53 protein-coding genes and 1 pseudogene (1 of these 54 only partly in view) are annotated in these 53,763 nt (G+C 69.2%); 25 read left to right on the forward strand and 29 right to left on the reverse strand.

Annotated features, from left to right (window positions below; translation table 11 throughout):
- On the reverse strand, positions 1–268 hold the 5' portion of the coding sequence (locus A7B18_RS10350) for an HIT family protein (RefSeq protein WP_102126619.1). The gene continues 254 nt to the left of window position 1, outside the view; 268 of the gene's 522 nt are visible here — the first part of the coding sequence; its start codon is at positions 266–268; the stop codon falls past the left edge of the window.
- 132 nt (positions 269–400) lie between these two features.
- Here A7B18_RS10350 and A7B18_RS10355 point away from each other — a divergent pair, with 132 nt between their 5' ends.
- Together A7B18_RS10355 and A7B18_RS10360 are read left to right on the forward strand one after the other, a co-directional pair.
- Entirely contained in the window at positions 401–1,357 is a 957-nt protein-coding gene (locus tag A7B18_RS10355) for a TAXI family TRAP transporter solute-binding subunit (protein WP_102126620.1), read from the forward strand.
- 92 nt (positions 1,358–1,449) lie between these two features.
- Positions 1,450–3,624 carry a TRAP transporter permease gene (locus A7B18_RS10360; protein WP_219722116.1) on the forward strand — a complete coding sequence of 725 codons (2,175 nt, stop codon included), beginning with the start codon at positions 1,450–1,452 and terminating at the stop codon, positions 3,622–3,624.
- 76 nt (positions 3,625–3,700) lie between these two features.
- On the opposite strand, the gene A7B18_RS10365 is transcribed toward A7B18_RS10360, so the two are convergent.
- From A7B18_RS10365 to secA, 4 genes are all read right to left on the reverse strand, one after another.
- On the reverse strand, positions 3,701–4,492 hold the full coding sequence (locus A7B18_RS10365) for an amino acid ABC transporter permease (RefSeq protein WP_102126621.1): 792 nt from the start codon (positions 4,490–4,492) through the stop codon (positions 3,701–3,703).
- 181 nt (positions 4,493–4,673) lie between these two features.
- A complete protein-coding gene (locus A7B18_RS10370) occupies positions 4,674–5,429 on the reverse strand; it encodes an ABC transporter substrate-binding protein (RefSeq protein WP_102126673.1) in 756 nt (251 codons plus the stop codon).
- Between the two features lie 158 nt (positions 5,430–5,587).
- Positions 5,588–6,799, reverse strand: a complete 1,212-nt coding sequence (locus A7B18_RS10375; protein ID WP_102126622.1) for an ABC transporter ATP-binding protein — start codon at positions 6,797–6,799, stop codon at positions 5,588–5,590.
- Positions 6,800–7,036: 237 nt separating this feature from the next.
- Positions 7,037–9,646 (reverse strand): preprotein translocase subunit SecA, encoded by a 2,610-nt coding sequence (gene secA, locus A7B18_RS10380; protein ID WP_102126623.1) that lies wholly within the window; start codon positions 9,644–9,646, stop codon positions 7,037–7,039.
- Between the two features lie 133 nt (positions 9,647–9,779).
- Between secA and A7B18_RS10385 the strand changes: the two genes are divergently transcribed.
- Entirely contained in the window at positions 9,780–10,058 is a 279-nt protein-coding gene (locus tag A7B18_RS10385) for a type II toxin-antitoxin system Phd/YefM family antitoxin (RefSeq protein WP_102126624.1), read from the forward strand.
- On the forward strand, positions 10,055–10,495 hold the full coding sequence (locus A7B18_RS10390) for a type II toxin-antitoxin system VapC family toxin (RefSeq protein ID WP_102126625.1): 441 nt from the start codon (positions 10,055–10,057) through the stop codon (positions 10,493–10,495). Before A7B18_RS10385 ends, A7B18_RS10390 begins: the two co-directional genes overlap by 4 nt.
- A 3-nt stretch (positions 10,496–10,498) precedes the next feature.
- Here A7B18_RS10390 and tsaD read toward each other — a convergent pair whose 3' ends face one another.
- Entirely contained in the window at positions 10,499–11,509 is a 1,011-nt protein-coding gene (gene tsaD / locus A7B18_RS10395; protein WP_102126626.1) for a tRNA (adenosine(37)-N6)-threonylcarbamoyltransferase complex transferase subunit TsaD, read from the reverse strand.
- 177 nt (positions 11,510–11,686) lie between these two features.
- On the opposite strand from tsaD, the gene A7B18_RS10400 reads away from it, so the two are divergent.
- Positions 11,687–12,421 carry a class I SAM-dependent methyltransferase gene (locus tag A7B18_RS10400; RefSeq protein ID WP_102126627.1) on the forward strand — a complete coding sequence of 245 codons (735 nt, stop codon included), beginning with the start codon at positions 11,687–11,689 and terminating at the stop codon, positions 12,419–12,421.
- Positions 12,422–12,425: 4 nt separating this feature from the next.
- Here A7B18_RS10400 and A7B18_RS10405 read toward each other — a convergent pair whose 3' ends face one another.
- The 4 genes from A7B18_RS10405 to A7B18_RS10420 form a co-directional block, all read right to left on the reverse strand.
- Positions 12,426–12,824: a barstar family protein gene (locus A7B18_RS10405; RefSeq protein WP_102126628.1), complete on the reverse strand. Its 399-nt coding sequence runs from the start codon at positions 12,822–12,824 to the stop codon at positions 12,426–12,428.
- Positions 12,821–13,261 (reverse strand): guanyl-specific ribonuclease, encoded by a 441-nt coding sequence (locus A7B18_RS10410; RefSeq protein ID WP_102126629.1) that lies wholly within the window; start codon positions 13,259–13,261, stop codon positions 12,821–12,823. The genes A7B18_RS10405 and A7B18_RS10410 overlap by 4 nt, the downstream gene beginning before the upstream one ends.
- Positions 13,262–13,319: 58 nt before the next feature.
- The gene (locus A7B18_RS10415; RefSeq protein WP_102126630.1) at positions 13,320–14,324 is read right to left on the reverse strand and encodes a heme-dependent oxidative N-demethylase subunit alpha family protein; all 1,005 of its coding nucleotides are present in this window, start codon (positions 14,322–14,324) and stop codon (positions 13,320–13,322) included.
- A 91-nt stretch (positions 14,325–14,415) separates the two neighbouring features.
- Positions 14,416–15,243, reverse strand: coding sequence for an undecaprenyl-diphosphate phosphatase (locus A7B18_RS10420; protein WP_102126631.1), 828 nt, complete (start codon positions 15,241–15,243; stop codon positions 14,416–14,418).
- Between the two features lie 65 nt (positions 15,244–15,308).
- On the opposite strand from A7B18_RS10420, the gene A7B18_RS10425 reads away from it, so the two are divergent.
- The 8 genes from A7B18_RS10425 (at position 15,309) to A7B18_RS10460 (ending at position 22,778) form a co-directional block, all read left to right on the forward strand.
- A complete protein-coding gene (locus tag A7B18_RS10425) occupies positions 15,309–16,112 on the forward strand; it encodes an aminoglycoside phosphotransferase family protein (RefSeq protein ID WP_102126632.1) in 804 nt (267 codons plus the stop codon).
- Between the two features lie 162 nt (positions 16,113–16,274).
- Complete coding sequence (rpsB, locus tag A7B18_RS10430; protein ID WP_102126633.1) at positions 16,275–17,069, forward strand: 30S ribosomal protein S2; 795 nt, start codon at positions 16,275–16,277, stop codon at positions 17,067–17,069.
- Between the two features lie 96 nt (positions 17,070–17,165).
- Complete coding sequence (gene tsf / locus A7B18_RS10435) at positions 17,166–17,969, forward strand: translation elongation factor Ts (protein WP_102126634.1); 804 nt, start codon at positions 17,166–17,168, stop codon at positions 17,967–17,969.
- A gap of 115 nt (positions 17,970–18,084) precedes the next feature.
- Entirely contained in the window at positions 18,085–18,792 is a 708-nt protein-coding gene (pyrH, locus tag A7B18_RS10440) for a UMP kinase (protein WP_102126635.1), read from the forward strand.
- A gap of 74 nt (positions 18,793–18,866) precedes the next feature.
- Positions 18,867–19,418, forward strand: coding sequence for a ribosome recycling factor (gene frr / locus A7B18_RS10445; RefSeq protein ID WP_102126636.1), 552 nt, complete (start codon positions 18,867–18,869; stop codon positions 19,416–19,418).
- A gap of 109 nt (positions 19,419–19,527) precedes the next feature.
- Positions 19,528–20,358, forward strand: coding sequence for a phosphatidate cytidylyltransferase (locus A7B18_RS10450; RefSeq protein WP_102126637.1), 831 nt, complete (start codon positions 19,528–19,530; stop codon positions 20,356–20,358).
- Between the two features lie 126 nt (positions 20,359–20,484).
- Entirely contained in the window at positions 20,485–21,663 is a 1,179-nt protein-coding gene (gene dxr / locus A7B18_RS10455) for a 1-deoxy-D-xylulose-5-phosphate reductoisomerase (RefSeq protein WP_180970102.1), read from the forward strand.
- Complete coding sequence (locus A7B18_RS10460) at positions 21,660–22,778, forward strand: M50 family metallopeptidase (protein WP_102126639.1); 1,119 nt, start codon at positions 21,660–21,662, stop codon at positions 22,776–22,778. The genes dxr and A7B18_RS10460 overlap by 4 nt, the downstream gene beginning before the upstream one ends.
- Before the next feature lie 63 nt (positions 22,779–22,841).
- Here A7B18_RS10460 and A7B18_RS10465 read toward each other — a convergent pair whose 3' ends face one another.
- Complete coding sequence (locus A7B18_RS10465) at positions 22,842–23,297, reverse strand: SRPBCC family protein (protein ID WP_102126640.1); 456 nt, start codon at positions 23,295–23,297, stop codon at positions 22,842–22,844.
- A 197-nt stretch (positions 23,298–23,494) separates the two neighbouring features.
- Between A7B18_RS10465 and A7B18_RS10470 the strand changes: the two genes are divergently transcribed.
- A complete protein-coding gene (locus A7B18_RS10470) occupies positions 23,495–24,142 on the forward strand; it encodes a glycosyltransferase family 2 protein (protein WP_102126641.1) in 648 nt (215 codons plus the stop codon).
- A gap of 17 nt (positions 24,143–24,159) precedes the next feature.
- On the opposite strand, the gene A7B18_RS10475 is transcribed toward A7B18_RS10470, so the two are convergent.
- From A7B18_RS10475 to A7B18_RS23115, 3 genes and pseudogenes are all read right to left on the reverse strand, one after another.
- Complete coding sequence (locus A7B18_RS10475) at positions 24,160–24,591, reverse strand: HIT family protein (RefSeq protein WP_102126642.1); 432 nt, start codon at positions 24,589–24,591, stop codon at positions 24,160–24,162.
- A gap of 135 nt (positions 24,592–24,726) precedes the next feature.
- Entirely contained in the window at positions 24,727–24,966 is a 240-nt protein-coding gene (locus A7B18_RS22595; protein ID WP_245872824.1) for a hypothetical protein, read from the reverse strand.
- 41 nt (positions 24,967–25,007) lie between these two features.
- Positions 25,008–25,565 (reverse strand): annotated as a pseudogene (locus A7B18_RS23115) (phosphotransferase family protein); the annotation flags it as partial.
- Between the two features lie 225 nt (positions 25,566–25,790).
- On the opposite strand from A7B18_RS23115, the gene A7B18_RS10485 reads away from it, so the two are divergent.
- Positions 25,791–26,903 carry a prephenate dehydrogenase gene (locus tag A7B18_RS10485; protein WP_102126644.1) on the forward strand — a complete coding sequence of 371 codons (1,113 nt, stop codon included), beginning with the start codon at positions 25,791–25,793 and terminating at the stop codon, positions 26,901–26,903.
- A 5-nt stretch (positions 26,904–26,908) separates the two neighbouring features.
- Here the strand turns inward: A7B18_RS10485 and A7B18_RS10490 are convergent, their stop codons facing one another.
- Genes A7B18_RS10490 through A7B18_RS10500 form a run of 3 tightly spaced genes read right to left on the reverse strand, consistent with a single transcriptional unit; the run spans position 26,909 to position 31,555 of the window.
- A complete protein-coding gene (locus tag A7B18_RS10490) occupies positions 26,909–27,259 on the reverse strand; it encodes a hypothetical protein (RefSeq protein WP_102126645.1) in 351 nt (116 codons plus the stop codon).
- Entirely contained in the window at positions 27,256–29,094 is a 1,839-nt protein-coding gene (locus tag A7B18_RS10495) for an arginine--tRNA ligase (protein ID WP_102126646.1), read from the reverse strand. Before A7B18_RS10495 ends, A7B18_RS10490 begins: the two co-directional genes overlap by 4 nt.
- Positions 29,095–29,149: 55 nt before the next feature.
- The gene (locus A7B18_RS10500) at positions 29,150–31,555 is read right to left on the reverse strand and encodes an N-acetylmuramoyl-L-alanine amidase (protein WP_102126647.1); all 2,406 of its coding nucleotides are present in this window, start codon (positions 31,553–31,555) and stop codon (positions 29,150–29,152) included.
- Between the two features lie 104 nt (positions 31,556–31,659).
- Here A7B18_RS10500 and A7B18_RS21950 point away from each other — a divergent pair, with 104 nt between their 5' ends.
- The gene (locus tag A7B18_RS21950) at positions 31,660–31,827 is read left to right on the forward strand and encodes a hypothetical protein (protein ID WP_180970103.1); all 168 of its coding nucleotides are present in this window, start codon (positions 31,660–31,662) and stop codon (positions 31,825–31,827) included.
- Between the two features lie 60 nt (positions 31,828–31,887).
- Here the strand turns inward: A7B18_RS21950 and leuB are convergent, their stop codons facing one another.
- The 5 genes from leuB to A7B18_RS10530 are packed head-to-tail and all read right to left on the reverse strand — an operon-like array spanning position 31,888 to position 36,447.
- Entirely contained in the window at positions 31,888–32,943 is a 1,056-nt protein-coding gene (gene leuB, locus A7B18_RS10510; protein WP_102126649.1) for a 3-isopropylmalate dehydrogenase, read from the reverse strand.
- The gene (locus A7B18_RS10515; protein WP_102126650.1) at positions 32,936–33,460 is read right to left on the reverse strand and encodes a 3-isopropylmalate dehydratase small subunit; all 525 of its coding nucleotides are present in this window, start codon (positions 33,458–33,460) and stop codon (positions 32,936–32,938) included. Before A7B18_RS10515 ends, leuB begins: the two co-directional genes overlap by 8 nt.
- Before the next feature lie 47 nt (positions 33,461–33,507).
- Positions 33,508–34,764: a hypothetical protein gene (locus A7B18_RS10520; RefSeq protein WP_102126651.1), complete on the reverse strand. Its 1,257-nt coding sequence runs from the start codon at positions 34,762–34,764 to the stop codon at positions 33,508–33,510.
- Positions 34,765–34,824: 60 nt separating this feature from the next.
- A complete protein-coding gene (locus A7B18_RS10525; RefSeq protein ID WP_102126652.1) occupies positions 34,825–35,121 on the reverse strand; it encodes a hypothetical protein in 297 nt (98 codons plus the stop codon).
- A 36-nt stretch (positions 35,122–35,157) separates the two neighbouring features.
- Positions 35,158–36,447 (reverse strand): 3-isopropylmalate dehydratase large subunit, encoded by a 1,290-nt coding sequence (locus A7B18_RS10530; protein WP_102126653.1) that lies wholly within the window; start codon positions 36,445–36,447, stop codon positions 35,158–35,160.
- A gap of 338 nt (positions 36,448–36,785) precedes the next feature.
- On the opposite strand from A7B18_RS10530, the gene A7B18_RS10535 reads away from it, so the two are divergent.
- A complete protein-coding gene (locus tag A7B18_RS10535) occupies positions 36,786–39,548 on the forward strand; it encodes an NHL repeat-containing protein (protein ID WP_146009517.1) in 2,763 nt (920 codons plus the stop codon).
- 175 nt (positions 39,549–39,723) lie between these two features.
- Entirely contained in the window at positions 39,724–40,965 is a 1,242-nt protein-coding gene (locus A7B18_RS10540) for a sugar efflux transporter (protein WP_102126655.1), read from the forward strand.
- A gap of 71 nt (positions 40,966–41,036) precedes the next feature.
- Here the strand turns inward: A7B18_RS10540 and trpA are convergent, their stop codons facing one another.
- The 3 genes from trpA to gluQRS are packed head-to-tail and all read right to left on the reverse strand — an operon-like array spanning position 41,037 to position 44,074.
- Positions 41,037–41,837, reverse strand: coding sequence for a tryptophan synthase subunit alpha (gene trpA, locus A7B18_RS10545; protein WP_102126656.1), 801 nt, complete (start codon positions 41,835–41,837; stop codon positions 41,037–41,039).
- Positions 41,834–43,111, reverse strand: coding sequence for a tryptophan synthase subunit beta (gene trpB / locus A7B18_RS10550; RefSeq protein WP_102126657.1), 1,278 nt, complete (start codon positions 43,109–43,111; stop codon positions 41,834–41,836). The genes trpA and trpB overlap by 4 nt, the downstream gene beginning before the upstream one ends.
- A 57-nt stretch (positions 43,112–43,168) precedes the next feature.
- Positions 43,169–44,074, reverse strand: a complete 906-nt coding sequence (gluQRS, locus tag A7B18_RS10555) for a tRNA glutamyl-Q(34) synthetase GluQRS (RefSeq protein ID WP_102126658.1) — start codon at positions 44,072–44,074, stop codon at positions 43,169–43,171.
- Between the two features lie 37 nt (positions 44,075–44,111).
- Between gluQRS and A7B18_RS10560 the strand changes: the two genes are divergently transcribed.
- Complete coding sequence (locus A7B18_RS10560) at positions 44,112–44,354, forward strand: hypothetical protein (protein ID WP_102126659.1); 243 nt, start codon at positions 44,112–44,114, stop codon at positions 44,352–44,354.
- Here A7B18_RS10560 and A7B18_RS21420 read toward each other — a convergent pair.
- The gene (locus A7B18_RS21420) at positions 44,300–44,557 is read right to left on the reverse strand and encodes a hypothetical protein (RefSeq protein ID WP_146009518.1); all 258 of its coding nucleotides are present in this window, start codon (positions 44,555–44,557) and stop codon (positions 44,300–44,302) included. The genes A7B18_RS10560 and A7B18_RS21420 overlap by 55 nt on opposite strands.
- Positions 44,558–44,609: 52 nt before the next feature.
- On the opposite strand from A7B18_RS21420, the gene A7B18_RS10565 reads away from it, so the two are divergent.
- Positions 44,610–45,443: a PIG-L deacetylase family protein gene (locus A7B18_RS10565; protein WP_102126674.1), complete on the forward strand. Its 834-nt coding sequence runs from the start codon at positions 44,610–44,612 to the stop codon at positions 45,441–45,443.
- 30 nt (positions 45,444–45,473) lie between these two features.
- On the opposite strand, the gene A7B18_RS10570 is transcribed toward A7B18_RS10565, so the two are convergent.
- From A7B18_RS10570 to A7B18_RS10580, 3 genes are read right to left on the reverse strand one after another with little or no spacing between them, the layout of a single operon-like run.
- Positions 45,474–45,779 (reverse strand): roadblock/LC7 domain-containing protein, encoded by a 306-nt coding sequence (locus A7B18_RS10570; RefSeq protein WP_102126660.1) that lies wholly within the window; start codon positions 45,777–45,779, stop codon positions 45,474–45,476.
- A complete protein-coding gene (locus tag A7B18_RS10575; protein WP_102126661.1) occupies positions 45,776–46,117 on the reverse strand; it encodes a roadblock/LC7 domain-containing protein in 342 nt (113 codons plus the stop codon). The genes A7B18_RS10570 and A7B18_RS10575 overlap by 4 nt, the downstream gene beginning before the upstream one ends.
- The gene (locus tag A7B18_RS10580; protein ID WP_102126662.1) at positions 46,114–46,464 is read right to left on the reverse strand and encodes a roadblock/LC7 domain-containing protein; all 351 of its coding nucleotides are present in this window, start codon (positions 46,462–46,464) and stop codon (positions 46,114–46,116) included. Before A7B18_RS10580 ends, A7B18_RS10575 begins: the two co-directional genes overlap by 4 nt.
- A gap of 256 nt (positions 46,465–46,720) precedes the next feature.
- Between A7B18_RS10580 and A7B18_RS10585 the strand changes: the two genes are divergently transcribed.
- The 5 genes from A7B18_RS10585 (at position 46,721) to A7B18_RS10605 (ending at position 53,558) form a co-directional block, all read left to right on the forward strand.
- The gene (locus A7B18_RS10585; protein ID WP_146009519.1) at positions 46,721–47,266 is read left to right on the forward strand and encodes a hypothetical protein; all 546 of its coding nucleotides are present in this window, start codon (positions 46,721–46,723) and stop codon (positions 47,264–47,266) included.
- Positions 47,267–47,525: 259 nt separating this feature from the next.
- Positions 47,526–49,955: a DNA gyrase subunit A gene (gene gyrA, locus A7B18_RS10590; protein ID WP_102126664.1), complete on the forward strand. Its 2,430-nt coding sequence runs from the start codon at positions 47,526–47,528 to the stop codon at positions 49,953–49,955.
- A gap of 338 nt (positions 49,956–50,293) precedes the next feature.
- On the forward strand, positions 50,294–50,908 hold the full coding sequence (locus A7B18_RS10595; RefSeq protein ID WP_102126665.1) for a helix-turn-helix domain-containing protein: 615 nt from the start codon (positions 50,294–50,296) through the stop codon (positions 50,906–50,908).
- Between the two features lie 133 nt (positions 50,909–51,041).
- Positions 51,042–52,421, forward strand: a complete 1,380-nt coding sequence (locus A7B18_RS10600; RefSeq protein ID WP_102126666.1) for an FAD-dependent oxidoreductase — start codon at positions 51,042–51,044, stop codon at positions 52,419–52,421.
- Between the two features lie 102 nt (positions 52,422–52,523).
- Complete coding sequence (locus A7B18_RS10605) at positions 52,524–53,558, forward strand: NAD(P)/FAD-dependent oxidoreductase (RefSeq protein ID WP_102126667.1); 1,035 nt, start codon at positions 52,524–52,526, stop codon at positions 53,556–53,558.
- The last annotated feature ends 205 nt before the right edge of the window (positions 53,559–53,763 follow it).

Here is a 53,763-nt window from a genome sequence, read left to right on the forward strand (position 1 = left end):
GGAGATGCAGGTACTCGGCGAGCGTGAAGTCGTACGTGACCTGTTCCCGGTGCTCGCGGGGGACGACGAGCGTATAACCGAGCGCCTGCACGAGGTGCCTGCCCTCCCTGTTCGGCGCGCGGGCCAGGAACGCCACCGCAAGGTCATCTTGATACAGCCGGTGATGGTGATAGTCGGGGTTGCCCTTCAGGAACTCGCAGATGAAACAAGGCCCCGTCCGCGTGCGCCGCACGTAGCTCTCCAGATCGAAAGGCCGACGTTCCCGCATGGCTGAACGTAACACGGAGGTCGGTGCACGCTCGGCACCCTGCCTGTGGAACCGCCTCCAGTCCCGCCCCGTGCTAAAATTCACGCCACCCGCCGCACCGGCAACCCCCACCGTTGCCCACAAGGAGCCTCCATGAAGAAAGTCTTGACCGCCTTGCTGCTCGGCAGCGCCGCCGTGGCGTTCGCCCAGGGCACCACCTTCTTGACCATCGGCTCGGGCTCGACCACGGGCGTGTATTTCCCGGTCGCCACGGGCATGGCGAAACTGATCAACGACTCCGGCAGCGGCGTGCGCGCCAACGCCCGCTCGACGGGGGGCAGCGTGTTCAACGTGAACGCCCTCGGCACGGGGGAGCTCGACGCCGCCATCGCGCAAAACGACATCGTGTACTACGCCTACCGGGGCACGGGCATCCAGGCTTTCCAGGGCAAGGCGAACAACAAGCTGCGCACGATGGCGGTCCTCTATCCCGAGGTGCTGCACGTCATCGCCCGCCGCGACTCGGGGATCAACTCCATCGCCGACCTGAAGGGCAAGCGCGTGGTGATCGGCGACCTGGGCTCGGGGACCGAGCAGACGGCGCGGCAGGTGCTCGAAGCCTACGGCCTCGGCTTCGACGACCTCGGGCAGGCGCTGCGGGTCTCCCCGGCACAGGGCATCACCCTGATGCAGGACAAGCGCGCCGACGCGCTGTTCTACACGGTCGGGGTGGGTGCGAGCGCCATCTCGCAGATCGCGCAGACGGTGGACGTGAAGGTCGTGCCCGTGGGCGGCAACCAGGCCGCCGCCCTGATCAAGCGCTACCCCTTCTACGTGCGCTACAACATCCCCGCCCGCAGTTACCGGGGCGTGGGCGCCACCGTTCCCAGCGTGGCCGTGCAGGCGACCCTGGTGACGACCACGGGCGTCAGCGACGACGCCGTGTACAAGGCGATGAAGGCCGCCTTCGACAACGAGGCGGAACTCAAGGCGCTGCACCCCAGCCTCGCCGGCAACTTCTCGTACGAGAAGGCCGTGAGGGGCCTGCCCGCGCCGCTGCACCCCGGCGCCGCGCGCTTCTTCCGCGAGAAGGGCGTGGCCGTCAGATAATCGCCCGCGCGGTCTGACGCGTGGTCTAAACGGAGGCCAGTCGCTCGCACCACCGCGGCTGGCCTCCGCGCCTTCCAGGGGATGAGGAGCCTATGAGTGATCCGACGAAGCCGATGTCCAGCGACCCCAGCCTCGACCACACGGGGATGACCGAGGGCGAACGCCGCGCCATCGAGATGGTGGAGGCCGCCGAGACAGGCGGGCGCAAGCTGTTCGGCTGGCAAAAGGGGCTGGTCACCGCCCTCGCCGTCGCCTGGTGCCTCTTCCAGATGTACGCGGCGCAGGTCGGCACCCTCGACCCCATCGTGCTGCGGGCGACGCACCTCGCCTTCGCCTTCGCGCTGGGCTATTTGGTGTTCCCCTTCCGCAAGACGCCGGGGAGGGCCCAGGTGGGCGTGCCGTGGTACGACTGGATTCTGGGCGCGGTCGCGACCGGGAGCGCGGTCTACCTGATTCTCCAGTACCCCACCATTGCCAACGTGCAGGGCGGGGTGCTGACCCAGCCGGACGTGTGGGTGGGGAGCGCGATGGTGATCTTGCTGCTGCTCGCCGCGTGGCGCACCATCGGGATCGCCATGCCCATCGTCGCGCTGGTGTTCATGCTGTACGCCCTGACCGGGCCCAAGGGCCTGATCCGGGGCGACCTGGGGCCGCAGCTCCAACTCCACGCCGGGCAGACGTGGCCGCAGGTCGTCGGGCAGCTCTTCGCCAACACCGAGGGCATCTTCGGCACGGCCATCGGCGTCTCGGCGCAGATCGTCTTCCTGTTCGTGCTGTTCGGGGCGATCTTCGACAAGCTCGGGGCGGGCGACTGGTTCATGAACGTCGCGCAGGGGCTCCTCGGCGGCTTCCGGGGCGGCCCGGCGAAGGCGAGCGTGCTGTCGAGCGCCCTCAACGGCATCATCAGCGGGTCGGCGGTGAGCAACGTGGTGACCGGCGGCAACATCACCATCGGCACGATGAAGCGGGTGGGCTACTCCGCCGAGAAGGCGGGCGCCATCGAGGTGGCGAGCAGTTCCAACGGGCAACTGATGCCCCCGGTGATGGGCGCGGCGGCCTTCATCATGGCGCAGAACCTCAACATCGAGTACCGCTCGCTGATCCTCGCCGCGGCGATTCCCGCCTTCCTGTGCTACTCCGCCCTGCTCGTCGTGACGCACATCGAGGCGCTCAAGCTGGGCCTGCGCGGGCTGCCCAAAGGCGAACTCCCCCGCGTGCGCGAGACGCTGCTCTCGGGCTGGTACTACCTCGTGCCGCTCGTCTACCTGATCGGCACGCTGACGATCAACCCGGAGGCGACACCCGAGCGGGTCGCGCTGAACACCATCTTCCTGATGATCGCCATGATGTTCGCGCAGGAGGCGTGGCGGGCGGCCCGCACCGGGCGGGGCGTGGGGCGCGGCCTCGCGGACGGCGGGCGGATGCTCGTGCAGGCCTTCGAGGCGGGCGCCAGAAGCATGATCGGCATCGCCATCGCCACCGCCGCCGCCGGAATCATCGTCGGGATCGTGACGATCACCGGGCTGGGCTTCGGGCTGGCCGACATCGTGCAGCTCGTGAGCAACGGCTTCCGTGACCTGCTCGGCGGGGTCGCGGGCCTGATTCCCGGCGTGAACGCCGCGCAGGTCGCCACCTTCGGGGGCATCTTGATCGTGCTGTTCATGGCGCAGCTCATCGCCCTGGTCCTGGGGATGGGGCTGCCCACCACCGCCAACTACATCCTGATGAGCGCCTTGATCGTGCCCATCATCGCCCGGATCGCGGGGCTCGACACGAGCAACCCGGCGCAGATGCTTCCGGTCCACATGTTCGTCTTCTACTTCGGCATCATGGCCGACTCCACCCCGCCCGTCGCCCTGGCCGCCTTCGCCGCCTCGGCGATCAGCGGGGGCAATCCGGTGGCGACCGGCGTGCAGGCCTTCCAGTACGAACTCCGCACGGCCCTGCTCGCCTACATGATGTTCTTCAATCCGTCTCTGCTGCTGATCGCGGGCAACCGGCTGGGCGGCCTGCCGTGGTCAGAGGCGATCCCGATGATCCTCTTCGCCTTCATCGGCCTCGTCGCCTTCAGCGCGGCCACGCTGCGGTACCTGCACCGCCGCACGAACCTCCTCCAGACGCTGATTCTGCTCGTCGCGTCCTTCATCCTGATCATCCCCACCCACATCCTCTGGAACCTCGCCGCCCTCGCCCTCATCGCCGTCGTGTACTTCTGGCAGAAGGCGGGGAGCCGGAACGAGCCGCCCGCGGTGGTGGCGACGGCCTGAGGGGGGAGTCGCCAGCCGCCAGGAACAGCCCCCGGCCTGACGGTTCGGGGGCTGTTCCTGTTCTGGTGGCGACGACCTACCTCGTTGCGATCTTCACCCGCCTCTCCAACTGGTCCGTAAAGAGCGTCATCACCGTCGTCAGCGCGAGGTACACGGCGGCGATGGTCGTCAGCACGGGGATGGGCTGGAAGGTCTCGCTCGACACGCGCGACCCGGCGAGGGTGAGTTCGAGCAGGGCGATGGAGGAGGCGAGCGAGGAGTCCTTGAGCAGCGCGACGAGGTTGTTCACCAGGGGCGGCACGACGATCCTGAGGGCCTGCGGAAGGACGACCGTGCTCATGGTCTGCCCGCCGCTCAGGCCCAGGCTGCGCGCCGCCTCGCTCTGACCGCGCGGGATGGCGAGGATGCCCGCGCGGATCACCTCGGCGTTGTAGGCACCCACGTTCAGGGCGAGGGCGATCACGGCGGACCAGAACTCGTCGAGGCGGATGTTCAGCCCGACCGCTTGCAGGATGGGCGGCAGCGCGTTGTACACGAACAGAATCTGCACGAGCAGGGGCGTGCCCCGGATCAGCCAGATGAAGAGCCCGGCGGGCGCGCGCCGGAGCCACAGCGCACTCGTCCGCTGGATGCCCGCCACGACGCCGATGATCAGCCCAATCAGCCCGCTCACCACGGTCAATTGCAGGGTCATCCGCGCGCCCTCCACGAACAGGTCGGCGCGGGGGCCGATGGGGTCGGGAACTGCGCGCAATACCTGGGTGATCACGAAAAAGAGCAGCAGGAAGGCGGCGACCGCGCCCACGAGCCACAGCAGCAGATTCACGCCGCCGAGGGGTGGCCGGGGCGTGGTCTTTCGGGCCGTCATTCGTCGTCCCCGGCGGGCGAAACGGAGTGGAATGTGGGTTGGGTTGTCATTGGCCGATCATTCCACAAATCGCGGCGTCCGGTGCCCGTCTGCGTGAGCCGCTCGGGGGTGGAAGTGCCGTCGTGTACGCAGAAAAATCCCAGCCGTCCGCGGGCGGCTGGGAGAGCGGAGCGGCGTGGGCTCAGCGGCAGCGGATGTCCTGGCCGAAGTACCCGCCGCTGACCCGCGCGTAGGTGCCGTTGTTCTGCACCTTGGTCAGGGCGGCGTTGAGTTCCTTGAGCAGGCTGGAGTTGCCCTTGCGCACCGCCATGCCGATGCGCTCGTTGAACAGCAGGTCGCCCTGCACGAGCTTGCCCTTCTGCGCCTTCACGAGGTCGAGCCCGGTGAACTTGTCGCCCACCCAGGCGTCGGTGCGGCCCGCCATCAGCGCGGCCTGGGCGTCGGTGTCCTTGGGGAAGGTCTTCACGTCGCCCACACCGGGCACCTTGCGCACGTTCTCCAGGTAGGTCGTGCCGACCTGCACGGCGACCGCCTTGCCCCGCAGGTCGGCGGCGGTCTTGGGGCCCCCCGGCCTGGAGACGATGGCGCCGCCCGTGCAGTAGTGCGGGTTGGCGAAGTCCACCGCCCGCGCCCGCTCGGGCGTGATGCCGTGAGAGGCGATCACGAAGTCGTAGCGGTCCTGGTTCAGCCCGATCAGGAGGTTGTCGAAGGGCTGGGTCACCCACTGCACCTTCAGGCCCATCGTCTTGGCCATTTCGCCCGCGAGGTCCACCTCGAACCCCGTCAACTCCTTGCCCTTCAGAATGTTGAAGGGCGGGAAAGCACCTTCCGTGGCGATCCGGATGGTGCCGCTGCGCTTGATCTCGTCCCAGGTGCGCGCCTCGGCGGCGCTGGCGAGGAGAGTCAGGGCGGTGAGGGTCAGCAGGGCTCTTTTCATCATGCGGGTTCCTCCGTTGTCGGGCTGGGCGGGATGTTTTCGGCACTCTAGCGTCTGGATGAAGGTGTGAGGAAGACCACGCGGATGAGGAAGCTGACGCGGCTCACACAAAAACGCCGCCTCCAGGGAGAAGGCGGCGCTGCGGGGACGGGTGCGGCTCAGTCGTCGGCGGAGACGCTGCCGAGGTTGACGACCCGGCGCGAGGCGTCGTTGTCGTACTCGTAGCCCAGGCCGCGGGTGTCGGCCTGCCCGCGCGTGCCGGTCGGCGTGCCGCGGTCGATGGCCGCCTCCGAGGCGGTGTCGAAGGCGTGCAGACGGGTCTGGTCCACGAGCAGCTCGATGTCGTCGCCAGGCTGCAAGAGGGCCTGCCCCTCGATCTTGGCGGTGAGGGTCTGCCCCGCCACGTCGATGATCAGGTCGGTCTGGGCGCCGAGCGGCTCGACGACCACGACCTTGCCGCGCAGCACGTTGGTGCCATGCGGAATGTCGTTCTGGCCGTGCCCCACCACGCCGAGGTGCTCGGGCCGGATGCCCATGAACACGTCCTTGCCCTCGTACGCCCGCAGGCTCTGCGCGAGGCGGCCCATCGGGGCGACGCGGCTCTCGCCGATCACGAACTCGCCCCCCTGCACCTTGCCCGTCAGGAAGTTCATCGAGGGGCTGCCGATAAAGCCCGCCACGAACTTGTTCTGCGGGAAGTCGTAGAGGTTCATCGGCGTGTCCACCTGCATGATCACGCCGTCGCGCATCACCACGATGCGGTTGCCGAGCGTCATCGCCTCTACCTGGTCGTGCGTCACGTAGATGATCGTGGCACCCAGGCGGCGGTGGAGTTGAGAAATCTGCGAGCGCATCTCCACGCGCAGCTTCGCGTCGAGGTTGCTCAGGGGCTCGTCCATCAGGAAGACCTTCGGCTCGCGCACGATGGCGCGGCCCATCGCCACGCGCTGACGCTGACCGCCCGAGAGCTCCTTGGGCTTGCGGCCCAGCAGGTGCTCGATCTGGAGGATCTTCGCCGCGTCGCGCACCCGCTTGTCGATCTCGTCTTTCGGCGTCTTGCGCAGCTTCAGGCCGAAGGCCATGTTCTCGTAGACGTTCATGTGCGGGTAGAGCGCGTAATTCTGGAAGACCATCGCGATGTCGCGGTCCTTGGGAGGCACGTCGTTCACGATCCGGTCGCCGATGCGCAGGGTGCCGTCCGAGATGTCCTCCAAACCCGCGATCATGCGCAGCGTGGTGCTCTTGCCGCAGCCCGAGGGCCCCACGAACACCATGAACTCGCGGTCGTTGATGTGGAGGTTGAAATCCTTCACCGCGTGGTGCTTGGTGCCGTAACGCTTGTTGATGTGCTCCAGAACGACTTCCGCCATGATGAGGCCTACCTTTCGCCCCTGCTCTTGCCCGTGAGAGGTCTCCGTGGGAACGGGAATCGGGCAACCGGGGTACGAGAACGAGAGTCCCGGGGTTTACGCTGACGCTGGGTTGACGGGTGAAGTTTACCACGGGCGCAAGCGCGGCGGCTGGACCCGGATCAAGACAGGGGCTCCCCCCGGCAACGGAAAAAGGGCGCAGACCCACCGGCCCACGCCCTCTTCCCCGACCGACGCTCAGCTCGCCTGCCCGAACTCCATGCGGAAGACGTACTTCGTCACTTCGCCCTTGAGGTTGTCGATCATGTCGTTGAACATGTTCGTCGCCTCGAACTTGTACTCGGTGAAGGGGTCGCGCTGGCCGTACCCGCGCAGGCCGATGCCCTGCCGCAGCACGTCCATGCCGTGCAGGTGCTCTTTCCAGTGCTGGTCCACGACCTGCAAGAGAACGTAGCGTGACAGGCTGTTGAGCATCGTCGGGCTGAGTTCGTCCTTGCGGGCGTCGAAGGTGTCGGCGACCGCGCCGAGCAGGTGCGCGTGCGCGTCCGCCGGGCTCATGCCGCGCAGGGCCTCGAAGTCGTAGTCCCCGAGCTGGGGCACCGCGTCGAGCATGTTGGTGCGCAGGGTCTCCAGGTCCCAGGCTTCCGGCGCCTGGTCGGCGGGCGCGTGCATGGCGAGCTGCATCTCCGCGAAGTCCGCGATCATCCCCTCGGTCGATTCCTCCACGTCCTCGTCGGCGCCGAGGAGGACCTCGCGGCGCTGGGCGTAGATCGTGTCGCGCTGCTTGCTCATCACGTTGTCGAACTCGAGGAGCTGCTTGCGGATGCCGAAGTTGCGGTCCTCGACCCGGGCCTGCGCGCGCTCGATGGCGCCCGTGACCATCTTCGCCTCGATAGGCTGCGTGTCGTCCATCCCCAGGCGGTCCATCATCGCCACCACGCGCTCGTTGGCAAAGAGGCGCATCAGGTCGTCCTCGAAACTCACGTAGAAGCGGCTGGAGCCGGGGTCGCCCTGACGCCCGGCGCGGCCCCGGAGCTGGTTGTCGATCCGCCGCGACTCGTGCCGCTCGGTGCCGATGATGTGCAGCCCGCCGATCTCCTGCACGCGGGCCCGGTCGGCGATGGTGTCGGTCTGGAGCCCCTGCGCCTGCCGGATGAAGTCGGCGGTCATGCCGGGAATCCGCAGGCCCAGTTCCTCGGCCCCCGGGTCCTGGCGGCTGATCGCCTTGATAAAGGCCTCGACCTCCGGCGCGTAGCGGCTCAGGCCGAGCTGCCCTTCGATCGCCTCGCCCAGGATGTACTCCGCGTTACCGCCCAGCATGATGTCGGTGCCGCGCCCCGCCATGTTGGTGGCGATGGTGACGGTGCCCGACCTGCCCGCCTGCGCGATGATGCTCGCCTCCTGCGCCTCGAACTTGGCGTTCAGGACCGCGTGCTGAATCCCCGCCTCCTGCAAGAGGGCGCTGAGCTGCTCGCTGGTGACGATGCTGGCCGTGCCGATCAGGACCGGGCGCCCGGTCGCGTGCATCTCCCCCACTTCCTCCACGACCGCCCGGTACTTGCCCAGCCGCGTGCGGTACACGAGGTCGTCGGAATCCTTGCGGATGACCGCCCGGTTGGTGGGGATCACCAGCACGTCCGAGCCGTAGATGTCCAGGAATTCCTTCTCCTCGGTCTTGGCGGTGCCCGTCATCCCGGCGAACTTGCCGTACAGGCGGAAGAAGTTCTGGTAGGTGATCGTGGCGAGCGTCTGGTTCTCGTTCTCGATCTTGACGCCTTCTTTCGCCTCGATGGCCTGGTGCAGCCCCTCGCCGTAGCGGCGGCCCGGCATCGAGCGGCCCGTGAACTCGTCGATGATGATGACCTCACCCTCGGCATTCACGATGTAGTCCTTCTCGCGGTGGTAGAGCTCACGCGCGCGGATCGCCTGGGTGATCATGTGCGCCTTGTCCATGTTCTCGGGGCTGTAGAGGTCATTTAAGGAGAGCAGCCGCTCGATCTTGGAGATGCCCCCCTCGGTGAGGTGGACCTGCTTGCCCTTCTCGTCGATGGTGTAGTCGCCCGTCGGCTCCGCGCGCTTGCCGGGCTCGGCGGGCTCGCCCCGTTGCAGGCGGCGGATCAGCTTGGCGTACACGTAGTAGAGGTCGGTCGCCTTCTCGGCGGCCCCCGAGATGATCAGCGGCGTGCGGGCCTCGTCGATCAGGATGGAATCCACCTCGTCCACGATGGCGAAATTCAGCGGATGGTCGGCCCGCAGCACGAGCTGTTCGCGGCTCTGGGCCATGTTGTCGCGCAGGTAGTCGAAGCCCAGCTCCGAGTTCGTGACGTAGGTGATGTCGCAGGCGTAGGCGGCCTGGCGCTGGTGCGGCTGCATGTCGCGGGTGATCAGGCCGACGGTAAGCCCGAGCGTCCGGTAGAGCAGCCCCATCTCCTCCGCGCCGACCCGGGCGAGGTAGTCGTTCACCGTAACGAGGTGGGTGCCCTTGCCCTCCAGGGCGTTGAGCGCCAGGGCCAGGGTGGCGACGAGCGTCTTGCCCTCGCCCGTGCGCATCTCGGCGATGCGGCCCTGGTGCAAGGCGGTGCCGCCGATAAGCTGCACGTCGTAGTGGCGCTTGCCGATGGAGCGGCGACCGGCTTCCCGGATCAGGGCGAAGGCGGGGATCAGAACGTCGTCGAGGGACTCGCCGCCCTCCTGCACCCTTTTGCGCAGCGCCATGAACGCCTCGGCGAGGTTCTCGACCCTCGTCGTCTCTTCTTCGAGCGCGTTCACGGGCTGCACCACCGTTTTCACGATGCGCTGCACGTCGCGCTGGTTGTTGTCGAACACTTTGTTCAGGACACGGAACATGACACCGGAGTATAGCGCGCTGGGCGTCACGCCCGCCTGACAACTTGAGTGAGACAGGCTTGAGGAGGTTGAGTTGGGAGGGCTCAGGGTCGGGGTGCGATAAACTCGCGCGAGGGGGGAACGGAGGGAGACCATGACCAAAACCGTCGATTTCGAGCAGTTCGCGGCGCAGATGTCGCAATTCCTGCGGGAGGCGGAGGCGGGGGAAACGATCGTGATCACGCGGGACGGCAAACCTGCCCTCCAGCTTCAGGCTGCTGGCGCCCGGGTGGAGCGGCAGACAGCAGAGCCCTTGATGACTGCCTGGGATATCTTCAAGGACGCTCCCAGGGCTTCTTCCGAGGAGGAAGAACTGCCCCTGCCAGAGCGTGGGGGAAGGGACCGAGGGACGCCCTTCCATTTCGACGGTTGACCGTATATCTCCTGGATACCAACGTGGTCAGCGAGGAGACGCGTGCCCGGCCTGACCCGGAAATAGAGCCCTGGCTGCGAAGCATCCCGCCCCATACCATCTTCCTGAGTGTGTCGACGCTCGGCGGGTTGGAAAGGGGCATCATCCGCTTGGAGCGGCGTTCCGGTGGGCCGACTCGGCGGAGCCGCGACCTGAGGAACTGGCTTTCGTCGACGCTCGCACCGCGTTTCGCAGGACGCATCCTGCCCGTCAGCGTGCCTGTCGCCAGCGTCTGGGGTCTGCTGCTCGACCTCGGCGAGGCGGCTGGGCATCCCGCCGCCCCGGTAGACGCCCTCCTCGCCGCGACGGCCCTGCACCACCGCCTGACCCTCGTCACCCGCAACACCGCCGACTTTCAGGCCCTCGGCGTCCCGTTCCTCAACCCCTGGGAAGGCTGAGCCCTACGCGTTCGCCAGCGGCGCGTAGGCCACCGCCCCCTCGCTGAGAGGACTGGGTTCCCGTCCCGCCCGGATGGCCGCCGCCCCCGCCAGCGCGATCATCGCCCCGTTGTCGGTATTCAGGCCCTTTCCCGGGAACACTGACCGCACGCCGGTCGCCGCGAAGGCTTCCCGCAGCGCCCGGTTCGCCGCCACCCCGCCGGAGACGACCACCGTGTCCCGCCCGTGCGCCACCGCCGCACGCAGGGTGGTCTTCACCAGGAAGCGCACGGCGGCCCGTTCGAAGCCCGCGGCGAGGTCTTCCGGCTTGGCCCCGGCCTTGTGCGCGAGGAGGGCGGCGGTCTTGAGTCCGCTGAAGGAGAAGTCGAAGCCCTTCTGCCCCTGGAGGGGTTCCTTGAAGGGCACGGCGTCGGGATCACCCTTTTGCGCCGCCTCGCTGATCGCCGGGCCGCCCGGGTAGCCCAGACCGGCGAGCCGGGCAATCTTGTCGAACGCCTCTCCCGCCGCGTCGTCTCGCGTGGCGCCCACAAGGACGTACTCGCCCTCGCGCGGCACGTCGAAGAGGTGGGTGTGCCCGCCGCTCACCACGAGGGCGAGGTAGGGCGCCGTGAGGTCGGCCTCGCTCGCCGCCGCGAAGATGTGACCTTCGAGGTGGTGGGCCGCGTAGAAGGGGACGCCGAGCGCCTGTGCCAACCCCTTGCCGTACATCAGCCCGACGAGGAGGGCGCCGACGAGGCCGGGGCCGGAGGTGGCAGCGACGGCACCCAGATCGTTCAGACGTAAGCCCGCCTCCGCCAGCGCGTCCGCGGTCACCCGGTCGATGCGCTCGACGTGCTCGCGGCTCGCCAGCTCAGGCATGACGCCGCCGTATTGGGCGTGAACGGTCTGCGACCACACCCGGTTCGCCAGCACCCGCACCGAGCCGTCCGGGGCGAGTTCCACGATCCCGACCCCCGTGTCGTCGCAGGAGGTGTCGATGCCGAGGATATGCAGGGGACGTTCGGGGCCGCTCATCGCGGGGGAGTGTAACAGGGCCAAGCAAAACAGACGAGGCGCGTGGGCACCAACACCGCTAGAGTGCGGTTATTCCACGAGAGGATCCGTCCACGATGCGTTTACGTTGAGCCCCAGACCTGACGGTTGGCCCGCCGATTCGATGCGGCGTCTTCGTTCTGTTCTGGAGGTTCACCCATGCACTGGTCCCACTCTTTCTACGAGCGGCAGGACGCCCTGACCGGCTGCTATCACTCTCCCATCCACCCTTTCCACACGGCCCTGGCGGCGAGGATCACGGCCCACCGGGGACGCGCGGGCTCCCTCCTCGAACTCGGCGCGGGCGGGGGGCAGTTCGCCACTTGCGCCGCCCTCCTCGGCCATCAGGTCACGGCACTCGACCTGCGGGCGAGAGCGGGAGAGCAGACGCGATCACTCGCTGTCCAACACGGCGTGACCGTTCAAACCCTGACGGGCGACTTCTACACCCTCGACCCGGGCGGCCCCTTCGACACCGTGTGCTACTGGGACGGCTTCGGCATCGGGGAGGACGCGGACCAGCGGTTCCTGCTCTCCCGAATAGCCCGCTGGCTCGCGCCGGGAGGCACAGCTTACGTGGAGGTGGATACCCCCTGGTACTGGGCCGGGCACGCGGGCTTCACCCAACGCACCGAGGGATACACCCGGACCTACGGCTTCGACGCGGAGGGCTGCCGGATGCTCGACACCTACGCGCCGACCGACGAGGACCCCTTCACCCAGTCGCTGCGCTGCTACAGCCCCGCCGACCTGCGCCTGCTGCTGCCGGGCACGGGGCTGACGCTGGCGGAGGTGTGGCCGGGTGGGTCGTACGACCCAGAGGCGGGGGTGTACCACCCGGAGGTTTCCCTGGGCGAGGCGATGACCTTCGCGGCGGTCCTCACACCCGCCTGAGCCTCTACCAGTGCCGCGTGTCGTGGGCGGGTTCTTCCGCCAGGAGCCACAGGTTGCGGCCCTGCCGGGCGGCGTCGCGCTGGGCGTCGAGGAGCACGGCCTCCAGCTCGGCGCCGAGGTTTTTGTGCCGCTTGCGGAAGTGGGCGTAGTCGCACAGCACGAGGGCGAAACGGGTGGGGCGGGCTTCCGGGTCGGTGAGCACGTCGTAGAGGGCGTCCCAGTTGCGCCCGAAGCTCTCGCTGAGCGCCAGGCCGCGCAGCAGGGCGAGCATCAGGCTGTCCTTGTCACGGACCCCCGAGAGGTCCACCTCGCGCACGGCCACCCGATACCCGGCGGCGATCATGCGCGGGTCGTGGGGGGCGGGCTGAATCCCTTCGGGGGGGGCGTTGAACACGTTGATCACGGCAGGATTCTCCTGAACGACGAGTAGTGGTCGCCCGTGTAGTAACACTCGCCCACGCTGCGCGTCTGCCCGCCGCAGACGATCCGCCGCGCGCCCCGGTCGTTCTCGCCGGGGGTGGGCACGGTGTACTCGCGGTAGTAGCCCCGGTTGCGCCGCGGCAGCAGGCCCTCGCGGTTGCCGAAGGTGCTGCCGTCCTTGGCGTGGGGAAAGGGACCGCCCGCCCGGATCAGGGTCAGGGTGCGGCGGGCCTCGCGCGGGAGCCCCTGCGCGGCGACAAAGGGCAAGCCGCTCTGCGGGTCACGGGGAGGCTGGGTTGTGGTCCGGGCCGTCTGAAGCTGCGCCCCTGAGTCCTGCCCCGACCCCGGCGGCGAACAGCCGAGCAGCAGCGCACCGAGGACGACGGGCCGCAGGAAACGCAACGGAGCGGGTAAGCTCATCGGCACGAGTCTAGAGCGCCCCGCGCCGGCCCGTCTTCCCCCTTCCCGAAGGCCCCCCTCAGGTCACCTCATCCAGCCAGGCGAGCAGCCCCGGCAGCAGCGGGACGAGCCCCTTGTACGCCACCTGCTCGGGTGTCATGGTCCGCAGCGCGGCGGCGAGGGCGCGGGCGTGCGCGGGGTCGGCCACCGCCTCCCGCAGCGGGTAGACGTAGGGCCGGATGGTGAAGAGGGCGCCCTGAGCTTCCGGAAACCCCGTCAGCGTCTGCCGCTCCACCCGCAGGAAGGCCCGGTCCGGATCGAAGCGGGTCTGGGGGGCGCGGTCGGCACTCCGCGGCGCGGCGGGGTGGTGGTCGAGGCGGTCACTCATGGCGACCCCCCAGGCGAAGCGGACGAAGGGACCCCGGTTGACCACCGCGTCCACCAGCCGGGGCGCGGTCGCGTTCATCGGCCCGCTTCCGGCGACGGGCTCGTGCACGGCCACGAAGTCCCGCCCCAGCTTCTCTCGCGGGTCCCAGTGCTGCGGCGAGAGGACGTGCAGGGCCACCACCCAGTCCCCACCTTCCGGACGGCGGGCGACGAGGGCGAGGTCTTCGGGAGCGTTCAGCCCCAGGAAGTCGAGCGCGTTCACCGGCGTCAGGTCGGCGATCAGGGGGGCGAGGGGCGCGTCGAAGTGCCGCAGGTTCTCCACCGCACCCCAGCGCGGGTCGAGGTCCGCCACCCAGCCGAGCGCGTGGTTGGTGAATGTCCGCCCGTCCCAGGTCAGCACGCCGCCGCTCCCCTCGGCGAGCGTCCGGGCGACGAAGGACAGGGCTGCTTCTCGCAGCTCGGGCGTCAGGGCCGCCTCCCCCGTGTACTCGTGAAGCGCGCGACGGTGGGCGGCGGCTTTACTCTCCACGAAGTGCGGGTACTCGCGGTCGAGGGCGAAGGTGTGCGCCTCCACGACCGCGCCCGCCTCCGGTCCCACCCACGGGACCCCCTGCTCTCCCAGCCGGTACAGCCCCGCCGAGACGGTGTAGCGCCCGGTCAGGAAGGGGCGGTAGAGGGTCGGGGGCGAGTCGAACACGCGTTTAGTCTCTCAAATGGCGAGGGGCGGAAGGGACACAAGTTCACCCTCCCGCCCTTCCGACCCCTTGTCCTGCGTCCAGGCGACCGCCCTACGCCAGGCTGCCGTTGCTCATCGTCCCGGTGGCGATCAGGATCAGGATCAGGATGCCGACCACCACGCGGTACACGGCGAAGCCCTTGAAGTTGTTCGTGGACACGAAACGCAGCAGCCAGCCGATGGCGAGGTACGCGACCACGAAGCTCGTGACGGCCCCCAGCAGCACGTTGAGGAGGCCGATCTGCGCGAGGATGTCGCGGCTGCGGATGAAGTCGAGCAGGGCCGCGCCGCCCAGGGTGGGCACCCCCAGGTAAAAGGAGAACTGGGTCGCCGTCGGGCGGTCGAGGCCCATCAGCATGCCGCCCAGGATCGAACTCGCCGAGCGCGAGAAGCCCGGCCACAACAGGGCGAGACACTGCACCGCCCCGATCAGGAAAGAGCGCCGCACGCCGATCTCCTTGATGCCGTGGACGTTCGGCGTCACGCGGCGGCTCTCGATCAACCACATCAGGACGCCGCCCACGATCAATGCCCAGGCCACCACGCTCGGGCGGAAGAGGGCCGCCTTGATCGCGTCCCCGAAGAGCAGGCCGAGGACCACGGCGGGGATGCAGGCGGCGGCCACGCCCAGCCACAGCCGCTGGGTGGGCCGGTCGTGCCCGATGTCGCGTCCCTGTTGCAAGAAGTCGCGCCAGTAGTACGCCAGGACCGCCAGGATCGCGCCCCCCTGGATCACCACCTCGAAGGTGTCCTTGACCTCCTTGGGCCAGGGCACGCCCATCAGGTTCCCGACGACGATCAGGTGCCCGGTCGAGCTGATCGGCAAAAACTCGGTGATGCCCTCCACGATCCCGTAAACGATGGCGTAAAACCAATCCATAATCCGGGGGAGCGTAGCACTTCCGCCCTTGCGTCAGCCTCACCCCAAAGGGGGACACTGGACCCGTGCCCTTCGACGCCTACCTGCGCCGCTGGAATCTCGCTCCCGACGGCGAGCCCCTCCACACGAACAGCAGCGACCTGTTGCCCGTGCGGTTCGCGGGAGAGCCAGCGATGCTCAAGGTCGCCCGCATCGACGAGGAACGGGTCGGCAACGGGTTGATGGTCTGGTGGAACGGGCAGGGAGCGGCCCGCGTCCTGCGGCACGACGAGGAAGCGGTCCTCTTGGAGCGGGTGGAGGGCGACCTCTCCCTCGCGGACATGGTTCAGGCCGGGCAGGACGACGAGGCGAGCCGGATTCTGTGCGGGGCGGTGGCCGTGCTGCACGAGTCGCGCGCCCAGTCCTGGCCGGACCTGCCGCCCCTGGAGCGGTGGTTTCGTTCGCTGGAGGAGATGGCACCTCAGGTGGGCGGGGTGCTGTCGCTGGCCCTGGAGACGGCACAGCACCTCTTCCGCGACCCCCGCGACGTGCGGCCCCTGCACGGCGACCTCCACCACGGCAACGTCCTCCACAGCCGCGAGCGGGGCTGGCTGGCGATTGACCCCAAGGGACTCATCGGCGAGCGCGGTTTCGACTACGCCAACCTTTTTTGCAACCCGGACTTGAACTTTGCCGCGACCCCAGGACGCCTCGCCCGCCAGGCCTTCATCGTCTCGGAGTCGGCAGGACTCGACCGGCGGCGCCTCCTCCAGTGGATTTTCGCCTACGCCGGGCTGTCGGCAGCCTGGCACCTGGAGGACGAGGAACCCAATCTCGCCGATCACACGGTCGAAATTGCCCGCATCGCCGCCGCCGAACTCGGCTTCTGACCTGCTATACTCCGCGTTTGGGTGCCCCCGTGACCCCTGCCCGCGCGTGCTGGAACGTCGTGCGCGGGCCTGGCCGAGCGAGCGCCGACCCTGGAAATGGGCGAGGCGTGCGGCTGGCGCGAGGACGGCAAACTTTTTCCCGACCAACGTTCAGGAGTTTTAATGTCGTACATCAGCATGAAGCAGCTTCTCGAGGCGGGCGTGCACTTCGGGCACGAGACCAAGCGCTGGAACCCCAAGTTCAAGCGCTTCATCTTCGCGGAGCGCAACGGCATCTTCATCATCGACCTGCAAAAGACCCTCAAGCAGATCGACCGCTCGTTCGACTACATCAAAGACCTCTCCGAGCGCGGCGGCGTGATCCTTTTCGTGGGCACCAAGAAGCAGGCGCAGGAGATCGTGGAGCTCGAAGCCCGCCGCACCGGAATGCCGTTTGTCACGAGCCGCTGGCTGGGCGGGATGCTGACGAACTTCCGCACCATGCGCACCCGCATCGACCGCCTCAACGAACTCGACGACATGTTCGAGACGGGCGCCGTCAACAACCGCCCCAAGGCCGAGCGCGTGGAACTCGGCGCCGAGCGCGAGCGGCTGCTGCGCTTCGTGGGCGGCATCCGCAAGATGACCCGCCTGCCCGACGCGATCTTCGTGGTGGACCCCACCAAGGAAGTCATCGCCGTGCAGGAGGCGAACAAGCTCGGGATTCCCGTGATCGCGCTGGCCGACACCGACTCCGACCCCGACGTGATCGACTACATCGTGCCCGGCAACGACGACGCGATCCGCAGCATCCAGCTCATCACCCACCGCATCGGCGACCTCGTGGTCGAGGCGCGCGGCGGCGGTGAAGACGTGAGCGGGGCGCGCGTCGAGGAGGGCAACGCCGACATCGAGGCCGCCGAGGAGGACGTGGAGGGCGACACCACCCAGCTCACGAGCACGCAGGGCCGCTCCTAAGCGCCCACCACTGTGCACCGGGGGCGTCTGGAGCGAACGAGGCTCGGGCCGCCCCCTTCCTAAGACCGAAAATTCAGACTCAGGAGGTACGCCCCCATGATGGAATCGATCAAGAAGCTGCGCGAGCTGACCGGCGCGGGCATGATGGACGTGAAAAAGGCCCTCTCGGACGCCGGCAACGACGAGGACAGGGCGATTGCCCTGCTGCGCGAGCGCGGCATCGTGAAGGCCGCCAAGAAGGCCGACCGCGAGGCGAAGGAAGGGCTGGTGCGCTTCGCCCTGGAGGGCAACCGCGGCGCCATCGTCGAGGTCAACAGCGAGACCGACTTCGTGGCGCGCAACTCGGACTTCCAGGCGCTCGTGGAGCGCCTCGCCCAGGCCGCGCTCCAGGCGGGCACGAACGACGTCGAGGAGTTCCGCACCTTCGCCATGAACGGCGACACCGTGGGCAACACCGTCGCGGCGGCGGCGGGCAAGATCGGCGAGAACATCGTCCTCAACCGCGTCGCCTTCATCGAGGCCGGTGACGGCGAGACGTTGGCCGGGTACGTCCACTCCAACGGCAAGATCGGCGTGCTGGTGGACCTGGCAAACGGCACCGAGGCGCAGGCGAAGGACGTGGCCCTGCACGTGGCCGCCGAGCGCCCGCAGTACCTCACCCGTGACGAGGTGAACCAGGGGGACATCGAGAAGGAGCGCGAGATTCTGACGAACAAGGCGCTCAACGAGGGCAAGCCGCAGCAGATCGTGGAGAAGATCGTCTCCGGCCAGATCGGCAAGTTCTACGAGGAGAAGGTGCTGCCCGAGCAGCGCTTCGTCAAGGACAACAGCGTGACGGTGGGGGGCTACCTCGGCGGCGCGCAGGTCAGGCGCTTCGTCCGGTTCGAGGTCGGCGCGTAAAGAATGGGGGCGGCAAGCGAAGGCCGCCCTTCTTCTTGAGCCGCCCCTCCCCTCCCCTGCCCGGCGGCTCCCCTGTGGCCCGCCGGGTTTTCTCGCTCCCTGACGAGGTGAAGCTGTGTACAAACGCGTCCTGCTCAAGCTCTCCGGCGAATTCCTCTCCGGTGAATCCGGCTTCGGAATCAGCCCCGACACGACGGCGGACCTCGCCCGGCTGGTCACGGGGGCGCTGGACGGTACGGGGGTCGAACTCGCGGTCGTGATCGGCGGCGGGAACCTCTGGCGCGGCGCGCGCAACGGCAAGGGCATGGACCCCGCCACCGCCGACTACATCGGGATGCTGGGCACCGTGATGAACGCGATGGCCCTGCAAGACGCGATGGAGGCGCAGGGTCAGCCCACCCGCGTCATGAGCGCCATCCAGATGCACGCCGTCGCCGAGCCCTACATCCGCCGCCGCGCGATGCGCCACCTGGAAAAGGGCCGCGTCGTGATCTTCGGCGGGGGGAACGGAGCCCCCTTCTTCACCACCGACACGACCGCCACCCTGCGCGCCCTGGAAGTCGGCGCCGACGTGGTGCTGATGGCGAAAAACCAGGTGGACGGCGTGTACGACTCCGACCCGCGCAAGAACCCCGACGCGCAAAAGCTCGACCACCTCAGCCACCGGGAGGTCGTGGAGCGGCGCCTAGAGGTCATGGACGCCACCGCGCTGACCCTGTGCATGGACAAGGGGCTGCCCATCGTGGTCTTCGACCTCTTCCAGGAAGGGAACCTGCGCCGCCTCCTCGCGGGGGAGCGGGTGGGCACGCTCATCGAGAGTTGAGCCGGGCGGGCACATCTTTTCCTCACGGGCTACAATCGGCCTCGACTTCCCGATCCTCTGCAAAGGAGACCCCTATGGCGGACATGAAGGCCATTAGCGTAGACACGCGCGAACGCATGGGCAAGGCCATCGAGGCGCTGGAGAACAATCTCGGCGTGCTCAGGACGGGCCGCGCCAATCCCGGCATCCTCAAGAAGATCACGGTGGACTACTACGGCTCCACGGTCCCCGTCGATCAGGTGGCGAGCATCACCACGCCGGACGCGCGCACGCTCGTGATCACCCCCTGGGACCGCGGCGCCCTGGGGCCCATCGAGCGGGCGATCCGCGACAGCGACCTGGGCCTGAACCCCAACAACAAGGGGGACACCATCTTCATCAGCCTGCCCATGCTCACCGAGGAGCGGCGCAAGGAGCTGGTGAAAAACGCCAAGAATTACGCGGAAGACGCCCGCATCGCCATCCGCAACCTGCGCAAGCATGCCCTGGACGAGGTCAAGAAGCTCGAAGGCGTCAGCAGCGACGACATCAAGCGCGGCGAGGCGGAGGTCCAGAAGATCACCGACGAGTACATCGGGCGGGTGGACCAGACCTTCGCCAAGAAGGAGCAGGACATCCTCGGGTGAGGCTCGCGGCGCTTGAGGGCGGGTGGCTGGGGGCCCGTGCCTCGTGGCAAAAGAGGGTTCTTTTCCAAGCCACGAGCCACACGCTACGGGCCCCCCGTCAGGGGCGTGCATGGAATCCCTGAGCACCCGCGTCCTCACCTCGGTCGTGGGGTTCACGCTCATCAGCGTCGTCGTGTGGCTCGGGTGGGTGGCGATGCTGCCCGCGCTGATCGCCGTGTCGGTGATGGCCATGTACGAATACATCCGGATGCTCGACCGCAACGACATCGACGTGCGGCGGGTCAGCCTGGCGGTATTCGGCACCGCCCTGATCGTGGCGAGCCTGCCGCTGTGGCCGCAGACGCCGTGGCCGGGGGGCTCGTGGCGCGAGGCGGTGCTGACGGTGGCGCTGGGGTACATGCTCGTGATGGAGGTCATGCGGCCCGGCGAGCGCCCGCTGGAGCGCGTCGTGTACTCGATGTTCGGGCTGCTCTACATCCCCTGGCTGCTGGGGTACTTCCTGCTGCTGCGCTACAGCCCGGACGCGGGGGACGGCCTGCTGTACTTCGCGCTGCCGCTGCTCGCCACCTTCGCGGCGGACATCGGCGGGTATTTCGGCGGGCACTTCTTCGGGCGGCGCAAGCTCGCCCCCGAGGTCAGCCCCGGCAAGACGGTCGAGGGGGCCATCGGCGGCCTCGCCTTCAGCTTCCTGACGGTGCTGGTGATGACCCAGCTTGCGCAGGTCTGGTCGCCGCTTCAGGCCCTGCTGTACTCCATCTTCGTCGCCAGCGCCTCCCAGCTCGGGGACCTCGCCGAGAGCCTGCTCAAGCGGGCCCTGAAGACCAAAGACTCGGGAAGCAGCCTGCCGGGGCACGGGGGCTTTCTCGACCGACTCGACAGCCTGCTCTTCGCGGTTCCGGCGACGTATCTGTTCTTGAATATCAACGTGTTTACGCGGTAAGTGGGAAGTGGTGAGTGGGAGAAGAGGCCCCGGCGAAGGCTAGGGCCTCTGCATCTTTCTCCACTCACCACTGACCACTGACCACTCACCACTGTTTCCCCCGCCCCCATGCGCCATCCTGTCCGGGTGAGGCTCACGGTTCTGGGCAGTACGGGCAGTATCGGCACGCAGGCGCTCGACGTGGCGCGGGAGCGGGGCTGGTCGGTGGGGGCGCTGGCCGCCGGGCGAAATCTCGACGCGCTGGAGGCGCAGGTGCGCGAGTTCCAGCCCGAGGTGGTCAGCGTGGCGGAGGAGGCGTTCGCGGCGGCGCAGGCGCGCCTGAGAGAAGGACAGCCGGGCGTGCGCGTGATCGCCGATCCCGCCGAGGTCGCGGCCCTTCCGGCGGATGTGGTCGTGAACGCGATGAGCGGGCTCCTCGGCCTCTCCCCCACCCGGGCGGCGCTGGAGGCGGGCCGCGCGGTCGCGCTGGCGACGAAGGAGGCGATGGTCACGGCGGCGGACCTGATCTGGGGGGCGGCGGCCCTCGGCGGGGGGCGGCTGGTGCCGGTGGACTCCGAGCACACGGGCGTCTACCAGTGTCTCACGGGCGAGGACATGGCGGATGTGGCCGAACTCATCCTCACGGCGAGCGGCGGCCCCTTCCGCGACGGCCCGGCGGACCTTTCCGGGGTGACACCCGAGCAGGCCCTCAAGCACCCCTCGTGGAGCATGGGACCGAAAATCACCATCGACTCGGCCACCCTGATGAACAAGGGGTTGGAGGTCATGGAGTGCGCCTCGCTCTACGGGCTGCCCCTCTCGCAGGTGGACGTGGTGGTCCACCCGCAGAGCGTGGTGCACGCGGCGGTGCGGTTCCGGGACGGCAGCCTCAAGGGGCAGTTCGGGCCGACCGACATGCGGCTCGCCATCGCCTACGCCATCGACGCGGCGCCGACCGGCATGACCCGGCCCGGCGACGTGCGGGGCGCGCGGCGGGGGCCGGAGGTCGCCGGGCACCTCGGCTGGCCCATCCGGGGGCAGTGGGAGTTCCGGGAGCCGGACGCGGCCCGCTTTCCCTGCCTCGGCCTCGCGTACCGGGCGGGTGAGGCGGGCGGGCTGCTCCCCACGGCGCTGAACGCGGCGGACGAGGTGGCGGTGGCGGCCTTCCTGGCGGGGAGACTCGGTTTCACCGACATCCCGCGACTCATTGAGCGGGTGCTGGACGAGACACCCGCCGGGACGCTGAGTTGGGAGACCTGGCAGGAGACGGAAGGCTGGGCGCGCACCCGGGCCGAGGAAATCGTGCGGACGGGGGTGCGGGCGTGAACGTCTTTCAGAGCATCGCCGCGGCCCTGACGCCCGTGGGCCTGCTGTGGACCCTTCTGATCATCAGCGTGGCGACTTTCCTGCACGAGCTGGCGCACTACGCGCTGGCGAAGAGGCAGGGGGTGCCGGTGCGGTCTTTCAGCGTGGGCATGGGGCCGGTGCTCCTCAGGCGGATGTGGCGGGGCACCGAGTGGCGGGTCAGCCTGCTGCCCATCGGCGGCTACGTGGAGATCGAGGGCATGGCGCCCGAGGAGGGGCCGGGCGGCACGTACCGTCAGCCCACGCGCGGCTTCGCGGCGCTGCCCGCCTGGGGCAAGGTCGCCGTGCTCCTCGCCGGGCCGCTGATGAACCTCGTGCTGGCGATTGGCCTGATGACGGCCAATTTCACGGCGCAGGGCATCCCGGCCCTCGACCGGGTGCGGATCGAGTCGGTGCGGGAGGGCTCGCGGGCACAAGCACTCGGCCTGCGGCCCGGAGATGTCGTCACGGCCCTGAACGGGCGGGACATCCCGGAGACGACCACCGTGAATGGGCAGACCCGCCCCGGCTGGGAGGGCCTGCGCACCTTCCTCACCAGCGCGGGCCGCAAGACGCTGACGGTCGAGCGGGGCGGCGCGGCGCGCGAGGTGACCTTCGACTGGCAGCCCCGGGTGAACGGCGCCCGGCAGCTTCTCGGCATCGGGTACGGGCCGGACGTGCAGCCCGCGGGCGTGCCCACCGCCTTCGTGACCTCGCTTCAGACGACCGCCGAGGCTGTGCCGCAGATTCTGCGGGCGTTCGGGAACCTCTTCGCGCGCTTTTTCACCCTCGACCTCTCGCGCGACGAGAACGTGACCGGGCCCATCGGCACGGCGGAGGTCGTCAGCCGCGCCGCCGAGGTGAGCCCCTGGGCGCTCGTGCAGGTCGCCATCCTGCTCAACCTCTCGCTCGCTTTCTTCAACCTGATCCCGATTCCGGGGCTCGACGGCGGGCGCATCATGCTCGTCCTGATCGGGGCGCTGCGGGGCCGACCGCTCTCGCTGGCCCAGGAGCAGGTCATCAACGTGGCGGGCTTCGCGCTCGTGATGCTCCTCATGATGTTCGTGGTGGTGCGGGACGTGAGCCGGTTTTTCTAGGGCGGTCAGCCGTCAGCAAGAAGGGGCCCAGCCAGAGCGGCGGGCCCCTTGGTCACGTCTGGCTCAGGTCGCCGCGCTGGGTTCTTCCTTGCCGCCGCGGCCCTCGACGAAGTTCTGGATGGACTTCAGGGCCTTGTCGATGCCCTCCTGAATCTGGTCGTTCGAGGGGGCCTGGCCCGGCATGTCCTCGCCCTGCGCGCGCTGGGGGTCGGGGTCGAAGCGGAGTTTGACGCTGACCTGGGAACCGTCGCCGTCGGGCCTGACTTCCAGGGTGCCGGAGTAGTTGATCTCGCCGTCGCTGCCCCACTCCAGGCGGTGGTTCTGGGCGTCCTGGACGAAGCGCCCGTCGGCCTGGTACTGGTGGCCGTTGGCCTCACCCTCCACCGCGACCCGTTCCTCGCCCTGGGGCTCGGCGCGCTTGGTGGTCGGCAGGTACTTGGGGAGGTTGCGCACGTCGGAGACGAACGCGAACACCTCGTCGGGGGACGCTTGAACACGGCGGGTGCCTTGGTATTCCATGGGGGGCCTCCGGGGCGGATGTGGGCGGCGGGTGTCCGGGCGGGCAGGCCCAGCGTAGGCGCCGCCCGGAGACGAAGCGTGAGGCCAGGGGAACGGCGGACTTTACTTTCGTGCCAGCACTACAGTTGCGCCGCCCTGCCCCCTGCCCGCGGCGGGCGGCTGATCGCCGGGGCCAGGAAGCCTTACCATGAACCGCGATGGGGCAGGCACAGGCGCGCGTGGCGGTCGTAATTCCCGCCTTCAACGAGGAGGACACGGTGGGAAGCGTGGTCCAGGTCGCGCGGGAATTCACCTCCGAGGTGGTCGTCGCCAGCGACGGCAGCAGCGACGGCACCCCTCAGGCGGCGCGCGAGGCCGGGGCGCAGGTCGTGGAGTTGCACGAGAACGCGGGCAAGGGCCCGGCGCTCAAGGCCGCGCTGGAGGCCACAGAAGCGGAGTACGTGGTCATGCTCGACGCCGACCTGATCGGCCTGACGCGCGAGCATCTGGAGGTGTTGCTGCGGCCCGTGCTCGCCGGGGAACTCGACATGGCGATCGGTGTCTTCGAGGGCGGCGGCTTCGTGACCGACTGGGGCAACAAGCTCACCCCGCACCTCAGCGGGCAGCGGGCCTGCCGCCGGGAGTGGTTGCTGGAAGTCCCCCACCTGGGCGAGGAACGCTGGCCCGAGCCGCCCATCACCGACCACCTCAAGAACACCGGGGCGCGCTGGGGCTACGTGGAGTTGCCACAACTGCGCCAGGTGCTCAAGGAGAAGAAGCGCGGCTTCTGGAAGGGCGTGGGCTTCCGCACGAAGATGTACGCCGACCTGCTGACGTACCGGGCCAGGAAAAAGCGGGAGGGGTGAGGCGGGAGAGCCCGCCCTCAAGGCAAGGTGGCGCGCAGCCGGGCGGCGAGGGCGTCCAACTCCGCACGGGGCGGAAAGCGGCTCCAGTCCCCGTGGAGGGCGAACCCGTCTCCCGCAAAACGCGGGAACACATGCAGGTGAACGTGGCTCACCTCCTGCCCCGCCGCCTCGCCGTCCGCGAGGAAGAGGTTGACCCCCTCGCAGCGGACGGCACCCCCCCGCAGGGCCCCCAGGACAAAGCGGCCCACCAGCATCAAGCGTGCGGCCTCCGGGTCTTCGAGTTCTCCCAGGGAGGCGACATGTCGGCGCGGCACGACGAGGACGTGCCCGGGCGTCACGGGGTTGATGTCGAGAAAGGCCGTCACGAGGTCGTCCCCGTGAACGAGACTCGCCTCGGCCTCACCCCGGGCGATCCGGCAGAAGACGCATTCGTGCCCGTGACGGGTCATGGACTTACCCTAGCGCCCAGCGGCGGGAGATGACCGAACCGCCTGCGCCTGCCGCTGCACCCGTGACACCCGCCCCACTCGGTGACGGGCCGCGACGCACGCCGACCGGGGGTCGAAGCAGCGGGAAGGTCAGGTTCAGCGGCGCAGGGCTTCGGCGATGAACCGGCGCAGACGTTGCCCAACCACGTCGCCCTCGGCCTCCACCGTCCCCAGCGCCCTCCACTCGGGCAGCCCGCTCGCCGGGTCCGGCATGGACCGCACGGCGGCGGCGAGTTCCCAGAGGCCCAGGTTCTCCACCCGCCGTCCGGTGATCGCCTCGTACGTCCACAGGAATTCCTCGGCGGCCTCGTCCAGGCCCAGCAGGCGGAGTTCCATGCGGGCGTAGGGGCGTAGGCCACGTCGATGCCGGGGTCACCGTACCCGGCCTCCTCCCAGTCGAGGACGGCGACGATACGACCGCCCTGCCACAGCAGGTTGCCCGCCCAGTAGTCCACGTGGACGAGCGTGGGCGGCACGGGACGCAGGCGCGGCCACAGGTCACGCGCCGCCGTCCACACCTCCAGGGCGTCCTCATGGGGCTCCAGAAAGCGGGGAGGCGTCGGCGTCAGGGCGAACCACGCCACCTCGCGGTTGGCGTCCATCAGGCTCCCGGCGACCTCCTCGCAGGGGACGGCGTGGATGCGCGCCAGCATCTCCGCGAGCGTCCGCGCCCACTCCAGCGGATGGTCCACGCCTACCCACTGCCTCCCGGGCACATACGAGGTCACGATGCCGGGCGCACCCAGCACCTCGCCCCCTCTGTCGAGATACAGGGGCTCGGGGACCGGGACGCTGTGCTGGCGAAGCAGGGTCAGGGCGGCGTACTCGCGCGGGCGCCTTGCGGGCCGGGTCCTCGTTGGCGGGGTTGGAGCGGCGAACGACGAGCCTAAGGGGCACGCCCCGCGACGACCGGGCGTCCACGAAATGCGTGGCATTCGAGAAACTGCCGGGAGCCAATGACACGGCCTGGAGACGGTGCCCGGGGGCGACGATCCCCAACAGGCGCTCCAGAACCTCCGAGGCCAGAGCTTCTCGAAATGGTTCTATGCAACACGCTCACACACCGGGCCGCCCCCGTCCTCCGCGCAATGGCCTACGTTCCCGCCGTTGACCGAGCCCGCCCTCCGGCCCGCCTGGAAACGCGTGCTAGCCTCCCCCTCATGACCGAGCCCGCCGCCGCGCCCGTGACGCCCGCCCCGCTGTTCGACGTGGCCGTGGTGGCGGGCGTGGGGCTGATCGGGGGCAGCGTGGCGCTGGGGCTGCGGCAGCGGTTCCTGGCCCGGCGGGTGATCGGGTTCGACACCAGCGTCGAGGTGCTGCGCGAGGCCGAGGCGCTCGGCGTGGTGGACGAGGTGCGCGCCACCCCGGGCGAGTGGCTGCGGGAGGCCGATCTGATGATCCTCGCCGCGCCGATGCGGGCGCTGGCCCCGCTCGCGCGGGAGCTGGCGCCGTGGCTCTCCCCGAAGGCGCTCGTGACCGACGTGGGCAGCGTGAAGGCCGGGATCGCCGCCGAGATGGAGGCGCTGGGGGTGCGCAACTTCGTCGCCGGGCACCCGATGGCGGGCAGCGAGCGGGGCGGGGTGACCCACGCGCGGGCGGGGCTGCTCGAAAACGCCGTGTGGGTCCTCACCCCCACCGACCAGACCCCGCTGACCGCGCTGAGCAAGGCCCGCACCCTGGTCGAGCACCTCGGCGCGGCCCCCGTCGTGATGCCGCCCGACGCGCACGATGGGCTCGTGGCGACGGTGAGCCACCTGCCGTACCTCGCCAGCCTCGCGCTCACGCACATGGTCGCGCGGGACGAGCGGCTGAGCCTGCTTGCGGCGGGGGGCTTCCGGGACCTGACCCGGGTGGCGAGCGGCGACCCCCGCATGAGCCGGGACATGGTGGTGGAAAACCGCCTGGCCCTGCGGGAAGCCCTGGCCCGCTTCCGGCGGCAGCTCGACCGCCTGGAGGCCGACCTCGACGAGCCGGACGACCTGCTCGACGCCGCGCAGGAGGGCAAGCGCACGCGGGACAGCCTGCCGGTGGTCAAGCGCAGCCTTCTGCCCCCCAAGCACGACCTCGTGGTCGCCGTGCCCGACAGGCCGAATCAGATCGGGGCGGTGACCCAGGCGCTCGGGGCGGCGGGCGTGAACATCAAGGACATCGAGGTCCTCGCCATCCGCGAGGAGGGGGGCGCGATCCGGCTGGGGCTGGAGAGCCCCGAGGACGTGCGCCGGGCGGGCGAGATTCTGGGCGCGGCGGGCTTTGAGGTGCGGGCGCGGGGGTGAGGGGCTCAGTCCTCCCCGAAGTTCTGCTGTAGGCGCTCGGCCTCAGGTGGCGTGACCTGGTGTTGAACGGCGAAGAGGGCCGCCCCGCCCTCGTCGGGATGACGCAGCAGCAGATTGATAAGCACCCACTCCAGCGGTTCTGCCCGCCAGTTGTCCTCTCCCTTCCAACGGAGCCACAGGTGGAAGAGGGCGGCAGCGTTCCCGGCGTGGATGTCCGCGAAATGCTCAACAGACGCGAACATCTCCTCGGCGCTCTCGAAAGGACTGAACGGGGTGAAGTGGGCCAGCGTTTCCAGCGACCACACGAACTCCTGGGCCGCGCGGTACCCGGTGAGGTCCACCCCCGCCCCGCTCACATCGCGCTGGGCACCTCGACCCCGATAAGGGCCAGCGTCTCCTCGAAGCCCTTTCTCAGCCGGGCGACGAGGGCGAGGCGAGCCTCCCGCAAGCCCTCGGGGCTGTGGAGGACGTTGGTGATGGACTTCCCGGCCTTGTCCTTCGCATTGAACCAGGCGTTGAAGGCGGTGGCGAGATCGAGGGCGTACTGGGCGACGACGTGCGGCGAGTGGACCCGGACGGATTGGGCAACGACCTCGGGCAGCTTGGCGACCATCTTGGCAAGGGTCAGGTCCACGCCGGGCAGGGCACCCCAGTCGGCTCCCGTGCCGTCAATGGCATACCCGGCTTCCTGTGCCTTGCGGAGAATACTTGCAGCGCGAACGGCAGCGTACTGCACATAAGGGGCCGTGTCCCCGTTCAGGGCAAGCGCCTGCTCCCAGCGGAAGTCGATCTTGCGGGTGGGCTCGGCCTTGAGCACGGCGAAGCGGATAGCGCCGATGCCGATGCGGCGGGCGATTTCAGGAGCGTCCTCCCGGGCAGCGAGGTCGGGGTTGATCTCGGCGAGGACGGCGAGGGCTCGCCGCTCGGCCTCGTCCATCGCCTCGTCGGCGCTCACGGCGATGCCCTTGCGCCCGCTGATCGTCTGCCCCTCCAGCGTCACGAAGGCGTAGGAGAGGTGGATGCTGCGCTCCTCCTCCTCCGGGTGGCCCGCCACGCCCAGGGACGCCCTCACGATCTTCTGCGGGTGCTCCTGCCGCGAGTCGATCACGTTGATGACCTCCTGCGCGTGGCCGAAGCGTTTCTGGGTGTCGGGCTCTCCGTCGGGGGCGCTCGTCCAGACCGTCTTGCCCTCGGGGTCCTGCATGAAGGGCTTGAACTTCATCCCCTCGAAGAGGCCGAACTTCCAGAACTGGTAACCGATGTCCTTGGCGGCGTACATCGCCGTGCCGTCCGAGCGCATCAGGACGACCTGAGATTCCTCCAGCCCGGGCATGAACTCGGACACGTCCATCACGAACGCACCCGCGTACTTGCCTTCCGTCGGGTGCGAGGTAGAACGGCTCTCCTCCAGAATGTTCATCGCCTGGGCGAGAAAGCCGCTTCCCACCACGTCCGACTCCCAGTTCAGCAGGTCGTAGCGGGCGCCCAGCCGGAAGCAGGTTTCGAGGTGGGCCCTCACGACCTTCTCGATCTCGCCGCGCAGTTCCCCGGCCTCCAGGCGGTGCATGACGGCGCTGATGCCCTCTTCGAGGCTGGGCTTCTCGGGGTCGGCATTCAGGCGCACATAGCCCTCGCCGAGCCAATGGTCGTACTTCTGCACGCCGTCCCAGACGCGGTGGTAGTGATTCACCGCGAAGAGGGCCTCCGCCGCCTGGCGCCCGGTGTCGTCGATGTAGTTCTGGACCTCGACGGTGTGCCCCGCCGCCCGGAAGATGCGGGCCATGCTGTCGCCCAGCACCACGTTCCGCAGGTGGCCGACGTGCAGTTCCTTGTTGGGGTTGACCGAGGTGTGCTCGATGACGACCTTGCCGCCCTTGGCCGGGGTCTCGGTGGGGTCTTCGACCACCCCTCGCACGAACTCGCCCACGTCCACGAAGAAGTTGAGGAAGGGCCCGGTGGCCTCCACCCGCGCGATGCCTGCCGGAAGCTCGACCCGTTGGGCCAGTTGCGAGGCCACCTGCGCCGGGTTCCCGCCGAGCACCTTGGCGATCTGGAAGGCGGCGGGGGTGCCGTAGTCGCCGGGTTTGTTCGCGGGGGTCTCCTGGATGACCACCAGCGAGTCGGTGACGGGGGCACCGAGCGCGGCGGCGGCCTGCTCCACGGCGGCCTTGAGTTGAGCCTTAAGGTCCATAACCGGGGATTTTAGCAGCGGGAAGCGGCTGGGCGCGGCGTCTTCCGACCGCCCCTCAATCCCCTCGGGCCTCTTCTGCGTAGAAATCCGCGATGCCCGCCGCGATGGCCTGCGCGAACCGCTCGCGCCCGCCCGGGTCCATCAGGAGGCGCAGATTGCCCGGGTCGGTCAGGTACGCCGTCTCGACGAGCAGGCTGGGCTGGGTGGTGGGCCGCGTGAGGGCGAGGTCGGCCCCCGGTTTGAGCCCCTGTCCGGGTCCCAGGTCGGGCAGCGTGCGGCGCAGGGCGGCGAGGATGGCGGCGGCGGGGGCCTGCGCCTGCGGGTGCGTGAAGTAGACCTCCGGCCCCCGGATGCCGCGCGGATCGCGCCCGTCGGGCAGGGCGTTGGCGTGGATGGAGACGAGGAGGTCCGCACCCCTCTCCTCGGCGAGGAGGTCACGCTCGTAAAGCCCCAGGGTCACGTCGGCGTCGCGGGTGAGCACCGCTTCGGCCCCCTGGTCGCGCAGCAGCTCGGCCACGCGGCGGGCGATGGGGAGCACGAGGTCCTTTTCGGGCACCCGCAGGCTTCCCGCCCCGCCGAACTGGGTGCCGCCGTGCCCGGGATCGACGACGATCACCCGCCCCGCGAGCGGACGCGCCGGGTCGAGGGTGGGCGGGCGGCGCACGGTCAGGAGCAGGTCGTCACCGTCGTAATTGGCCGTGAAGCCCCAGCGTTGCGGGGCGGTGAGATCGAGGCTCAGCCGCGTCACCCCCAGCGCGGCGGGCTCGGCAGTCACACGCGCGACCAGCGGATCAGTGAGGGGGGCGGGCAGGATCGGCGGCGTGCCCAGGCCGTACAGGGTCAGGGTGAGGCGGCGTCCCTCGCCCTCCTGGGCCACGGTGAAGGGGATGCGGGCGCCGCTGAGGGGAAGGCGGAGGCGCAGGGCCTCCCAGGAGGGAGCGGCGGGCCCACCGTTCGGCGGGTTCGCGGGGGTGAGGGGCGTGAAGGGCAGGGCCGGGAGCAACGTGACGGGTGGCGTGGTGGCCTCGGCGGGCGCGGCGTCCAGGGTGACCTCTCCACTCGGGGCGAGCGTGGGGGCCCCGTCCGTCACGTCCAGTTGCTTCGCCGTGACGAGCACGCTCACCCCGGGGGCGAGGCGGGCGCGCACGTCCTCCCCCACCCGCCCGACGAGCGTGAAGGTCATGCCGTCACGCGGGTACAGGAACGGCCTGCCCTCCAGGGTGGTCACGGCGCCCCCCCCCTCGTTCAGCCCCAGGCCGCGCACGGTGCCGGGCCGCTGGGTGCCGGTGCGGGGTCCCTCTCCCGTGCTCGTCAGGCGCCCCGGGGCGGTGGCCGTGACCCCCCTGCCGTCGCGCCCGGTGAGGCGGACCGTCACGGCAGTGTTCTCGAACCGGGCGGCGACGGGGACCACGTACTCGGCCTCGTAGCGGCCCGGCTCGACCTCCCGCAGGGGAGTCCAGGGGCCGGTGCCCACCCGGTAGGCGGCCCGACCGCCCGGCGAGCCCCGGAAGGACACGGGCACGGCGCGCTCGTCCGGCGAGTCGCGGGCCGTGTCCCAGAACTCGTGGGGCACCGCGGGCGTCACGCTCTTGCGGTCGATGGTCGTGGGTGTGGCGGGCAGCGGACCCGTCGCCGTGCGGATGACCCGCAGCGTCCGCGCGCCCGTCTGTCCGTTCAGTGTGGTGACGAGCCGCAGGTCGTTCGTGCCCACCCGCAGCGGCCACCACAGCATGAACAGGCCGTCTTGCCCCACCGCCACCGCCTGATTTCCGACGCGCAGCCCCGCGCCGGGCGGCACGCTCCCCTCCAGAATCACATGGTCGAACGCGACCCGGTGCCCCTCCGGCGGGTAGGCGACGAACACCTCCGGCGCGGCCCGCGCAGCGGTCAGGACCGGGACGGCGAGCAGGGCAAGACTGAGAAAGACGCGGCGCAGCGGCATAGCGAGGTCTACCACGCCGCGGGAAGCGGAAGGATGAGGCCCCCGAACCTCAGTCCACCCGGCCCACCAGCAGGGCGAGTTCCAGCCCCCTCCTATCAAAAGTGGCACGCCACGTCCGCCTCCCCGAGGCCACTCCACCTGTGCCCAGGCGGGCGCAAGGCGGTGGCTCCCGTCCTCCCTCCCCCTCAGCAACGCGACGCCGCCGGGCGCGAGGCAGGCACGCATCTCCCCGTACAGCGTCCGCTTGCGCTCGTCGGGCAGGTGGTGGAGGGCAAAGCCGCTGACCACGGCGCCGAACGTTCTCAGGTCGGGCAACGGGGCGTTCAGGTCGTGATGGGTGACGGTCACGTTGACTTCTCCCGCAAAGTGAAGGCGGGCCGCGTCCAGCATCACCTCGGAGGCGTCGAGCGCCACGCCCCACGCGTGCCAGCAACGCGAGCGGACGAGGGCGAGCACCCGCCGGGTGTGCGCGGGCAGGAGGTGGGGGAGTAGCCTCTCTCCCACCTTCCGCTGAGGCACGGCATCCTGCGCGGCGAGGGAGGTCCGGGCGTCCTCGGGGCCCGCGGTACTCGGTCATGGGGCTCCTCGGGAACGGGGCCGGGCCGGGGCACGTAAGCTGGGTCATGCCCACCCCCGGAGTGATGGACCTGATCGTGCTGCTGGCCTTCCTCGCCGTGCTGTTCGGCCTCTACCTGCTGGTGAGGGTGATCCGCCGTGCCTGGGACGGAGGCAGCGCCGCACGTGTCCGGGAACTGGAAAGCCGGGTGCGAGACCTCGAAGACGGGCGGTGAAAGGAGCAGGGGCGGCGGCCCACCTGGCAACCCGCCGCCCCTCTCCCCCTTCTCCCGGGTTTACCCGACGCTCGGGCTCGCCACCCCGTCCAGCACGGCGTGGGTGAAGGTCCGCGTGTCCGCCTTCCCGCCCAGGTCGCGGGTGGGGTGCTCGCGCAGGGCCAGGGCCACCGCGCGGTCGATCTGGTTGGCGGCGTCGGGGCGGTGCAGCGAGTGGCGCAGCAGCATCCCGGCGCTCATGATCGCGGCGGCGGGGTTGGCGATCCCCTGCCCGGCGATGTCGGGAGCGCTGCCGTGGATGGGCTCGAAGAGGCCCGGGCCGTCCCCCAGCGAGGCGCTCGGCATCAGACCCAGGCTGCCCGGAATCACGGCGGCGAGGTCGGAGAGGATGTCGCCGAAGAGGTTTTCGGTCACGATCACGTCGTAGCGGCTGGGGTCGGCGACGATCAGCATGGCGACCGAATCCACGTACTCATGGTTAAGGTGGACATTGCGGTACTCGCGGCCTTGCAGGGCGGTCACGTCGCGGCGCCAGAGTTCGGAGACCTCCAGCACGTTCGCCTTGTCCACGCTCGTCACCCGGCCCCGGCGCTGCTCGGCGGCCCAGAAGGCGACCCGGGCCACCCGCTCGACCTCGGGGGTCGTGTAGCGCATGGTGTTGTAGGCCGTGTCCCCCTCGATCCGGCGGTCCCCGTCGAAGTAGATGCCCCCTAACAGCTCACGCACGATCAGGATGTCCACCCCACGCGCCAGCTCGGGCTTGAGGGGCGAGAGGTGTTCCAGCCCCGGCTGCACCCGCACGGGCCGCAGGTTGGCGTAGCAGCCCAGCGCCTTACGCAGCGCGAGCAGGCCGCTTTCGGGGCGCAAGTGGCGCGGGAGGCTGTTCCAGGGGCTGTTCTGCGGGCCGCCTACGGTGCCGAGCAGCACGGCGTCCGCGTCCTTCAGCGCGTCGCGGGTGCGCTGTGGGAAGGGGTCGCCGGACGTGTCGTACGCCCCGCCCCCGATGGCGTGTTCCTCGACCGTCACGTCGGGGGCGACCTCGCGGAGGACCTCGACGGCGGCGGCGGTGACCTCCGGCCCGATGCCGTCGCCGGGGAGGGTGACGACCTTAGGCATGGGTGGCCTCCCCCTGGGCGGCCCGCGCGGCTGCCTCGTCGCGCTCCTTCATGTACTCCAGCCAGCCGCCCGCCCGCTGCACGTCGAGGGCAAACTGGGGCACGGGAACGAAGGTGAGGGTCTGCCCCGTCCGCTTGTTCGTGATCGTGCCGCCTGCGAGGTCGAGGGCGGCCTCGTCACCGTCCTCGAACGCCTCGACGATGCCCGCGCACTCCAGCGCGAGGAAGCCGTTGTTGATCGAGTTGCGGTAGTAGATGCGTGCGAAGTTGGGGGCGATCACGGCGGACACGCCCGCCCCGCGCAGCGCCCAGACGGCGTGCTCGCGGCTGGAGCCGCACCCGAAGTCCGCCCCGGCGACGATGATGTCGCCCTTCTGGACGCGCTTGACGAAGCCCTTGTCGTAATCCTCCATCGCGTAGGGCGCGAGTTCGGCCTCCACGTCGGTGGTGAGGTGGCGGGCGGGGATGATCTCGTCGGTGTTGATGTGGTCGCGGGCGAAAACGTGGACTTTGGGCATGGGGACTCCTTGAGGCAGAGTGCGGATGGCAGAAAGCAGAAGGCGGGTCAGTTCGAGGAGCGCAGGCGACCCAGTTCTTCCGGCACGTCCTCGGCGTAGAGGTCGCGCCAGTGTTCGCCGTCGAAGGTGACCTCGGACTCCATGAAGTACTGGGCGGGGTCGTCGGAGTCGCTGATGGCGTCGGTCGGGAGGTCGAGGCGCACCCCCTGCACGGCGGGCAACTCGTCCAGCTCGGCGAGGTGGGGGGCCTCGCCCGCGAAGGTCTCGACCAGCACGTTGCGGGTCCACTCCCCCCAGGCGTCTGAGTCGCCCGCACCTGTCGCTTCGATCAGGTCGGCGCGCACCCGCTCGGCGTGCTCCCCGGGAATCGCGCCCTCCTCCCACTCGACCCGCCCGTCGGCCCACACGGTGACGGGGACCGTCTGCACGTCGAGCATGTTGGAGAGCAGTTCGCCGAGTTCCCCGGTGCCGTCCTCGACGGGCTCGGCGTCCGGGTCGCCGTAGGAGTGCCAGGTCTCGCCGTCGAGGGAGTAGCTTGAGCCCTCCGGGTTGGGGTGGAACTCCACGTTGCCCCGGGTGGCGAAGGCGAGGCTGAGGGGCGATTGCAGCGGCGCGGGCTGCCGCAGCTCCAGCAGCAGGCGGCGGGCGACGGGGACAGGCCCCTCTTCCTGCTCCAGCAGCTCGTGGTGGGTCTGCGCCCACTCCTCGGGCGTTTCGCCATGCCACTCGCGGGTGACGGCCTCGATGACCTCCAGCAATTCCTCGGGCGGCTCGGGCTCGATGTCGATGCGGCCCTCGGGCCAGTGCTCGACCAGGAAGGAGGCGACCACCTCGCCGCGCAGGTTCAGGGCCGGGTGCTGCGTCAGGAAGTCGAGCACCTGCCGCGGGTCCTGCCCGGTAGGGAAGCCCTCCCAGCGCGCGCCGTCGAAGGAGTGCTGCTGATCGCGCAACCGCAGGTGGCCGCCCCCCTCGACCGGGATATTCAGGCCCACTTCTGCGCCCTGCCCCAGCACGAGGTCGCCCGTGAAGCGCCGCAGCGCGGGAACGGGGATGGCCTGCACGTCCTCCGCCGTATTCAACAGCCGGTCGGGTCGGCCCGCCATGACAAACGACGTGCGGTACTCGCTGTCCCAGGCTGGCCCGTAGGGCTGCGAAGTCTTCAGGGCCACCTCGATCCGCCCGCGCAGGTCCGCGTCCTCCGGTCCACGCGTGAGGGTCACGTTGCCGTCCGCGTCCATCTGCGCCTCGAAGGGGTGGACGGTGGGCATCAGCCCGAGTTGTTTACGCCGTTTGGCTTCACCCATAGATTTTCAGCTTATCCTCGCGGGGCCAGCGGCGGACCGCCGACACCCATTGTTCACCTGTCAGCCGATGCTTCCGACGAAGGCCGTCACGCTGACATAAAACGTCACCACAAAAGCCACCGGAATCAAGAGCGCCGCGGCACCCACCCGCACGGCCAGAGTCCCGGCTTTGGAGGCAGCGTAAAGGGCCAACCCCATACCCGTCAGGAAGACCAGGACGGCGGGCAGGGTAGACAGGTAACGGTCTATCACCGGGCTCAGGAAATCCAGCAGAAGCAGCAGCGCCGCGCAGGCAAACAGGGGAAGCCAAGCCGACCCCTTGTGACCCGTGACCAGCCAGCCCAGGAGCCACAGCACAGGACCGCATACGGCGACAGCAGCCATCCGCATCCCTCAGTCCGCCGCCTGCGGTCCCCCCGCGTTGTACTCGCGCGGGTCGGTGATGTACCCGGCCACCGCGCTCGCCGCCACCGTCGCCGGGCTGGCGAGGTAAATCTGCGCCGAGGGGTCGCCCATGCGGCCCACGAAGTTGCGGTTGGTGGAGGAGATGCACACGTCGTCCGGCCCCAGCACGCCCGAATGCATCCCCAGGCACGCGCCGCAGCTCGGGTAGCTCACGCTGGCCCCCGCGTCCACGAAGATCTCCATCAGACCTTCCTGCGCCGCCTGCTTCCAGATCGCCTGGGTGGCGGGCACGACGATCATCTGCACGCCGTCGGCGACCTTGCGCCCCCTCAGGATGCGCGCCACGTCCCGCAGGTCGCCGATGCGCCCGTTCGTGCAGCTTCCCACGTAGGCGTGCGTGACGGCGATGCGGTCCTGGCCCGCCACCCGCCCGTTGCTGGGGATGTGGGGGTAGGCGACGGTGGGCTCGACCCGCGAGGCGTCCACCTCGACGACGACCTTATAGTTCGCGTCGGGGTCGGAAGTGTACTCGGTGTACTCGCCTTGCGTCACCCCGCGCTCGGCGAGGTAGGCGCGGGTGGTGTCGTCCACCGCGATGATGCCGGTCTTGCCGCCCGCCTCGATCGCCATGTTGGTCAGGGTGAAGCGGCCCTCCATGTCCATCCGGTCGATGGTGTCGCCCACCCACTCCATCGCCAGGTAGTTCGCCCCGTCCGCCCCGATCCGACGGATGACCTCCAGAACGATGTCCTTGGGGGTTACGCCGGGCTGCATCTCGCCGGTGACGCGGATGAGCATGGTTTCCGGCACCTTGAACCACACCTTGCCCGCGTAGATGGCGCCCGCGAGGTCGGTGCTGCCCACGCCCGTGGCGAACATGCCCAGCGCCCCCGCGTTGCAGGTGTGAGAGTCGCCGCTGACGAGGGTCTGTCCGGGCTTGACGAGGCCGGTGTTCTCCAGCACGACGTGGGCGATGCCGCCGCGGCCCACGTCGTAGAAGTGCTTGATGCCCTTGTCCTGCACCCAGGACTTGAGCTTCTGGTACATCTTGGCGGCCTTGATGTTCATGGCCGGGACGGAGTGGTCGGGCACGGCGACGATCTGATCGGGGTTGAACACCCGGTCCATGCCGCGTTCTTCGAGCATCCGCAGGGCGGCGGGGGTGGTGATCTCGTGGCACAGCACCCAGTCGGTCGCGCACTCGATGAGCTGCCCCGGCACCACCGACTCGTGGCCGCTGTGGGCCGCCAGAATCTTTTCCGCAATCGTCATTCCCATACAGGCACAACTCCTCTCTAGCCTTCCTGCAAGCAAAAGCCCCCGAAGCTTGATCGGCTCCGGGGGCGGATGGGCGAACGCTGGGCTGCGCTCACCGCCCCCAACGAAGAAGCGCCACGGGGGCGTCCTTCCGAATCGGCGGCTCGGTGAACATCAGGGGGAGTGTAGCGCGGCCAGGCCAGGACGAGGCGAGACGTGTAGACGGGATGGCCGCAGTGCCGCTCTCCAGGCGAGGACCCCGAAACTCGACCTTTATCTGACGACAGCTTCATAAACCGGGTGGACGCCGCAAAGTTGACGGGACCGACAGAAAAGCCCCCTTAGAATCCTGAGCGCACATGAAGAGACTCCAACTCTCCGGCGCCATGCTCGGTCTCACGGTTCTCCTGGGGGCCTGCACGGGCGGACCCACGACCCCTCCCACCACCCATAGCCTCACCCTCAAGCTCGACGGCGTGACGAGCGCTCCCGTCACCGTCACGAACACGACGACGAACACTCAGGTCTTCGGCGGCACGCTAGAAGGCAGCAAGACCTTCGCCGGGCTGAAGACCGGGGACGTGTTCAGGGTGGAGGGCGGGGCAGTCAACGGCTACACGGCGCCCGCCGCGCAGAGCGTCACGCTGAGCGCGGACAAGACGGTGACGCTGGCGTATGTCCAGGCTGGGCGTCTTCTGAACCCGTCTGTCATCTCCGGCAGGATCACCGGAACCGACCTCAGGCTGGCGAAGGCCTACCTGGGCAGTGCCAGCGACCCGTTCTACGGGGGGGTGGAGATCGGCGCCGACCACTCTTTGCAACTCGACCTCTCGAACCTGACCCCGGGTGCCCCGCACCTCTCCAGCGATGAATTCGTCACCGACTGCCAGGGCGAGAATTCCAACCCGGCGGCCCGAATCCTCTGGAACGAGACCATGAACGCCTACGGCCCTCAGGGCGACCTGCTGGGCCGCGTCACCGAGCAGGTGACGGAGGGTGCGGACTCGGCCCTGCCGAACGCCAGGATCGTTCGCCTGTATTCCGACAGCGACTTCACCTTCACGGGCACCTGCACCTACCTCACGAGAAGCGGCACGCTGACGCAGGAAACGGACATTTCTGTGAAGCGCGGGTGGAATGCCTTGGTGCTCTCTGGAGACAGCACTCGTCAGGGCGTGCGGAATGCGGCTCCCAACGACCGGGTAGAGCTGAGCTTCGTCGCCGAGGCGCCGCGCGTGGGCGTACGTCTGACGCCGGGCGAGTTGACCTTCACGGACGACAGCGTTCTGACCGTTCAGGCCAAAGTGACCCAGGTCGGGGGGTACCGCGGAACGGTCACGCTCACCACGGACGTTCCGGGGCTGACGGTGGAGCCCAGCACGCTGACTCTTCCCGCTCTGGCCGGCCTGGGTGCCCAAGCGACATCGGGCGGGAAACGGGCGCTGGAGGGCCTGAGCCTGGCCCCGCAGCAGGTCGAGACGGCCCTGAAGTTCCGCTACACGGGCACCGACAACGTGAGCGCGCGGCCCTTTACCCTGGTCGTCAGGAACAGCGCCGGGGAGCAGGTCGGCTCCGGCACGGGCACCCTGAAGGTCAGCCGTCCCGGCATCAACGTGTTTGTGAACACTTCCGGCTTCCAGGTGACGCCGGGGGGCACCGGGCAACTCCCCGTCTCCGTGTTCAGTGTGGGCGGCTTCAGCGGTGCGGTGACGGTGCGCCTCGAGAATCTGCCCCAGGGGGTGAGCGCGAACACCCGCACCGTGACCCTGGACGCGAACGGCTCCGCAGGCGGCGACCTGACCCTCACCGGGGGCGCCAGCCTGACCCCCGGAGAGTACGAGGCGACCCTGATCGCCGAGGGCAACGGACGCAGCGCACGCACTTCCCTCAAGATCGTCGTGCCGAAGCCCACCGTGACCGTGCGGGTCGAAACGTACTCGGGCGTCAGCGTGTATCAGGGCGAGACGGGAAGTGTCCGCGTCAGCGTCTCAGGCGACTTCGGCTTCAGCGGCTCCACCACGCTCACCCTGACGGGCCTCCCCACGGGGGTCACCGCCAGCCCTGTGACCGTGCAGGTGACCCCGGGAGCAACGACCACCGTCGAGTTTCCTCTCAACGCGTCCGCGGATGCTCCTGCGGGCGTGAGCACCGTGCGGGTCACGTCGCCCGACAGCGCCAACTGGGGCTCTCCGGACACCTTCCAGCTCAGCGTGCGTCCGGGTCGCGTGGTGCTGCCCACGGACGCGTCCGACCTCGCGCCCGCTGCACAGGGCATCTGGGTGATGGGGAGCGGGACCTACGATGCCTCTTCCGGTACCTACCGCGCCTCGTTGACCCGTTACCACAACGGCGTGGCCGTGACGAGCGTGAGTCTTCCCTCACCCGGCGGCGATTTGCTTGCCCTCCCCGCCGGAGACGTGCTGGTGTCCGGCGCGTACGGGAGCGGCAACGTCTCACGGGTCGATGACGCGGGCACGGTCACGCCGCTGACGGCTCCCGGGGACATCGGTGGGGGCGCTATGGATGGGCAGGGCCGCGTCTGGTACGTCAGAAGGGCCAGCACCGGCATGGGCGGCATGAAGACCACCCTCGAACGCTGGGACCCGGCCACCGGCGCCAACGTCGTGGTGGACGACACCCGCGATTACGGGTACGGCCAGGGCCGTCTGGTGGCAAGCAACAACGGGACGTACCTCGCGTACCTGCCCACCTACTCGGGCAGTGCTGTGAGCATTAACACGGCCAGCGAGACCGTCACCACCCTGTCCCCCGCCCCGAGCGGCCAGAGCAGTAGTCTGGCTATCAGCGACACCGGCGCCGTGTGGTACAGCGAATATGGCCGCCTCACACGGGTGAACGCCGACGGCACCACCACCACCTTCGACGACCCCGCCTCTGTCACTGCCCTGATCGGCTTCGACCGCGCCACCCCGCACGTGCTGTGGGCCTCTTCCTCCAGCAACGTGCTCAAGATCGATACCGCGGGAGGGTCCCCCACCGTCACGATCTTTCCCCTGGGAAACCCGTCACGCGGTGTGACCCTGCGTGACGGCGGGGTGGCCGTGACCTTCAACGAGTCCATGAGCGGCACTTCCCGCTCGTCGTTGAGCGTCCTGCGCTGACCCGCCGCCCACCCTGAGAGGGACTCCGCCTGACGGTGGGGTCCCCTTCGCCTTGACCGGAGGTTCGAAGGCTTGGCCGGGATAGAGGGACGTGAGGCGCCCTCGGAGGCCAGCCGACCTCAATACCCTGTGCTGAGGGGCACGGAACCCATCCACAGACGCTAGGGTGACGCGCATGGCGGAACGCTCCCCCTCCTCCCCTCCCGCCGCCGCCCTCGCCGCCATCTGGCGCCTTCCCCACGCCCCCGGTCTGGCCTTCACGGTCCTCCTCATCGGCCTGGCCCTGTCACTCGCCGGGCCCTACCTCCCCCTGTTCGCCGTGAACCGTCTTCACCTCACGCCGCTGCAACTGGGTATCTTCCTCACCCTGACCGCCGTGAGCAGCGTGCTGATCAGCACCCGGCTGGCCCGCCTGTCCGACCGCCTCCCGGACCGCCGCCCCATCCTGCTCCTGGCGCTGGCGGCGGGCGCGCTCGGGTACGCGGGGCTGAGCGTCACCCGGGCGTATCCGGTGATGCTGCTCATCGGGGCAACGCTGCTGGCGACGGGCGCGGCGGCTTTCCCGCAGGTGTTCTCGCTCGCTCGGGCGCAGTTCGCGCTGGTGCCGGGGACCCCCCCCGACCGGGCGGTGACGGCGCTCAGATCGGTCTTCGCCCTCGCCTGGGTCGTCGGGCCGGGGGTGGGGGCCTTCGCCCTCGCGCGGCTGGACTTCGGGGGGCTCTTCCTCCTCACGGCGGGGTGTCTCGCGCTCGCGGCCCTGCCCGTCTTGCGAATCAAGGCCGCGCCGCCCGCTCCCGTGAACACCGTGGCGGACGTGGAACCGCAGCAGAAGGCGAGTCCCCGCCGACCCCTCGCCTGGGTCACCCTGGCCTTCGTGCTGTACGGCATGAGCATGAGCATGGGCATGACGATGTTCCCGCTGCTCGTCACCCGGGTGCTCGGCGGCACGGACGGGCAGGTGGGCTTTCTGGTGGGGTTTTGCGCCCTGCTGGAGATTCCGCTGATGCTCGCCTTCGTGGCGGCGCGGCGGCTGCCCTCCACCGAGCGGCTGGTGAAGTGGGCGATGGCGCTCTTCGTGCTGCACTTCGCGCTGCTCTTCCTCGCGCAGGGGACGCCTCTGCTCGTCGTCACCCAGGCGGTGCGGGCCGCGGTGCTCGCCGTGCTCGCGGGGCTGGGCATGGCGTACTTTCAGGAACTCATGCCGGGCCGCTTCGGCGTCGCCACCACCCTGTACTCGAACACCATGAACGTCGGGGGCATGTTCGCGGGGATCGTGTCGGGGGCGTGCGCGCAGCTCTTCGGCTACCGGGCCGTGTTCCTGCTGTGCGCGGCCCTCACCCTGGGGGCGTGGGTGGTCATGCAGGCGATCACGCGCTCGCGGGTGACGACGAGGCGGAAGGTCGAAGCGCCGCTGTAACGTCACCTCCAGGCAAAGGGACAGGGGCCAGCCTCGCGGTATGCGGCTGGCCCCTCCTCTTGGTCGAAGGTCTACCGTCGGCACCCCTCGGCGATGCTCGCGGCGAGCGCCTCCACGTCCTTCCCAGCCTTCACCGCGTTGATGAAGGCGCTTCCCACGACCACCCCGTCCGCCACCCCGGCGACCTGACGGGCGGTGGCGGCGTCCTTGACCCCGAAGCCTACGGCGACGGGCACCCGCGCGTGCTCGCGGGCGAGGGCGAGCATGGCGGGCACCTCGCCGAGTGCCGTCCCCTCCCGCGCCCCGGTCACGCCCGTCACCGAGACGGCGTACAGGAAGCCGGTGCAGGCGTCCGCGACCAGCCGCACCCGCTCCGGCGTGCTCGTCGGCGCGATCAGGAACGTCACCGCCAGGCCGTGCTCGGCGGCGAGGTCCGCGATTTCGAGGTCCTGGTCGGGCGGCAGGTCGGGGAGGATCAGGCCGTCCACCCCCGCGTCCTTGCTCAAACGCATGAACTCGCGCGGCCCGACGGCGTAGACCGGGTTCACGTAGGTCATGATCACGATGGGCGTGTCGTGCCGCTGGCGCAGGTCCTTCACGAGCGCCAGGGTGCGCCGCGTGCTCGTGCCCCCCGCCAGCGCCTGCTCGGACGCCCGCTGGATGGTGGGGCCGTCGCCCAGGGGGTCGGAGTAGGGGATGCCGACTTCCAGCAGGTCCGCGTGGGCGAGCAGAGCGTCGGCGACGGCGGGAAATTCCTCGGCGCTGGGGTACCCAGCCGTCATGAAGGGGATGAAGGCCGCGCGACCCTCTGCCTTAGCCCCGTCGAAGGCGGCGTGGATCCGCTCGGCGCCCCTCGTCAACGTCGCGGTCATGCCAGCACCTCCAGGGTGACCTGCTCAACTTCCTTGTCCAGCAGGCCCTGGTCCCGCTCCATCTCCAGCAGGCGCATGACCTCCGCCACGTCCTTGTCGCCGCGCCCGGAGAGGTTGACCACGATCACGCCGTCCGGCCCGAGTTCCTGCGCCAGCCTCACCGCATGATAGATGGCGTGCGCGCTTTCCAGGGCCGGGATGATGCCCTCCAGGCGGGTGAGGAGTTGCAGGGCTTCGAGGGCCTGCGCGTCGGTCACGGGCACGTACTCGGCCACGCCCGTTTCACTGTAGTGGCAGTGTTCGGGGCCGATGCCGGGGTAATCCAGGCCCGCGCTGATGGAATGCGGCGGGACGATCTGGCCCTCGTCGTCGTTGAGGAGGTACATCATCGAGCCGTGGAGGACACCGATGCGGCCCCCCGCCACGCTCGCCGCGTGCCTGCCGCTCTCCACGCCCTCCCCGGCGGCCTCGGTGCCGATGAGTCGGGGACGCTCCCCGGCGGGCAGGTAAGCGTACGGCGCGAAGATGCCGATGGCATTCGAGCCCCCGCCCACGCAGGCGACGATGGCATCGGGCGTGACGCGGCCCTCCACCGCCTGAAGCTGCACCTTGACCTCCTCGCCGATCACGGCCTGGAAGTCGCGCACCATCGCCGGGTAGGGGTGCGGGCCGACCACCGAGCCCAGAATGTAGAACGTGTCCCGCACGTTCGTCACCCAGTCGCGGATCGCCTCGTTCGTCGCGTCCTTGAGGGTGCTCGTGCCGGAGGTGACCTCGCGGACCTCGGCGCCCAGGAGCCGCATCCGGAAGACGTTGAGCGCCTGGCGGCGGATGTCCTCGGCGCCCATGTACACCACGCAGTCCAGGCCCAGCAGGGCGGCGGCGGTGGCGGAGGCGACCCCGTGCTGTCCGGCCCCCGTCTCGGCGATCACGCGGCGCTTGCCCATCCGCACGGCGAGGAGGGCCTGGGCGAGGCAGTTGTTGATCTTGTGCGCGCCCGTGTAGTTGAAGTCTTCGCGCTTGAGGTAGATCTTCGCCCCGCCCGCGTGCTCGGTCAGCCGCTGGGCGAGGTAGAGGGGGCTGGGGCGGCCCACGAACTCCCTGAAGAGGCGGTCGAGTTCGTTCAGGAAGGCGGGATCGGTCTTGGCAGCCCGGTACGCGGCCTCGAGTTCGTCGAGCGCGGGGATCAGCGTCTCGGGGACGTAGCGCCCGCCGAAGCGTCCGTAGCGCCCGCGCCCATCCGGTTGCGGATAGCTGGGGAGTGTCAGGGACATGATCCTCAGGATAGAATTCCGTGCCTAACGTGCGTTCGGAAAACTTAGACAAGTCGTCTAAGTTTGTGGTGGCAAAGGGAATTGGACCACAGCCAATTGCGCCCGCCAGAACGGCAACAGTTCGACCGCCGAGACGACCTCCGGCGTCTCCCAACCCAGCGAGCGGGCGAGCGTGGCAAGGACGCGGCCCGGCTCCTCTCCCCCCTCGCGCAGGGCCATCAGGGGCGGCGCTCCCCCCCGCTTGGCGAGGCGGTTGCCGCGAAAGTCGGTCATCAGGGGGACGTGAAGGTAACGCGGCGTCGGGTAGCTCAACGCCCTTTGCAGCGCAATCTGCCGCGGCGTGGCGGGCCAGAGGTCGGCGCCCCGCACCACGTCCGTTACGCCCATCAACCCGTCGTCCACCACGACCGCGAGGTGGTAGGCGTAGGCCCCGTCGTTGCGGCGGAGCACGAAGTCGCCGACCTCGGCGGGGAGGGGCAGGCAGAGGGTCTCCCGGGTCAGGGCGTCGTGCGCGCAGACAGTCTCGTCGGGCACCCACCAGCGCAGGGCGGCGGGGCGCTCCGGGTTCACGCTGCCCGACCGGCACGTTCCCGGGTAAACGGGCTCCTCACCGTGGGGGGCGCCCGCGCTCGCCTGAATGGCGGCCAGCACCTCACGCCGGGTGCAGGTGCAGGGGTAGGTATCGAGCCGCGTCACCGCCTCCGCGTACACGTCCAGCCGCTGCGACTGCGTATACTCCGCGTCCCAGTCCAGCCCCAGCCATTCCAGGTCACGCCGGGTGGTGTCGAAGGCCCAGCCCCTCATCCGCCCGGTGTCGAGGTCCTCGAAGCGCAGGAGGTGACGGCCCCCCAGGGCGCGGGAGTGCACCCACGCGAGGAGGGCCGTGCGCGCGTTCCCCAGGTGCATCGCGCCCGTCGGGCTAGGGGCGAACCGGCCCACCACGGGGGGAGAGGCGGAGGTCATCGGCGTCAGGGTAACGCCATCTCCGCATCATGTCCCCATGACCGTTCCCACCCCGGATCAGGACCGCCTGACAACCTTGCTGAACTCGGAGACGTATTGGACGGCGCGGACGATGCGCGAGCAGGGCAGCCGCTTCTACCGGGCGCTCGGCGAGGCATTGGAGGCCGCCGACCTGGGCAACCGCCGACTGATCTACGCGACGTGGACGGACGCGATCTGGGACTTCTACGAGCGCGGCCTGCGTCTGGAGGCGGAGGAGGGCGCCTCGGGCGAGGGTTGACCGAACAGCACGTAAAGGACCTCCCGAGCCACCGTCCGCAGCGTGCCGACCGGACCGACCGGAGCCTGCGTCTTCTCCAGCCGCCCCCGCTTCCGGTCGAAGCGTCGGCGCTCGGCCTCTGAGAGACCCGGCACCGGCTGGCCGATCAGGGCGAGGAGCAGTTGCGACAGCAGGTCGCGCAGGGTTCGCAGGGCCTCTTTCACCCTAAGGATTACGCCAACCGGCGGGCGGATGTTCCGGGCGTACACTGCCCGGATGAGCTTCGCACAGCAACCTACCCTCCTCGCGGTGTTCGCCCACCCCGACGACGAGGCCTTCAGCGTCGGCGGCACCCTGACCCATTACGCGCGGCGGGGCGTGCGGGTGGTGCTCGCCTGCGCGACCCGCGGCGAGGCCGGGAAGATCACCGTGCCGGGCATGACCGTGGACGACCTCGGCCAGCAGCGCGAGAGGGAACTGCGCGAGGCGTGCCGAGCGCTGGAGATTCCCGAGCCCGTGTTTCTCGACTTCCACGACTCGGGCCGCTACGAGCGCACCCGCACGGGCGACCCCCTCGCGCTGATGAACGTCACCCCCCTCGACGCGGAGGTCAAAATCCGCGCGCTGATCGAGGAGGTGCGGCCCCAGGTCATGGTGACCTTCGACCCGCACGGGGGCTACGGGCACATCGACCACCTCCAGATTCACCGGGCGGCGGTGGGCGCCTTTTTCAGCACCGGACATGTGCCGGGCGGGGGGCCGCGGCGGCTGTATTTCACGGCGTTCACGCACGAGGCGGCACAGGGGATCGCCCGCATGGGGCAAGACCTCGATCCCCTGGTCTACGGGGTCAGCGAGGACACCATCGCCGTGCGGATGAACGTCGCCGCCTACGCGGAGAACAAGAAAGCCGCCCTCGCCGCCCACGGCACCCAGACGGGCGAGACGAGCCTGCTGGGCCGCATGAGCGCCGAGGAACGTCAGGCGATGGAGACCCGCCTGCTCGGCGTCGAGAGCTTCGCCATCGGCGGGACGCGCACGCCCATCCCCACCCTGCCGCTCCGGGGGCTGTTCGACGGGGTGCCAGGGTTTGAGGCGTTGCACGAGTAAGGGACAGAGACGCGCAGGGAGCCCGCAGTCCTACCCCTGTCCCAGCAGCCTGCGCACCGCGAAGCGCACCCGGCCCAGGTTCGCCACGTCGTCGAAGGCGGTGAGCAGAATCTGGTCGCCGTGCGGGGTCAACAGGAGGGGACCGCCCTCCACGTCGAGGAGGAGGTCCTGCCACTGCCCCTGCCCGAGGGCCGCCTGGAGGCTGCCGATGACCGCGCGCCCGGGCCCCACGACGCTGAGGTCCGCCCCCTCCCCCACCGCAGTGACAACGGCGCCGCGCGCATCCACCAGGGCGGCGTGCCTTACCCCACGAACGTCGAGCAGCGGCGCGATCACGCGTGCTCCAGCATGGGGAGGTCGGTGAGTTCCGAGGCGAGGCGGGCGAGGAGTTGCTGCGCGCCCCGCGTGTCGGTGCCCCGTTGCAGGGCGGCGGCCAGGATGAAGCTCTCCCCGGCCACCGCGACGACCTCCACCCGGTCCGACGTGAAAGCCACCCGGGTGACCGGACCGGCACCGAGACGGCGGCCCATCCGCTCCAGCCCGGCCCGCAGCGAGGTCACCTCGGCGGCGAGGGCGTCCCCGCCGGAGCCCAGCGTTTCGAGGGGCAGGCCGTCGGGACCCGCGAGGACGGCGCCCACCAGGCCGGGAACAGGGCGCAGAAGGTCGAGCCTCACAGGGAGGCCTCCAGCCCGCGGGCAGCGGCGCGGCCATACAGCCGGGCCTGCCCGAGATTGCTGCGCCCGTCGAGCGCGAGGAGCAGGAAGAAGTCGGCGGTGATGGGGTGCAGGTACACGCTGACCCGCTCGCCGCGCAGGTACAACTCGCGGGGGCTGGCGTCCCCCAGGGTCTCGCTGTAAGAGGCGTTGGCGGCACGCATCAGCCCGGCGTGTTCGGCCACGAGAAGGCCCAGGTCGGTGTCGGCGGCGGCGTGGCCCTCGACGAGCAGGCCGTCGAGTCCGCCGATGGCGGCGGCCCACGCGCCGTCCACGTCCGTCACGAGTTGCGTGAGGTGGGGGAGCATCGAGGCACATGGTAGGCGTCCTCCTCACGCAAAACTCTGACAGGACGAGGCCGGGCTTTCCTCGTCCCGGCGTTGCCCAGGTTCCGATCCGCCGCGCCCGAAAGGCGCGGGGTCCTACCCGTGCCGGGCTCCACCTGCCTCTGCGGCCCTGCTATGCTCTGACCAACTCAGAGTTCGTCTATGTCTCGGGCGGCACCCACTCCGTTGGGGCAGGCTTGCGGGAAACCATTCGGGTAAGGAAGTGGAGGCATTGGACGTGACGGCCCCGGCACCTTCACCAGCCCCCGCGCCCCGGGGGGGACGTTCGGGTGGGAGCCGCATCCACGCCTCCTTCGACCTGTCACGGCTGCCGCCCTCGCTCCAGATCCTCGTCTCGACGCTGGAGGAGTGGGCCGAGGCCAACCGGCGAGACGCGCGCAACGACACGGTCCGGTACTGGGTATTCAAGGTGCCCGTCATCGTCAGCTCGGCGTCGGCGGGGGTCCTCGCTCTCACCGGGAACGCCACCGTCGCAGCCATAGCCGCCGGACTGGCGAGCGCGTGCGCCCTGATTGATGCGGTGAATCCCGGAGGGGCGTTGCGGAACGCCCACCTCCAGGCCCTTCACGATCTGCGTGCGCTCCAACACCAGGTGTACTGGGACTGGGAGGAGTTGCAGTATCAGAACCTGACGGACGAGGAGGTCAACCGGAAGGTGGGCGAAATCCTCGGGCGAGGCAGACAGCGCATGGCTCTGATCGGAGAACAGCTCAAGCTGGCCGAAACCCGGTTCGCGGCACCCGAGACCAAGTCGTTCATGTAGTCCATGTTGTCGCGAGGACGGACAGAAGGCGGGCTCCACCCAACCTTCCGGAGAAGTTCTTCCGCGCGCCTCCTTCCCCGCCGATTCCCAGTTTTTCCCGTCCCGGTGCGGTAGAATACCCGGTGGAATAGAGGGGTGGGTCGTTATGCTATCAGCGTAATATGGTAGACTCATTCCACGCCTGGCCCCTTGCCGGGTCCACCAACGCCCCCGCCGACGGGCCTATTTTCCCCGTGCGGCGCGCACAGACTGGAGCCTCATGACTGGAATTCAACCTGTTGACATCACCAGCGAAGTCAAGACGAACTTCATCAACTACGCGATGAACGTGATCGTGGACCGCGCGCTGCCCGACGTGCGCGACGGTCTCAAGCCCGTGCAGCGGCGGATCATGTACGCGATGCTGCAAGAAGGCCTCGCCGCCAACCAGAAGCACGCCAAGTCGGCGGCGGTGGTCGGCGAGGTGATGAAGAAGTACCACCCCCACGGCGACGCCTCGATCTACGACGCGATGGTGCGGCTGGGCCAGTGGTGGAACATGCGCTACACGATGGTGGACCCGCAGGGCAACTTCGGTTCCATCGACGGCGACCCGCCCGCCGCCATGCGCTACACCGAAGCGCGCATGACCAAACTCGCCGAGGAGGTGCTCGCCGACCTCGAAAAGGAGACGGTCGACCTCAAGCCCAACTACGACGAGACGACCGTCGAGCCCACGGTGCTGCCGTCCGCCGTCCCCAACCTGCTCGTGAACGGGGCGGCGGGGATCGCGGTGGGGATGGCGACGAACATCCCGCCGCACAACCTGACCGAGATCAGCAATGGTCTCCTCGCCCTGATCGACAACCCGAACATCACGCTCGACGAGATGATGACCCACGTGCAGGGGCCGGACTTCCCCACGGGCGGGCGCATCTCCCGGCAGGGCATCCGCGACGCCTACGCGACCGGGCACGCCGGGCTGAAGGTGCGCGGCAAGGCCCGCATCGACGAGAAGAACGGGCGGGCGCAGATCATCATCTCCGAAATTCCCTATCAGGTGAACAAGACCAACCTGATCCAGACGATCTCGGCGATGTACAAGGCGGGCAAGATCCCCGACATCTCGGCCCTGCGCGACGAGTCCGACCGCAAGGAGCCCGTGCGGATCGTCATCGAGCTCAAGCGCGGCGCGATCCCGACCCTGGTGCTCAACCAGCTCTACAAGTACACGCAACTGCAATCGACCTTCACGGTGATCAACCTCAGCATCGTAGGGGGCGAGCCGCGCGTGCTGCCGCTGATCGACACGATGCGGCACTACCTCACCCACCGCCGCGACGTGGTGACCCGGCGCACCGCCTACGACCTGCGCAAGGCCGAGGAACGGGCGCACGTCCTGGAGGGCCTGCTCAAGGCGCTCGACAACATCGACGAGGTGATCGAACGCATCCGGGCCGCGAACACGGCGGCGGAGGCGCGCGACGCGTTGATGGGGAGATTCGACCTCACCGAGATTCAGGCGCAGGCGATCCTCGACATGCGGCTGCAACGCCTCGTGGGCCTGGAGCGCGAGCGGCTGATGGCCGAGTACGACGAGCTGCAAAAGATCATCGAGCGGCTGCGCGGCATCCTGGGCGACGAGCGGCTGCTGTGGCGCGAGATCAAAAAGGAAATCCGCGACGTGCGCGACCGCTACGGCGACGCCCGCCGCAGCGTGATCACCCAGCTCGAGGACGACATCTCCAAGGAAGACCTGATCGCTGTCGAGGACATGGTGATCACCATGACCAAGGCGGGGTACCTCAAGCGCACGAACCTGGGCGCCTACCGGGCACAGAGCCGCGGCGGGCGCGGGGCAAGTGGCGGCAGGCTGCGCGAGGAGGACATCAACACGAGCGTCTTCGTGGGCTCCACGCACGACTACCTGCTGTTCTTCACCGACCAGGGCCGGGTCTTCCACGAGAAGATCTACGACCTCCCGGAGGCGGGCCGCGACGCCAAGGGCACGCACATCCGCAACCTGCTGCCTTCCCTGCGTGAGGACGAGAACATCGCCTCCGTGCTCAGCGTGAAGGGCTTCGACGAGCCGGGCAGCTTCGTGTTCGCCACCCGCAAGGGCGTGGTCAAGCGAACCCTGATCACCGATTACGGCAACATCACCTCGGCGGGGCTGATCGCCATCAACCTCCAGCCGGGCGACGAGCTGATCGGCGTGGGCATCCAGCGTGACGGCGACGACGTGGTGCTCGCCACCCGCGAGGGGCAGGCGATGCGCTTCTCGGCGACCGAGGTGCGTGACACGGGCCGCGCGACCCAGGGCGTGATCGGCATCCGGCTGCGCGAGGACGACGCCGTGGTGAGCATGGCGCTCGTGCCCGGCGGCGACGAGGGCAGCGAACTGCTGGCCGTCAGCGAGTACGGGCTGGGCAAGCGCACCCCGGTGGGCGACTACCCCAGCAAGGGACGCGGCGGCCTGGGTGTGATCACCCTCGGCGTGACCGACAAGACGGGCAAGCTCGTGACCCTGACCCACGTCGCCGGGAACGAGGAGCTGATGGTCCTGACCGAGAAGGGGACCGTCATCCGCACCCGCGTCGAGGAGGTCCGCGTGACGGGCCGCGCCGCCCAGGGCGTCAAGGTCATCAACATCGGCGACAAGGACCGCGTGATCAGCGCCTTCCCCATCCGCCGCGAGGACGAGCTGTAGCCTTCGGCGAAGCGATTCTCGACGCGCCCGGCCCCGGTGGTCGGGCGCATTTCCCTTTTGGAGACTCCGGTTCACGCCCTCTCGCACAGAGTCTGCCTGGGCATCGGGGTCGCGTTTCCAATAAAGCGGGAATGAGAGGAACATACCCCTCGTCCCCCCTGTTTTTGTCGTTTCAGTCGGCCTCGGCGTGCGGAGGACACCCGGCTTGGATGGTGAGCTAAACGCTGATTAAAGAAACAAAACTGTTTACAAAAACGTGATCAGATGTTACACTGTGATCCATGCGGGGATGCGACTGCTCCCCCCTCTCCGATCTCAACGCCCAGGAGGCGAGCCACATGACGCAGACCAACTCCTCCCTGACCAAGACCTTCGTCGACACCGTGACCTACCGCCCTGGCGCGGTGATCCTCTATCCCGGCAAGAGCGACATGCTCTACCGCGTCGCGAGCGGGCTGGTTCGCATCCACACGATGGACGACGACGGCAACGGCCTGACCCTGCGCTACGTCAAGCCCGGTGAGTACTTCGGCGAGGAGGCCCTCGCGGGTGTCAACCGCGCCTACTTCGCGGAGGCCGTCACCGACTCCAGCGTGGACGTGATCAACCCCGCGCTGATGACCGCCGAGGACAACCTCGTGGTCACCACCCACCTCGTCAAGACGCTGGAGCGCGCCTACGAGAGCATCTACCGCCTCGTCGGTAAGCGGCTGCGCGCCCGGATCGCGGGGGAGCTGCTGGAGCTCAAGGACACGGCCCTCGCCACCCAGCTCGACTCCGGCGAGACGATGATCTACGCCACCCACGACGAGCTGGCCGCCGCGGTGGGCTCGGTGCGCGAGACCGTCACCAAGGTCGTCGGCGAACTCAGCCGCGAGGGCGTGATCAGCGCCGGGTACGGCAAGATCACCCTCAAGAACGAGCAGGCGCTGAGCACCATCGCCGCCGCGTAGAGTCCCATCCAGCCTAGACCGCCCTGGTTCACGCCGGGCGGTTTCTGCTTTTGTCCTCCGTGACCGGACGTGTGACGGGATTCGTCCAGATACAGGCCCTGCTTCCCTCAGACACGGACTTTACACTCCCCGTATGACGACCTTCACCCCCGAACGACCCCTGCGCGTGGCCGTGATCGGCAGCGGCCCGAGCGGCATCTACGCCGCCGAGGCGCTGACCAAGCAGACGGACACTCCCGTCGAGGTGGATGTGTTCGACCGCCTGCCGACCCCCTACGGCCTCGTGCGCTACGGGGTCGCGCCCGACCACCTCACCATCAAGAGCGTGACCAAGGCCTTCGAGAAGACCTTATCGGACCCCCGCGTCCGCTTCCTCGGCAATGTCGAGTTCGGCAGCGACCTCAGCTACGAGGAGGCGCGGGCGCACTACGACGCCGTCGTCTATACCGTGGGCGCGTCCTCCGACCGCCGCCTGGGCATTCCCGGCGAGGACCTGTTGGGCTCGATGAGCGCGACCGAGTTCGTCGCCTGGTACAACGGGCACCCCGACGCGGCGGCGCGCGAGATGCTGCTGAACGCGACGGGCGTGGCGGTCGTCGGCGTCGGGAACGTGGCGCTCGACGTGAGCCGCATCCTCGTCAAGACGGTCGCCGAGCTGCGGGAGAGCGACATCGCCGAGCACGCGCTGGGCGCGCTGGAGCGCAGCCAGGTCAAGGACGTGTGGGTGCTGGGGCGGCGTGGACCCGTGCAGGCCGCCTTCACGACCAAGGAGCTGCGCGAGTTCGGCGAGCTGGAGGGGGCCGATCCCATCGTCAAGACCGCCGAGGTGCAGGTGGACGAGGAGACGGAGGCGGCCCTCACCGACAACACCAAGAAGAAGAACCTGGAGGTCTTGCGCGACTTCGCCGTCCGCACGCCCGAGGGGAGGGAGCGCCGCATCCACCTGCGCTTCCTGGTCTCACCGGTCGAGATTGTGGACGACGGCGAGGGGAACGTGGGCGGGCTCAGAATCGAGCGCAACCGGCTGGACGAGAACGGCAACGCGGTGGGCACGGGCGAGTACGAGACGCTGCCCGTTCAGATGGTGCTGCGGTCCATCGGGTACAAGGGGGTGGCGCTTCCCGGCGTGCCCTTCGACGAGAAAAAGGGCGTGGTCCCCAACGTGGAGGGGCGGGTGGAGGGCCGTCCCGGCGAGTACACGGCGGGCTGGATCAAACGCGGCCCCAGCGGCGTGATCGGCACCAACAAGAAGGACGCGGTGGACACGGTGGCGCACCTGCTCGCCGACGCGAAGGCCGGGGCGTTGCCCGAGCCCGCTCAGCCGAACCGCGAGGCGGTCGACGCGCTGCTCTCGGGCAAGGGGGTGGACGTGTACACCTTCGAGGACTGGCAGGAGCTGGACGCGCACGAACTCGCGCGGGGCAAGGCGCAGGGTCGCCCGCGCGGCAAGGTGGTCCACAAGCACGAGATGCTCCAGCACCGCCGCAAGGCGTTGGAGAAGGTGGAAGGCTAAAGGCAGAAGGCTGGAGAGACGAGGCTGGGAGGGGATCTCAGCCTCTGTCTTTTGCGGCGCCCGTCCATTTCCGGGCCGCACCCTTCTGCGATACTTCGCGCCATGCAGGCCGAGCCCACGCACACCTCCACCCCGCCCCGCAGCGACGTTCTGGTCGTCGGAGGCGGCCCGGCGGGACTGCACGCCGCCTTCTACGCGGGCTGGCGCGGCCTGAGCGTGCGGCTGCTGGAGGCGCGGGGCGAGTTGGGTGGGCAACTGATGGCCCTCTACCCCGACAAGACGGTGTACGACGCGCCCGGCAGGCCGCAGACGCGGGCGGCGGACCTCGTGCGGGCGCTGGAAGACCAGCTCGCCCCCCTCGGAGTGGACGTGCGGACGGGCGAGGTGGCGCGCACCCTGGAGCCGGACGGGGAGGGCGGCTGGGTGGTGAGCACAGATCAGAGAAGCTACGAGGCGGGGGCCGTCATCCTCGCGGCGGGACTGGGCGCCCTGCTGCCGCGGGAGGCGCGGGTGCCGGGGGTGGAGGCTCATCCGGACGTGCGGACGGACCTGCCCGACCCCGCCGAACTCGCAGGCAAGCGCGTCCTCGTGGTTGGCGGGGTGCCCCAGGCCACACGGGCCGCGCTCGAACTCGCGGACGCGGGGGCGGAAGTGACCCTGACCCACCGCCGGGCAGGCTTTCGGGGCGAGACGGGGGAGTTGGCGCGGCTGGAGGAGTTGCGCTCGAATGGCCGTGTGCGGGTCTTCGCGCCTGCCGTCCTCCAAGGGCTCACGCCACAGGGGGCGGAGTTGACGGTGAACGGCGAGTCCGTCCACATCCCCGCCGACACCATCCTCGTTCTCAACGGCTACCTCCCCGACCTTTCCCCCCTTCAGGGCTGGCCGCTCGAATGGGACGGCGAGTACGTCCCCGACGGCCAGGGCGGGGAGACCTCACTTCCCGGCGTGTACGTCGTCGGCGACCTCGCCCGCTCCGGCAAGGATTTCAAGCTGCTTTCGCTCGCCTTCGCGCAGGCCGCCATCGCCGCCAATCATGCCGCACACCACGTCCGTCCAGACCTCAAGGTGAGGCCGGGGCACAGCAGCGAACGGGGCGGGTATCCGGTCGGAGGTGAGGAGAGGGCTCCGTCCCGATAATTTGCCGGGCCCTACCCGTGTAGGTGTCGCTTCTACAATAGTTTCATGACGGCTGCGCCCACTCCCCTCGTGATTTATACTCAGAACTTGCACCTGAATAGGTAGCGAAAAAGCGCTCCCAGGGGCGAGAAAGAGGGTGTGTGGAACCTCAAGCTTCGCGGGGAGCGCGCTCGTATTTTGGCAGATGCGCTCCTCGCTGTCCCGA

The sequence above is a fragment of the Deinococcus planocerae genome (assembly GCF_002869765.1).
GTDB lineage: Bacteria > Deinococcota > Deinococci > Deinococcales > Deinococcaceae > Deinococcus > Deinococcus planocerae.

Bases quoted from the DNA above. Each gene is read 5' to 3' on its own strand.
- A7B18_RS10355 (WP_102126620.1), top strand. From the start codon at position 401: ATGAAGAAAGTCTTGACCGCCTTGCTGCTCGGCAGCGCCGCCGTGGCG.
- A7B18_RS10360 (WP_219722116.1), top strand. From the start codon at position 1,450: ATGAGTGATCCGACGAAGCCGATGTCCAGCGACCCCAGCCTCGACCAC.
- A7B18_RS10365 (WP_102126621.1), bottom strand. From the start codon at position 4,492: ATGACGGCCCGAAAGACCACGCCCCGGCCACCCCTCGGCGGCGTGAAT.
- A7B18_RS10370 (WP_102126673.1), bottom strand. From the start codon at position 5,429: ATGAAAAGAGCCCTGCTGACCCTCACCGCCCTGACTCTCCTCGCCAGC.
- A7B18_RS10375 (WP_102126622.1), bottom strand. From the start codon at position 6,799: ATGGCGGAAGTCGTTCTGGAGCACATCAACAAGCGTTACGGCACCAAG.
- secA (WP_102126623.1), bottom strand. From the start codon at position 9,646: ATGTTCCGTGTCCTGAACAAAGTGTTCGACAACAACCAGCGCGACGTG.
- A7B18_RS10385 (WP_102126624.1), top strand. From the start codon at position 9,780: ATGACCAAAACCGTCGATTTCGAGCAGTTCGCGGCGCAGATGTCGCAA.
- tsaD (WP_102126626.1), bottom strand. From the start codon at position 11,509: ATGAGCGGCCCCGAACGTCCCCTGCATATCCTCGGCATCGACACCTCC.
- A7B18_RS10400 (WP_102126627.1), top strand. From the start codon at position 11,687: ATGCACTGGTCCCACTCTTTCTACGAGCGGCAGGACGCCCTGACCGGC.
- A7B18_RS10410 (WP_102126629.1), bottom strand. From the start codon at position 13,261: ATGAGCTTACCCGCTCCGTTGCGTTTCCTGCGGCCCGTCGTCCTCGGT.
- A7B18_RS10420 (WP_102126631.1), bottom strand. From the start codon at position 15,243: ATGGATTGGTTTTACGCCATCGTTTACGGGATCGTGGAGGGCATCACC.
- rpsB (WP_102126633.1), top strand. From the start codon at position 16,275: ATGTCGTACATCAGCATGAAGCAGCTTCTCGAGGCGGGCGTGCACTTC.
- tsf (WP_102126634.1), top strand. From the start codon at position 17,166: ATGATGGAATCGATCAAGAAGCTGCGCGAGCTGACCGGCGCGGGCATG.
- frr (WP_102126636.1), top strand. From the start codon at position 18,867: ATGGCGGACATGAAGGCCATTAGCGTAGACACGCGCGAACGCATGGGC.
- A7B18_RS10450 (WP_102126637.1), top strand. From the start codon at position 19,528: ATGGAATCCCTGAGCACCCGCGTCCTCACCTCGGTCGTGGGGTTCACG.
- A7B18_RS10465 (WP_102126640.1), bottom strand. From the start codon at position 23,297: ATGGAATACCAAGGCACCCGCCGTGTTCAAGCGTCCCCCGACGAGGTG.
- A7B18_RS10470 (WP_102126641.1), top strand. From the start codon at position 23,495: ATGGGGCAGGCACAGGCGCGCGTGGCGGTCGTAATTCCCGCCTTCAAC.
- A7B18_RS10475 (WP_102126642.1), bottom strand. From the start codon at position 24,591: ATGACCCGTCACGGGCACGAATGCGTCTTCTGCCGGATCGCCCGGGGT.
- A7B18_RS22595 (WP_245872824.1), bottom strand. From the start codon at position 24,966: ATGGAACTCCGCCTGCTGGGCCTGGACGAGGCCGCCGAGGAATTCCTG.
- A7B18_RS10485 (WP_102126644.1), top strand. From the start codon at position 25,791: ATGACCGAGCCCGCCGCCGCGCCCGTGACGCCCGCCCCGCTGTTCGAC.
- A7B18_RS10495 (WP_102126646.1), bottom strand. From the start codon at position 29,094: ATGGACCTTAAGGCTCAACTCAAGGCCGCCGTGGAGCAGGCCGCCGCC.
- A7B18_RS21950 (WP_180970103.1), top strand. From the start codon at position 31,660: ATGCCCACCCCCGGAGTGATGGACCTGATCGTGCTGCTGGCCTTCCTC.
- leuB (WP_102126649.1), bottom strand. From the start codon at position 32,943: ATGCCTAAGGTCGTCACCCTCCCCGGCGACGGCATCGGGCCGGAGGTC.
- A7B18_RS10515 (WP_102126650.1), bottom strand. From the start codon at position 33,460: ATGCCCAAAGTCCACGTTTTCGCCCGCGACCACATCAACACCGACGAG.
- A7B18_RS10520 (WP_102126651.1), bottom strand. From the start codon at position 34,764: ATGGGTGAAGCCAAACGGCGTAAACAACTCGGGCTGATGCCCACCGTC.
- A7B18_RS10530 (WP_102126653.1), bottom strand. From the start codon at position 36,447: ATGGGAATGACGATTGCGGAAAAGATTCTGGCGGCCCACAGCGGCCAC.
- A7B18_RS10535 (WP_146009517.1), top strand. From the start codon at position 36,786: ATGAAGAGACTCCAACTCTCCGGCGCCATGCTCGGTCTCACGGTTCTC.
- A7B18_RS10540 (WP_102126655.1), top strand. From the start codon at position 39,724: ATGGCGGAACGCTCCCCCTCCTCCCCTCCCGCCGCCGCCCTCGCCGCC.
- trpA (WP_102126656.1), bottom strand. From the start codon at position 41,837: ATGACCGCGACGTTGACGAGGGGCGCCGAGCGGATCCACGCCGCCTTC.
- trpB (WP_102126657.1), bottom strand. From the start codon at position 43,111: ATGTCCCTGACACTCCCCAGCTATCCGCAACCGGATGGGCGCGGGCGC.
- gluQRS (WP_102126658.1), bottom strand. From the start codon at position 44,074: ATGACCTCCGCCTCTCCCCCCGTGGTGGGCCGGTTCGCCCCTAGCCCG.
- A7B18_RS10560 (WP_102126659.1), top strand. From the start codon at position 44,112: ATGACCGTTCCCACCCCGGATCAGGACCGCCTGACAACCTTGCTGAAC.
- A7B18_RS10565 (WP_102126674.1), top strand. From the start codon at position 44,610: ATGAGCTTCGCACAGCAACCTACCCTCCTCGCGGTGTTCGCCCACCCC.
- A7B18_RS10580 (WP_102126662.1), bottom strand. From the start codon at position 46,464: ATGCTCCCCCACCTCACGCAACTCGTGACGGACGTGGACGGCGCGTGG.
- gyrA (WP_102126664.1), top strand. From the start codon at position 47,526: ATGACTGGAATTCAACCTGTTGACATCACCAGCGAAGTCAAGACGAAC.
- A7B18_RS10595 (WP_102126665.1), top strand. From the start codon at position 50,294: ATGACGCAGACCAACTCCTCCCTGACCAAGACCTTCGTCGACACCGTG.
- A7B18_RS10600 (WP_102126666.1), top strand. From the start codon at position 51,042: ATGACGACCTTCACCCCCGAACGACCCCTGCGCGTGGCCGTGATCGGC.
- A7B18_RS10605 (WP_102126667.1), top strand. From the start codon at position 52,524: ATGCAGGCCGAGCCCACGCACACCTCCACCCCGCCCCGCAGCGACGTT.